The organism is Gordonia sp. IEGM753, from assembly GCF_050321825.1.
GTDB lineage: Bacteria > Pseudomonadota > Gammaproteobacteria > Pseudomonadales > Pseudomonadaceae > Aquipseudomonas.
Genome location: NZ_JBNQGB010000002.1, coordinates 691,625 through 749,295, shown reverse-complemented (window position 1 = coordinate 749,295; position 57,671 = coordinate 691,625). Strand labels below are relative to the sequence as shown.

The following is a 57,671-nucleotide window of genomic DNA, read 5'->3' as shown; positions in this document are numbered from 1 at the left end:
TTTTTCCTCGATCAGGCATATCCAGCGTTTGACCTGAAGGCATTGAAAGATAGCCACAACAACTTGCGCGACCACGCGATTGAAGCAGAAACGCTTTTTATCAGGCTGGAATACTTGCCTGATGTATTTGCCAGCTGCAAAACGTTGCTGGGTGATATCGGTGCGTGTGCCCGTGAACTGCGAGATTCAAGTCTGAACAGCAAGATGGATCTGGAATCCAAGGTTCGTCGATTGACTGCACTTGAGCAGGAGCGATCAGGTGCCGTAGAGGGTTCTCAGGACTTAAAGGAGATAGAGGAAGACCTCGCAGCGGCACTTAAGGCACTCCCTGCGATTACTCGTAATGAAGCGAAAAAGCTCAAAAGCCGCTTGGCCAATATTAGTGGTGCCTATGCTAAAAATATCACGCACGGGTATATCTTGGGCCATGAGAGAGATCAGGCTGTCGCGTCTGCGGCAAAAGAAAAGATAAGTGCAGCGTTGGCTAAATGTCAGGAAGAGTTGCGTGTGGTTTCTGCAGCCATCTCGGTGATCGAAAAAGCCGGAATCGAGAAGGTCGGTAAAAATGTCGAATTGACTGTCGATAAAATAAGAGAGTTGGGGATGGCCCCGCCGGAAGCGCAAATTATTGCCTACGCCATTGAACAGTTGAAACAAACGCTGGCGGACATCAATGAAGGTATTTCCTTCATGAGCATGATTAATGAAACTAGAACGTTGCAGAGAAAAATACACAGTCTTGAGCGTAAAGTTTTTCTTGAAGATAAAGCGCTAAGTCAGTCAATGGGTCGTGTTGCGTTCATTCATACGGTTCATGCCATGGACGACCAGCGTAAGATTTTTGCGGGTGAGTACGAGAAAGCAGTCACCGCGTTTACACGGTACCTTGCCATTGCAGACGCTCATCAAAGTGAAGACATTGCCGAGGCCAAGATCCAGGCAAACAAGTTTATTGCCATACTTGCACCTTGCTCAGTTCCCTAGGGCCATATTTCATGTATGAGTTTCTGCTGGCAGAGAAACATTTCAGGTCATTGAAAAAGTATTTTGATTTTCTTCGTGCACTGCCTGCGGTACTGGATAAGCTAAAAATCTATTCGGATGGTTTACAACGTAAAGGACATGTGTTGATTGAACCGCCGGACGCTGAGCGCTTGAAATTCATGGCCTCGATGAGTAGCGGGTATCTGGCTCGACTTGAAGCCGAGATAGCCATGTTGGGACAGGCTTGTCATCTGAATATCAGTTACATTGAAACTTTCTCTGACGAGTGTCGAAAGATCGCTGCAGAGTCCGCTATGCAGGGCAAGAATTTGAGCATTGGCGCTATCGACTTCAAGCTTTTAAGTTTGTCCAGGTCTCCGTGGTGGATATGGTTTCCTCCCCGGGATGTAAAAGGACTGACCCATGAGCTTTATTTTCGGTTGGGCCGAACCACTTCAGCGTTATTGGAATTCAAGGCGATTCCAAAAGAGTTGCATCTCGATATTCATAATGTGTTTGAAGGTTTTCTACGCGCGTTGTCCTTTCCTCCCTGTCAGTGCCACCTGCGCTATTCCAGGATTGAGGGATGGTATGTGGACGCGGGTGGTAACTTGCCGGGTATGAATAACCCCTTGAGCCCGGGAAGTTCGGGGCCAGGGCGTCTGGCTCGGTCAAACGAGCACTTGAGGGAATTGCGCGTGCTAAAAAGAGAAGCCTGTTCGGCCATTATCAACCTGAATGACTTCGTGTTTGTGATGTGTCGTTTTGTGGCAGTTGCTGAAAAAGACCTCTTGGCGGTTAAGCCAACGATGAAGCTGGCGCAGTTAGTGAGCTCATTGGCACATATCGAAAATGTGCTCAAAGAGGTCAAATCAATGGCGGACACAATGCAGCGATGGTCGCTTCCATAAAAAAAGGTCCATGACATGACGTCATGGACCTTTTCTTCAGACTGCGCGATTTACACGTAGAACGATTTCAGCGGCGGAAAGCCATTGAACTCAACGGCGCTGTAGCTGGTGGTGTAAGCACCGGTCGACAGCCAGTACAGCCGATCACCAATCGCCAGGTTCAACGGCAGGCCGTACTTGTAGTTTTCGTACATGATGTCGGCGCTGTCGCAGGTAGGGCCGGCGATAACAACTTCTTCCATTTCGCCTTTCTTCTCGGTCCAGATCGGGAACTTGATGGCTTCGTCCATGGTTTCGATCAGGCCGGAGAACTTGCCCACATCCGTGTACACCCATCGCTCGACAGCGGTGCGGGATTTACGAGCAACCAGCACCACTTCACTGACCAGGATGCCGGCGTTGGCGATCAACGAACGGCCCGGCTCCAGAATGATTTCCGGCAGGTCGTCGCCGAAATCTTCCTTGAGGAAACGGATGATTTCCTCGGCGTAGGTTTCCAGGCTGTTGGTACGAGTGATGTAGTTGGCCGGGAAGCCGCCGCCCATGTTGATCAGCTTCAGGTGAATGCCGTCTTCTTCTTTCAGGCGCTCGAAAATCACTTTGACCTTGGCAATCGCCGCGTCCCACACGCTGATGTCGCGCTGTTGCGAACCCACGTGGAACGAAATGCCGTAAGGCACCAGGCCCAAGTCGCGGGCGAGAATCAGCAGGTCCATGGCCATATCGGTCTGGCAGCCGAACTTGCGCGACAGAGGCCAGTCAGCAGTGGTCGAGCCTTCGGTAAGGATGCGCACGTAGACTTTCGAACCCGGTGCAGCCTTGGCAATGTTACGCAGGTCGGCTTCAGAGTCGGTGGAGAACAGGCGCACGCCCTTCTCGTAGAAGTAGCGGATGTCCTTGGATTTCTTGATGGTGTTGCCGTAGCTGATACGGTCGGCGCTGACGCCACGGTCCATCACTTTGTCCAGCTCATAGATCGACGCGATGTCGAAGCTCGAGCCTTTCTCTTTAAGCAGGTCGATGATTTCGATGGCCGGGTTGGCCTTGACTGCGTAGTAGACCTTGGCGAAATCGAAACCGGCGCGCAGGTCGTCATAGGCCTGGCTGATCATCGCGGTGTCGATCACCACGAACGGGGTTTCTTGCGTGTCGGCGAACGCCTTCAATTTGTTGAAGGTATCGCGCGCGTAATAGTCTTCGACGTTAATCGACATGCTGGGAACTCCTACTGGCAAACTAGATTGATCAATGGGTGCAAATGAACGTCCTCCGTATCCCCACTTTGGTTCGCCTACTTCCCAAGGCATGTCGCCGAAAGCAAAAAGGCCATGGGAAATACCGCTTCCCTTGGCCTTGCTGTCTCGTCGTCAGTACTTGAGCCGGATGGATCGTTTCCAGCATGGACGTTCGGCGCGAACTTTAGGGCGTGAGGGGCTTGAGATCAACAAAAAATGTCGCGTTTTTGCACACATCCGTCGTGCGGTCCCGGACAGTTACTTATGTAACCGACCGGTGTGACGGATTGATGTTCCCCGAATGAGGGGCTTTGAAGGGATTCGTGCTGACTGTGTGGCGAGGGGATTTATCCCCGTTCGGCTGCGAAGCAGTCGTAAAACCTTAGCCTGCGGAATATCAGGTACACCTTGAGCGAAGGTTTTCAGGGCGGCTTCGCCGCCCAACGGGGATAAATCCCCTCGCCACAGTTAGGTCAGGCGACAGCAGTCTCAGCGGGCGACACGATGCTGGTCTTGCCGCCACGGGACTTGCCGGAGCTCAGGTACTCGGCAATCGATTCCTGTGTCACTTCACCGAGGAAGACCCGCTCGGCATCCATCACCGGCAGCCACGAGCGGTTGAACTCGTACATGCGCGACAGCAGGATGCGCAAATGTTCGTCGTACGCCGCAGTGGCGTTGAACTCGCGCAGGTATTGCGCGCAGGTACCGGTCTGACGGTGCAGGTCGCGACGTCGTACATAACCGAGCGCCTTGTTATCAGCGTCCGTAACCACCACATAGCGGCGGTCGAGTTCGTCCATCAATTCGAGCGCTTCGGCCACCGGTGTTTCCGGGCTGACCGATGGCGCGTTGTCCGCAGCGTCTTCGGCTTTCACCAGCAACAGACGCTTGAGCGTGCTGTCCTGGCCTACGAAGTTGCTGACGAAGTCATCCGCCGGGTGCGCAAGCAGCGTGTCCGGGTGATCGATCTGCAACAGCTTGCCGGCGCGGAAAATCGCGATCTTGTCGCCCAATTTGATTGCTTCGTCGATGTCGTGGCTGACCATGATCACGGTCTTGTTCAACGCACGTTGCATCTCGAAGAACTCGTTCTGGATCATCTCGCGGTTGATCGGATCGACGGCGCCGAACGGCTCATCCATCAGCAACAGCGGCGCATCGGCCGCCAGCGCTCGAATCACGCCGATCCGTTGCTGCTGACCACCGGACAATTCACGCGGGTAACGATTCAAATACTGCTTGGGCTCAAGCTTGATCATGCTCATCAACTCGCGTGCGCGGTCGTGGCATTTCTGCTTGTCCCAGCCCAGCAGGCGCGGAACGATGGTGATGTTTTCTTCGATGGTCATGTTCGGGAACAGACCGATCTGCTGGATCACGTAACCGATGTTGCGACGCAGGGTCACTTCGTCGAGGTCGGTGGTGTCTTCACCATTGATCAAAATCTTCCCGGAGGTGGGTTTGATCAAGCGGTTGATCATCTTCAGCGTGGTGCTTTTGCCGCAACCCGATGGCCCGAGGAACACACAGATTTCGCCTTCATTGACGGTCAGGCTTACCGAGTCCACGGCTTTCACATCTTTGCCGTTGCTTTGGAAGGTCTTGCTGAGGTTTTGAAGTTCGATCATTTCAGGAGTCCTTTTGGAGTCAGCGTGCGTTGCAGCCATTGCAGAAGCAGGTCGGCGAAGATGGCCAAGAGACTGACCAGCACGGCGCCGACGATCAGCATCGACATGTCGCTGCGGCTGATTGAAGCGAGAATGAGTACACCAAGGCCACCGGCGCCAATGGTGGCGGCAATGGTCATCACACCGATGTTCATGACCACGGCAGTGCGCACGCCGGCGAGAATCACTGGCACCGCGATGGGCAGTTCAACCATGCGCAAGCGCTGGCCGAAGGTCATGCCGATGCCGCGTGCGGCCTCACGAATGCCCGGTTCGACACCGGTCAGGGCCAGGTAGGTGTTGCGCATGATCGGCAGCAGCGAGTACAGAAACACGGCGGTGATCGCCGGCATCGGGCCCAGGCCCTGACCGAATTTCGAATAGAAAGGCAGCAGCAGGCCGAACAGCGCAATCGATGGCACGGTGAGTAACACGGTGGCGCTGGCTTGAAGTGGACCTGCCAGCGACGGGAAACGCGTCATCAGAATGCCGAGCGGCACGCCGACAAAAATCGCCAGCGTCACGGCGATACCCACCAGCGTGATGTGCTGCCAGGTGAGGTGCAGCACCAGCGGCCAGTCGAGATGGGAAAAGGCGTTCAGAAATTCCATGTCTTTTCCTTTTTTAGTTGAGTGGATGCTGGCGCAAGAAATCTGCGGCAACGGATGAGGGGCTTTCGTGACCGACATCGACCCGCGAATTCAGCTCGCGCATGGTTGCGTCGTCGAACAGCTCCGCCAGCGGCTTCAGCTCTTCAGCAAGTGTCGGGTGAGCGTCGAGGTAGACCTGACGCACCACCGGTGCTGCTGTGTAGTCCGGGAAGTAATGCTTGTCGTCTTCGAGCAATTTGAGTTTAAAAGCGTTCAACCGGCCGTCGGTGGTGTAGACCAGACCGGCAAACACCTGACCGTTGCGTAGCGCGGTATAGACCAGGCCGGCGTCCATCTGGCGGATGTTTTTGCGGGTCAGGTTCATGCCGTAGAGTTTGACCATGCCGTCCAGACCGTCAGAGCGGTTGGCGAACTCGGTGTCCAGCGCTACCAGGTGGTTTTCCTTTTGCTCGGCCTGCAGCACCGTGTTCAGCTCGCTGATGGTGTTGATCTGCGGGTAAGCCTTCGCGGTGGTATCTGGCAACGCCAAGGCGTAGGTGTTGCTGAATTTCGACGGGGTAAGCCAGACCAGACCTTTTTTCGCGTCGAGTTCTTTCACTCGGGCGTAGGACTGTTCGCTGTCGAGTTTCTCGGTGACGTGGTTGTACGCCACCAGCGACACGCCGGTGTATTCCCACATCAAGTCCAACTGGCCACTTTCTTGAGCGCTGCGCGCCAGGTTGCTGCCCAGACCGCCCGTCACTTGGGTCTCGTAACCCTTGGTGCGCAGGTACTGGGAGGTGATTTCGGCCAGCAAGGTTTGTTCGGTGAACACCCGGGCGCCAATGCGAATGACTGGTTTTTCTGCGGCTTGGGCGATTCCTGCGAACAGCAGAATGCAGCCTAGTATCAAGCTAATCTTCTTCATTTTTATTCCTTTGCCGAGGCTTAAGACGGGCGTAGGCCGCGTTCGAGCCAGAGGCGGCTGGCGAGTGTCACCAGACCGTCAAGCAGCAAGGCCAGCAGGGCGGTACACGCCGCGCCGAGCAACAGTTGCGGCTGATTATTCAACGCGATGCCAGGAAAAATCAGGCTGCCCAGGCTGTTGGCGCCAATCAGGAACGCGAGCGGAGCGGTACCGACGTTGATCGCCAGGGCCACACGCACGCCACCGATGATGATCGGTACAGCGTTCGGCAGCTCGACCCGCCACAGCACCTGACTCGGTGTCATGCCGATGCCCACGGCCGCTTCTTTCAGTGAGCCTTGAACGTTTTTCAAGCCTTCGTACGTGTTGCGCACAATCGGCAGCAACGAGGCGAGGAACAGGGCGAAGATGGCGGGACCGCTGCCGATGCCGAGGATGCCCAGGGCGATGGCGAGTACGGCAAGAGGCGGTACAGTGTTGCCGATGTTGAAGATCTGCATGAAGCGTTCAGCGCGGCCAACCATGGTTGGGCGACTGAGGAAGATGCCAGCAGGAATGCCCACTATGAGGGCCGCCAGCATTGACGCGAGGACGAGAATCAAATGAGCTTGCAGGTAAAACAACAAATCGTCGCGGTAATGTTCGATCGTGTTGATGCCAATCCAATGGACCAGCAGGGCCAGAAGGGCGACGACAACCGCACCTCCTATCAGCCCTTTGCCATAGCGAATAGCCACAGGCGGACTCCTTTTTTTAGTCGGCGAACGCAGTCCCGTGTGGCATGCCATTCCTGGCTGCCGGGAAAATCAACGTTCGCGAGAAGCAGCTCTTCATGCTGATAAAGCCGCATGAAATCGAGCCATAAGCGCAGCCTCGTCAGGCTAACTTGCTGATTTTTCAGACCCTGACGATAGTCGTATCAGGGGAGTGGACGCCTCCACGGTTTAAAAGGTTCCCATCTGCAACAGCATTTGGCCACCCCTAATGTGCTCAACGGTTCGGTTCCTGCTTCAAGTTGGGCTATAATCGCGGCCCTTTTTTGAATCACCTGCCAGGCGATTTCCCATGACCAAACAGGCCGCCGAAGTCGCGAAACGCCGCACTTTCGCCATTATTTCCCACCCCGATGCCGGTAAAACCACCATCACCGAGAAGCTGTTGCTGATGGGCAAGGCGATTGCGGTTGCCGGCACGGTGAAATCGCGTAAATCTGACCGCCATGCCACCTCCGACTGGATGGAAATGGAAAAACAGCGTGGTATTTCCATTACCACGTCGGTCATGCAGTTCCCGTATCGCGATCACATGATCAACCTGCTCGACACCCCGGGCCACGAAGACTTCTCGGAAGACACCTACCGCACGTTGACCGCGGTGGACTCGGCATTGATGGTGCTCGATGGCGGTAAAGGTGTTGAGCCTCGCACCATTGCGCTGATGGACGTTTGCCGTCTGCGCGACACGCCGATTGTGAGTTTTATCAACAAACTCGACCGTGACATCCGCGACCCGATCGAATTGCTCGACGAAATCGAAGCCGTCCTGAAGATCAAGGCTGCGCCGATTACCTGGCCGATTGGTTGCTATCGTGACTTCAAAGGCGTTTACCACCTCGCCGATGACTACATCATCGTGTACACCGCTGGTCACGGCCATGAGCGTACCGACGTCAAAATCATCGAGAAGCTTGATTCTGACGAAGCCCGCGCCCACTTGGGCGACGAGTACGATCGCTTCGTCGATCAGTTGGAATTGGTGCAGGGTGCCTGCCACGAATTCAACCAGCAGGAATTCCTCGACGGCCAACTGACCCCGGTGTTCTTCGGTACAGCGTTGGGTAACTTTGGTGTCGACCACGTGCTCGACGCCGTCGTCAATTGGGCTCCGAAGCCGTTGGCCCGCGTTGCCAACGAGCGCACCGTAGAGCCAAACGAAGAAAAATTTGCCGGTTTCGTGTTCAAGATTCAGGCAAACATGGACCCTAAACACCGCGACCGCATCGCCTTCATGCGTATCTGCTCCGGCAAGTACGAAAAAGGCATGAAGATGCGTCACGTGCGCACCGGCAAGGACGTACGAATCGGCGACGCGCTGACGTTCTTCTCCTCCGAGCGTGAGCAACTGGAAGAAGCGTTTGCCGGCGACATCATTGGCCTGCACAACCACGGTACGATCCAGATCGGCGACACCTTCACCGAAGGCGAAGTCCTGGGCTTCACCGGTATCCCGCACTTCGCCCCGGAACTGTTCCGTCGCGTGCGCCTGCGTGATCCGCTGAAATCCAAGCAACTGCGTCAAGGCTTGCAGCAATTGGCGGAAGAGGGCGCGACCCAGGTGTTCTTCCCCGAGCGCAGCAACGACATCATTCTCGGCGCCGTCGGTGTGCTGCAGTTCGACGTGGTCGCCAGTCGCTTGAAAGAGGAATACAAGGTCGAGTGCTCGTACGAACCGATCACCGTGTATTCCGCGCGCTGGATCGATTGCAGCGATAAGAAGAAGCTTGAAGAGTTCAGCGTCAAAGCGGTGGAAAACCTCGCCATCGACGGCGGCGGTCACCTGACCTACCTGGCCCCGACGCGGGTCAACCTGGCACTGATGGAAGAACGCTGGCCGGACGTGAAATTCCGTGCGACCCGCGAACATCACTAAGCGCTGGCTGGCTATACCCAAAACCCTGTTGCGAAAGCAGCGGGGTTTTTTATTGACCCGATTTTCGCCAGTTAACGCCGAACCCTGTGGGAGCGGGCCTATTCCAATAGGCACAACCAATCCTGCAGGAGATCAACGTTTTTATTGAGGTTGGATATAACCTTTATTCCAAACCAATCTCCCGGCAGATGGCATTTCCGGCTATTCCTTAGCGTCCTATCTGGAGAACCGATCCAATCGGAACTAGATTTCACTCAGCGCCAAACTGGCACCTCTTGCACCAACGATAGGATGGAAACCGCTATGAGCATTTTTCAACGCATTGTGCTGTTGCTTAAGGTTTTGGTGATGCTGTCGCTTGGCACATCGGCGGCGTGGGCGAGTACCGCAACGCCTGCGCAAGGTTTTAACAGCGGTAGCGGACACGGCGGCGTCATGATGATCGCCAAGTCGGATTCCGAGGGCGGTGATGAAGGGCAGGGCGGCAGCAAGGGTGATGACGACTCGACGACCGACGAGCCGGACACTGACGACGATGACGACGGCGATAGCCAATCGTAAATCGCAGACAACATAAAACCCCTGCAACCTGATGGCTGTGCAATCGAGTTGAAGGGGTTGTAACAGTTAGCCCTGTAAATGCTGTGGGAGCCTTAGGCTCCCACATTTTTTACGCCGCGCCGTCGAGGAATTGCTCGGCGTAGTGGCACGCTACCTGGCGGCTGTCGAGCAGGCGCAGGGCCGGCTCTTCAGTGCTGCAGCGCTCGGTGGCGTACGGACAGCGCTTGTGGAACGCGCAGCCGGACGGTGGGTTCAACGGGTTGGGCAACTCGCCGACAATCTTGATTTTCGGCTTGTTGGGGTCTGGATGAATCGTCGGTGTCGCCGACAGCAGCGCCTGGGTGTACGGGTGCAATGGGCGCGCATAGATGTCGTTCTTCGGGCCCATTTCTACCGGGCGACCGAGGTACATCACCATCACGTCATCGGCAACGTGTTGCACCACTGCCAGGTTGTGCGAGATGAACACGTAAGCGGTGTTGAACTCTTGCTGCAAGTCCATGAACAGGTTCAGTACCTGCGCCTGGATCGACACGTCGAGCGCCGAGGTCGGCTCGTCCGCCACCAGCACTTTTGGCTGCAACATCATTGCGCGGGCCAAGGCAATGCGCTGGCGTTGACCGCCGGAAAACATGTGCGGATAACGCTGATAATGCTCAGGGCGCAAGCCCACCTGCTTCATCATGGCCTGCACTTTTTCGCGACGTTCGGACGCACTCAGGTTGGTGTTGATCAACAAAGGTTCGCCGAGTTGGTCACCGACTTTCTGCCGTGGGTTCAGCGATGCGTAGGGGCTTTGAAACACCATCTGCACATCTTTGCGCAATTGCTTGCGCTGGGCCTTGTCGGCGCCGGTGACTTCCTGCCCGGCGATTTTCAATGAGCCCGAAGAAGGCTCTTCGATCAGCGTCAGGGCACGGGCGAGGGTCGATTTGCCGCAACCTGATTCGCCAACGACGGCGAGGGTCTTGCCGGCTTCGAGTTCGAACGACACACCGTTGAGCGCGCGCACGGTCGCATGGCCCTTGAACAGGCCGCGCGACACTTCATAGTGACGGGTGAGGTCGCGGGCGGTAAGTACGACGGCCATTACGCCACCTCCTGATTCAGCGGGTAGAAGCAGCGGGCGAGGCTGTTGCTTTTCGGGTCGAGGCCCGGGCGTTGTTCACGGCAGGTCTCTTGCACATACGGGCAACGCGGCGACAGCAGGCAGCCTTGCGGGCGGTCATAACGACCGGGCACGATGCCGGGCAATGTCGACAGGCGCGCGGCGCCCAGGCTGTGTTCCGGAATCGCCTTGAGCAGTGCTTCGCTGTACGGGTGCGCCGGGATGTCGAACAGTTGTGGCACCTGTCCGACTTCTACCGCTTGGCCGGCATACATCACGCACACGCGCTGGGCTGTTTCGGCCACCACGGCGAGGTCGTGAGTAATCAGCACCAGGCCCATGTTCTGCTCTTTCTGCAAGGCCAGCAGCAGGTCCATGATCTGCGCCTGAATCGTTACGTCGAGGGCGGTGGTCGGCTCGTCTGCGATCAGCAGTTTCGGTTCGCCGGCAATCGCCATGGCAATGGCAACGCGTTGGCTCATACCACCGGACAGTTGATGCGGGTAGGCGTCCATACGGCTCGCGGCGCCCGGGATTTCAACTTTTTCCAGCAGTTCGATGGCACGTGCACGCGCCTGTTTGCCGGACATTTTCAAGTGCAGCTTCAGCACTTCTTCAATCTGAAAGCCAACCGTGTAGCTCGGGTTCAGCGCGGTCATCGGGTCCTGGAACACCATGGCCAGGTCTTTGCCGACGATTTGCCGGCGTTGACGATTGCTGAGTTTGAGCATGTCCTTGCCGTCGAAATTCAGGGCATCAGCAGTGACGATCCCCGGATGTTCGATCAGGCCCATCAGCGCCATCATGGTCACGGACTTGCCGGAACCCGATTCGCCAACGATGGCCAGGACTTCGCCCTTGTCCACGGCAATGTCGAGACCGTCGACCACCGGAACTGCGTTTTTATCGCCAAAGCGAACGTTGAGATTCTTGATTTCTAACAATGACATTTGAATCTCCTCAGGCGGCGTTCTTGAGTTTCGGGTCCAGCGCATCGCGCAAACCGTCACCCATCAAGTTGATTGCCAGCACGCTGAGCAAAATGGTCAAACCAGGCAGGCTTACCACCCACCAGGCGCGTTCGATGTAGTCGCGAGCCGAAGCCAGCATGGTGCCCCACTCAGGCGTTGGCGGTTGTACACCAAGGCCAAGGAAGCCCAGTGCCGCCGCATCGAGAATCGCCGATGAGAAGCTCAAGGTGGCTTGCACGATCAGCGGTGCCATGCAGTTGGGCAGCACGGTGACGAACATCAGGCGTGGCAAACCGGCACCGGCAAGGCGAGCGGCAGTCACGTAGTCGCGGTTCAATTCGCCCATCACCGCAGCGCGGGTCAGACGAACATAGGACGGCAACGAAACCACAGCGATGGCAATGATGGTGTTGATCAGGCCAGGGCCGAGGATGGCGACAATCGCCACCGCCAGCAGCAGGGACGGCAGGGCCAGCATGATGTCCATCAGACGCATGATGGTCGGGCCGAGCAAGCGCGGGAAGAACCCGGCGAAAAGGCCCAGGAGGATGCCCGGAATCAGCGACATCACCACCGACGACAAGCCGATCAGCAGTGACAGGCGCGAACCGTGGATCAGCCGCGACAGCAGGTCGCGACCCAGTTCATCGGTGCCGAGCAGGAACTGCAGCTGTCCACCTTCCAGCCAGGACGGCGGGGTCAGCAGGAAATCACGGTATTGCTCGCTCGGGTTATGCGGCGCAACCCACGGTGCGAAGAGTGCGCAGAAGATCACCAGCAGCATGAACAACAAGCCGGCAACAGCGCCTTTGTTCTTGGAGAACGCTTGCCAGAATTCTTTGTACGGGGACGGGTACAGCAGGCTTTGATCGACTGCTACCGCTGGAGTTGGAGTGGTCATGGTCATGATCTCAGCGCTGGTGACGGATGCGTGGGTTGGCAAAGCCGTAGAGGATGTCCACTACGAAGTTGACCAGAATCACCAGGCAGGCGATTAACAGGATGCCGTTCTGCACCACGGGATAGTCCCGTGCGCCGATGGCTTCAATCAGCCACTTGCCGATGCCGGGCCAGGAGAAGATGGTTTCGGTCAAAACCGCACCTGCCAGCAATGTGCCGACTTGCAGGCCGACCACGGTCAACACTGGGATCAGTGCGTTACGCAAACCGTGAACGAACACCACGCGTGCGGGCGACAGGCCTTTGGCGCGAGCGGTGCGAATGTAGTCTTCACGCAGTACTTCGAGCATCGAGGACCGGGTCATCCGCGCGATCACCGCCAGCGGAATAGTGCCGAGCACGATGGCTGGCAGGATCAAGTGATGCAACGCATCGAAGAACGCGCCGACGTCATCGGCCAGCAGCGTATCGATCAACATGAAACCGGTACGTGGCTCGATGTCGTAAAGCAGGTCGATGCGCCCGGAGACGGGCGTCCAGCCCAGCGATACCGAGAAGAACATGATCAGGATCAGGCCCCACCAGAAGATCGGCATCGAGTACCCCGCGAGGGAGATGCCCATCACCCCATGGTCGAACAGGGATCCTCGCTTGAGTGCCGCGATCACGCCGGCCAGAAGGCCCAGAATGCCGGCGAACAACAGGGCGGCCATGGACAGTTCCAGGGTCGCGGGGAAGAGTGCGGTGAATTCGGTCCATACGCTTTCACGGGTACGCAGCGATTCGCCGAGATCGCCGTGGGCCAGTTTGCCGATGTAGTCCAGGTATTGGGCATACAGCGGCTTATTCAGACCTAGGCGTTCCATTGCCTGAGCATGCATTTCGGGGTCGACTCGTCGTTCGCCCATCATTACTTCCACGGGGTCGCCAGGAATCATGCGAATCAACGCGAAAGTCAGCAAGGTGATGCCGAAGAACGTGGGGATCAATAACCCCAATCGGCGGGCAATAAAACTAAACATCGTGTGGTGTACCTCATCAGCCGGTTAGGCGTTCCCGGCATTCCTGGGTCAGAAATGCCGGTCGTTTCTTATCTACTTCACCTGGGTGGTGGCGAAGTTATTAGTGGTGAGGGGGCTAATGTGATAGCCCTCTACATTCTTGCGCATTGCAGTAAACATGCGGGTGTGGGCCAAACTGATCCATGGCTGGTCCTGGTTGAAAATAACCTGGGCCTGTTCATAGAGCGCTGCACGTTCCGCCGGGTTCACTTTAGCCCGAGCTTCATCGAGTAGCGCCTGGAACTTCTCATTGCACCAGCGCGCGTAGTTTTCGCCGTTTTTGGCCGCCTCGCAACTGAGCATAGGCGTCAGAAAATTATCCGGGTCGCCGTTGTCGCCCGCCCATCCGGCCGCCACCATGTCGTGCTCGCCATTTTTGGCGCGCTTGAGCATTTCGCCCCATTCCATGACGCGGATGTCGAGCTTGATGCCAACTTTGGCCAGATCGGCCTGCATCATCTGTGCGGCGAGCATCGGGTTGGGGTTGGTTGCGCCGCCGCCGTTGCGGGTAAACAGGGTCAGCACGGTGCCTTCCGGCATGCCGGCCTCCTTGAGCAGGGCGCGGGCCTTGTCCAGGTCATGCGCCGGGTTTTTCAACGTGTGGTTGTAGCCCAGCAAGGTGTCCGGGTACGGATTGACCGCCACGGTTGCATTGCCTTTGCCAAACAGCGCGTTGACCGCCGCTTCCTTATCGAAGGCGATGTCGATGGCTTTACGTACCCGCACATCACTCATGTACTTGTGAGTGGTGTTCATGGCGATGTACGAAACGGTCATCGCGTTCAGTTCATCGACTTTCAGGTTGGGGTCTTTCTTGATGCTGGGGATGTCGTCCGGTTTCGGGTATAGCGCGACCTGGCATTCGTTGGCCTTGAGTTTTTGCAGGCGCACGTTGTTGTCGGTGGCAATGGCCAGGATCAGTGCGTCAGCCGGTGGCTTGCCACGGAAGTAGTCCGGGTTGGCCTTGAAACGAACCTGTGCGTCCTTGTTGTAGCGCTGGAAAACGAATGGGCCAGTGCCGACCGGTTTGTTGTTCAGGTCGCCGGTCTTGTTTGCCTTGAGCAGTTGATCGGCATACTCGGCGGAATAGATCGAGGCGAACCCCATCGCGATGTCGGCCAGGAACGGCGCTTCGCGGCGGGTCAGCGTGAACTTGACGGTGTTGTCGTCGACTTTTTCAACGCTTTTCAGCAGTTCCTTGAAGCCCATGCTTTCAAAGTATGGGAAACCAACGCTCGACTGTTTGTGCCACGGGTGATTGGGGTCCAGTTGACGCTGGAAGCTCCAGAGCACGTCGTCGGCGTTCATGTCACGAGTCGGCTTGAAATATTCGGTGGTGTGAAACTTGACGCCTTTGCGCAGGTGGAACGTGTACGTCAGGCCGTCGTCACTGATGTCCCAGGACTCGGCCAGTGCCGGAATCACCTCAGTGGTGCCGGGCTTGAAATCCGCCAGACGATTGAAGATGGTTTCGGCGGCAGCGTCACCGGTGACTGCAGTTGTGTAAAGGGCGGTGTCGAACCCTTCCGGACTGTTTTCGGTACAAACCACCAGGGGTTTGGCCGAGACGCCAACAGCGACACTGAGCAAGGCGGCAGCGATGGCCGCACGTAGGGGGAGTATTTTCATAAAAAACCCTCTGCAATCGGTTGTAGAACAAAAGCCGCACGGCTGACTCATCACTGAATCAACCGGTTGGCAGGTGCATTACAGAATGTTGAATGGAACAGTGGTCACGAGACGAAACTCGTTGATGCTGCCATCCAGTTGGTTTTCGCTGGCGCGGTGCGCGGTGTAGGTTGCGCGAACAGAGGTCGCCTTGAGAGGGCCGCTCTGTACGGCGTATGAAGCACCGATACCGTATTCGTAGTGATGTTCACCGTTCATTGCCAGCACGCTGTCGTAAGCGCCGCCCTTGTAGTGCGTACCGTCGATGCCCCAGCCGCGCGCCTGGTAGATGTTGAACTTCAGGCCTGGCACGCCGTATTCCGCCATGTTCAGACCATAGGCGATCTGGAAGGATTTCTCGTTCGGGCCGTTGAAGTCCGACAGCAAGGAGTTGGCCAGGTAGATGCCGTTGGTTTCGTGCAGGTAGTCGAAGTACTCGTTACCGTTCACTTCCTGGTAGGAGAAGGTCAGGCTGTGTGCCAAGTGCGTCAGGCCCAGCGACAGGGAGTAGGTGTCGTTGTCGATCTGGCCAAGCTTGGCTTTGCCTTCGTCGACAGTCTTGTAGTAGTTCAGGCCGGTGGTCAGGCTCAGCACCGAGCTGTCACCCAACACATGGCTGGCGCCGAAGTAGTACTGGTTCCACATGTCTTCGGCCTGAGTGCCCCACAGGCTGGTGGTCAGGCTGGCGAACGGCTGGTAGGTGATGCCAGCCGTGTTCACGCGGTCGATTTCGATGATTTCGTCAGAGTATTCCGAGCGGAATTTACGCTGGCTTTCTTCGGTACGTGGCGAGTTGCGATCGAACGTGGCCAGGTCAAAGGACAGGTTTTCCAGTTCTTCGCTGTGCAGCGCCACACCCTCGAAGCTTGAAGGCAGCGGACGGTTGCCGATCACATCGACCATCGGGCTGCTGAAGTTCATGCGACCGGCAGTCAGGGTGGTATTGGAGAAGCGGGCCTTGAGGTTGGCCAGGCCCAGCTTGCTCCACTGACCTTGCGCGTTTCCGCCTTCTTTGGTCAGGGTCCGGTTGTTGCCAGCCTTTTTACGATCGCCCGGTGCGCCGCCGAAGTTGGAGGCCAGGTCTTTTTTATCTTGATCGAGCGCGATGGCATTGTAGGCCGCGACTTCAGTGCTGAAACCCACAGTGCCCTCGGTGAAGCCCGAGTTGTATTTGACGATGGTGCCTTGAACCCAGTTGATACGACGATCTGTTGGGGTCAACACGCCATTTTTGTTGTAGTTGAATTTTGCGCCACGCTTGAGTTGCTCATTGGCGTACCAGTTGCGCGTGGTGCCTGAAATTGATTGGCCTTCCACGAATCCCGTCGCTTCACTTTGGGCGCTCTTTTCTTTCACGGTAACCGGTGTGAAAGCCTGGCTTTGAGTGTCTGCGTAAGCCTGGGCGGTGATGCTGCTGATGGCCAGGGCCAGTATCGCAGTGGTGCTCAGTTTCATGGGTGAAGCTCCTTTATTTCTTTTTTTTATGCCGGTCTTTTTTTGTGATCCGGCTATTGGTTTTGAACTCATTCAAGCATCGCAAACGTTTGCTATCAGCAAAATTGGCGAATTACGGCAATACGCTTGCGTGAGGGCGGACTCCGCCCCCTGCGTTTTGGCTAATCGGTTATTGGTCGATACTGACGCCCGAGAACACGTTGCGGCCGAATGGACTCACCTTGAATCCTTCGACTTTGGCGCTTAACGGCTGGTTGACCGTCGAGTGGGCAATTGGCGTGATCGGTACCTGCTGTTTGAGGTACTGCTGCGCTTGTTTGTAAAGCACGGTGCGCTGGTCGCGATCGGTGACGATCTTGGCCTGTTTGATCAGCTTGTCGTAAGCCGGATCGCACCACATGGAGTAGTTATTGCCGCCAATGGCATCGCAGCTGTAAAGCGTGCCGAGCCAGTTGTCCGGGTCGCCATTGTCACCGGTCCAGCCAATCAGGCTGATGTCATGCTCGCCGTTCTTGGTGCGTTTGATGTACTCGCCCCATTCGTAGCTGACGATCTTGACCTTGAGGCCGATTTTCGCCCAGTCAGCCTGGAGCATTTCGGCCATCAATTTGGCGTTCGGGTTGTAAGGGCGCTGAACCGGCATCGCCCAGAGGGTGATTTCGGTGCCTTCTTTTACGCCGGCAGCCTTGAGCAATTGCTTGGCTTTTTCCGGGTTGTACTCAGTGTCTTTGATGGTCTCGTCGTAGGACCATTGCGTTGGAGGCATGGCGTTGACCGCCAACTGCCCGGCGCCCTGGTAAACGGCGTTGAGAATGCTGGGCTTGTTCACCGCCATGTCCAGCGCCTGACGTACTTCCAACTGGTCAAAAGGCTTGTGGCGAACGTTGTAGGCGATGTAGCCGAGGTTGAAACCTGGCTTCTCGATGAGCTTCAGTTTCGCGTCGTTCTTCAGGGCCGCCACATCGGCAGGGCGTGGATGCAGGGTTATCTGGCACTCGTTGGCCTTGAGTTTTTGCACGCGTACCGACGCGTCGGTGTTGATTGCAAAAATCAGGTTATCGAGTTTGACCCGGCTTGGGTCCCAGTACTGTTTGTTGCCGGTGTAACGGATGTTGGAATCTTTCTGGTAACTCTTGAACACGAACGGGCCAGTGCCAATCGGCTTCTGGTTGATGTCGCTCGGTTTGCCTGAGGCCATCAACGTGTCGGCATATTCGGCAGACAAAATGGCAGCAAAACTCATGGCGATGTTCTGGATGAACGCGGCGTCCACGCTGTTGAGCGTCATGACCACCGTCAGCGGCCCGGTCTTCTCGACCTTGGCAATGTTCTTGTTCAGGCTCATCCCGTTGAAGTAGGGGAACTCGGTTGGATAAGCCTTGCGGAATGGCTGTTGTGGATCAAGCATGCGATTGAACGTGAACAGCACGTCATCGGCATTGAAATCACGGGTGGGCTTGAAGTAACGGGTGGTGTGAAATTTCACCCCTTCACGCAGGTGAAATGTGTATTTGAGGCCGTCCTCGGAAATATCCCAACTCGTTGCCAGACCTGGTACGACGCTGGTGGCGCCTTTTTCGAATTCCACCAATCGGTTGTACAACGGCTCTGCGGCATCGTTATCGGTCGCGGTCGTGTACTGCGCGGTATCGAAGCCAGCGGGGCTGCCTTCGGAGCAGAACACCAGGCTGTTATTGGCGGCCTGGCTTATGGAAGTGGCGGCCAACAGGCCGGTGCCCAGCAATGTGGATAAAACCAAGGTATTGCGCATGACGCTTCCTTACTCGTTCTCTAAATGTTTTCAATGAGCCGCCCTGCAGCGCATGGCGATACCACTGAATCTCAAACCATCACGTGCTGCAAAACCGAGGCCCACGCATGAACTGGTCAGAACCCGACGGACAACGTCCGTGAGTCTGGCAGTAAATACGAAGAGTCCTAAAAACTCATAGGAAATAGCAACGCGTCCGAGGCTCCTGCTGTACTACGCAGATTCGGAGGCGGGCGTCTTCCTGTTTTCTCGGTAGATAAAGCAACGGCGACGTCAGTAACGTCGCCGTTGCAAAACCTTATTTGCTGACGCTGACACCATAGAAGGAGTTCAAGCCAAACGGGCTGATCTTGAAGTCCTGCACAGTAGTGCGCATGGGTTGAAACACCGTCGAGTGAGCGATAGGTGTCATTGGAACGGCGTCCTTGAGGACGTGTTGCGCTTGTTTGTACAGCTCGATGCGCTTGGACTGATCGGTCGTGCGCTTGGCTTCCTTGACGATGCCGTCGAACTTCTTGTCGCACCACTTGGAGAAGTTGTTGCCCTGCAGCGAATCGCAGCCGAACAGCACGTTCAGCCAGTTATCCGGATCACCATTGTCGCCGCTCCAGCCAATCAGCATGGCCTGGTTCTCGCCGCCCTTGGAGCGTTTGATGTACTCGCCCCACTCGTAGCTGACGATCTTGACCTTAAGGCCGATCTTCGCCCAGTCGGACTGCAGCATTTCGGCCATCAGTTTGGCGTTAGGGTTGTACGGACGCTGAACCGGCATCGCCCACAGAACGATTTCGGTGCCTTCCTTGACGCCTGCTTCCTTGAGCAGCTCTTTGGCTTTCTCAGGGTCGTACTTGGCATCTTTGATGGTGGTGTCGTAGGACCATTGGGTCGGCGGCATGGCGTTAACGGCCAATTGGCCTGCACCTTGGTAAACCGAGTCGATGATTTGCTGTTTATTGACGGCCATGTCCAGCGCTTGACGCACTTTAAGCTGCGACAGCGGGTTTGGTTGGTCGCTGCCCTTGACCTTGTCCATCACGTTGTAGGCGATGTAACCCAGGTTGAAACCAGCCTGGTCAGGCACTTTCAGGGTCTTGTCTTCCTGCAACGCCTTCAGGTCGGCCGGGCGTGGGAACAGAGTGATCTGGCACTCGTTCTTTTTCAGCTTCTGAATACGCACTGACGGGTCAGTGGTGATGGCGAAGATCAGGTTGTCGATCTTGACGTCTTCAGGCTTCCAGTAATCCTTGTTCCCGGTGTAGCGGATGTTGGAATCTTTCTGGTAGCTCTTGAACACAAACGGACCAGTGCCGATCGGCTTCTGGTTGATGTCGGAGGCTTTGCCTTCCTTGAGCAGCTGTGCCGCGTATTCGGCAGATTGCACCGAAGCGAAGCTCATGGCCATGTTCTGGATGAACGCGGCGTCAACTTCCTTGAGGGTGAACTTGACGGTGTGGTCGTCGACTTTATCGATCTTGGTGATGTTGGTGTCCATCCCCATGTCGGTGAAGTACGGGAATTCAGTCGGGTAGGCCTTACGGAACGGGTCATCCTTGTTAATCATGCGATTAAAGGTGAACAGCACGTCGTCAGCGTTGAACTCGCGAGTTGGCTTGAAATACGGGGTGGTATGGAACTTCACGCCTTCACGCAAGTGGAAGGTGTAAGTCAGGCCATCGTCAGAGATGTCCCACTTGGTTGCCAGGCCAGGAACAACAGCGGTGCCGCCGCGCTCGAACTGGGTCAGGCGGTTGAACATGGTTTCTGCAGAGGCGTCGAAGTCGGTTCCGGTGGTGTACTGACCAGGATCAAAACCGGCCGGGCTCCCTTCGGAGCAAAACACCAGGTTAGTCGCCGCTTGGGCGAAAGGAGCGCTAACTAATAAGCCTGCGCTGACTAAAAACGGAATGACCGCGTGTTTAAGCATGGTGGCCTCATGATTTGTTGTCATTTTTGGAATTAGAGGACGACCTCGTGAGTCGTGCCTGCGGATACTTATGCAGGGGTCGTACCCATTGCAAGAACAGTAGCGGCCACAAGCGTTAAACAGTGGTACGAGCGTACCTTAATGTCGCATATGTATAATTTTTGACGCATTTGATCGTTTGCGCGTGATTTTTACAGTGCAATTGACGCACCAAGGCAGTGCGTTTCGGGTGCTTTGCGCACCCGGTTGGCGCTGGGTGTTACTTATTTATACCCACCCCGTAGAACGGTGTGAGGCCAAATGGGCTGATTTTGAAGTCAGTCACTTCCTTGCGCAGAGGCTGAAACACGGTTGAGTTCGCGATGGGCGTAATCGGAACCTGTTGCTTCAGAATTTGCTGAGCCTGTTGATAAAGTTTGATCCGCTGCTGTTTATCAGTCGAAACCTTGGCCTGCTGCACAAGCTTGTCGTAAGCCGGGTCGCACCACTTCGCGTAGTTGCTGCCTTTTACGGCGGCACAGCTGTAAAGCACACCGAGCCAGTTGTCCGGGTCACCGTTATCGCCGGTCCAGCCATAAATCATCGCGTCGTGTTCACCGTTCTTGGCGCGCTTGATGTATTCGCCCCACTCGTAGCTGACGATATTGGCGTTGATCCCGACCTTCGCCCAATCCTGCTGGATCATCTGGGCCGACATTCGCGCATTCGGGTTCGAGGCGCGCTGCACGGTCATGGCCCACAGATTGATAGTGGTACCGGGTGCTACGCCTGCTTCTTTTAGCAGTTCGCGTGCCTTTGTCGGGTCATAAGGTGCGTCTTTGATGTTTGGGTCATATGACCACTGTGCCGGTGGCAAAGCGTTTTGGGCCAGTTGCCCGGCACTCTGGTAGACCGCTTTGATGATTGCCGGTTTGTCGATGGCCATGTCCAGCGCCTGGCGCACCTTGAGTTGATCCAGCGGCGGATGGGTCACGTTGTAGGCCAGGAAGCCAAGGTTGAAGCCTGCTTGCTTGAGCACGCGCAAGTTGGGGTCTTGTTCCATCACTTCAATGTCGGCAGGGCGCGGATAGCCGCTGACCTGGCATTCGCCGGCCTTGAGTTTCTGCAAACGAACGGCGGCATCCGGGGTGATCGAGAACACCAGATTGTCGATTTTTATGTCCTCGGGTTTCCAGTACGCCTTGTTGGCGGTGTAGCGGATCTGCGAGTCCTTTTGATAGCGCTTGAACACAAACGGGCCAGTGCCGATGGGCTTCTGGTTGATGTCCGCGGCTTTGCCTTCTTTTAACAGTTGAGCGCCGTACTCGGCGGATTGCACCGAGGCAAAACTCATTGCCAGGTTCTGAATGAACGCCGCATCGATGTTGTTGAGGCTGAAACGCACGGTGTGCTCGTCGATTTTGTCGACGCTCTTGATCGTTTTGTTCAGGTCCATGTCGGTGAAGTAGGGCGATTCAGCGGGGTAAGCTTTGCGAAAAGCATTGTCCGGATCGAGCAGCCGCTGGAAGGTGAACAACACGTCGTCGGCATTAAAATCGCGAGTCGGGGTGAAATAGTCGGTGGTGTGAAACTTCACACCGTCGCGCAGGTGGAAGGTGTAACTGAGGCCATCGCTGGAAATGTCCCAGCGGGTTGCCAGTCCGGGTTCCACTTCTGTGCCGCCGCGTTTGAATTGTGTGAGGCGGTTGAATACCGTTTCGGCGGAAGCGTCGAAGTCGGTGCCGCTGGTGTATTGGCTGGGATCGAAACCCGCCGGGCTGGCTTCGGAGCAGTAGACCAGGGTTGTGGCGGCCTGAGCCAGTGGCGCGGTGGTTGCGATAGCTAGAGCGAGCAGCAATGGTTTGACGGTGGTTCTTTGCATGGAGTCCCCGAGGATGTGGGCAGCGTCATTTTCCTCAGAGTAGCTGTGTTGGCGCAGAGGGCGGAAATACCGTTTTTTCAGGGTGTCCCTCTATCTGGGCATAGACCGCTAACGCGAGCGGGCTCGCTAACACCTCCCACATTGAAATGCATTCCCCTGTGGGTGCGAGCCTGCTCGCGAAGCGGTGGGTCAATCAATAACGCTGCGACTGACCCACGCGTGCATCAAGGCAGCAACACTTCAATCGAGCCGTCTGCGGTCATGCTGACCTGGCTAGTGCCGGCCTCGACGTCTGGCGTCACTGGCGCGGCGTCCATGCTGGCGGCTTTCATCATCATCGGCCCGCGCATGTACGGTTGTGGATAACCGTTGCTGTTCAGGTTCAGGTTAACGATTTTGTAGCCCTTGCCGCCCAATGCCTCGGTGGCCAGTTGAGCGCGAGCCTTGAACGCGGTGACCGCGTCTTTAAGCAGCGCATCTTCACTGGCCTTGCGGGTTGGCGTGGCGATAGCGAAATCCATGCCGCCCATTTTCAGGTCGGTGAGCAATTCGCCGGTCAGCTTCGACAGCGCGGCAAAGTCCGAGCTTTCCAGGCGAAGTTCGGCGCGTTCACGCCAGCCAGTGATTTTCTGGCCCTTGGTGTCGTAAATCGGGTAGCTGTTGCGGCTGCCCTGACGCAAGGTGATGTCTTTGACTTGCTTGGCCTGGGCCAGTGCCTTGTTCATGGTGGTGCTGACGTCGGCGGCAAGCTTGGCCGGATCGCTGTTCTGATCTTCGGTATAGAGCGTCACGATCATCAGGTCGCGAGCCACTTCCTGGCTGACTTCGGCGCGCAGGGAGATCTGGTTGTAATGCAGTTCGTCGGCGGCGAGGGCCGGGAGGCTGGCGACGGTGCCAGCACTGAGGGCGAGGAGGGCGGCGCTGCGGCGGAAAGTGTGCATGAAAACTCCTTGGACTGTGCGCAGGGGTTAAGGTCCTAGCCTGCGTGAAACCATCAGACTCTAGCTTCAATGATCCAGTTCGCCCAGTTACAACTTCTATACAGATGGTTTGAGGCTGAACCTGTGGTGAGGAAATTTATCCCCGTTGGGTGGCGAAGCCGCGCCAAAATTCACAAGCGATTCTTGCCCGCCAGTTTCAGGACGATGTTTGCGACGGCTTCGCAGCCGAACAGCCATAAACCCCCTCGCCACAAAAACCTCCAAGGCATTCGCCCATGTGGTCGTTTGCCGCACTTTCTCCCCTGAGGCCACGGCTTGGTTATACTCCGTGCGATCCGCCTGGAGCACTCATCAGGAGAGCTCATGCTCGCCCCCGTTCAAATCACTTCCGCTACTCGCCAGAACCTCTGGCGGCTGACGTTCATCCGCACGCTGGTACTCGCCGCTCAGGCCGGTTCCGTGGGCCTGGCCTACTGGCTCGACTTGTTGCCACTGCCCTGGTTTCAATTGGCTGCGACGCTCGGTTGCTCGATGTTGTTGTGTGCGTTCACGGCGATTCGCTTGCGTACCACATGGCCGGTGACCGAACTCGAATACGCCGTGCAACTGGCCTGTGACCTGTTTATCCACAGCGCCCTGTTGTATTTCTCCGGTGGTTCGACCAACCCGTTTGTCTCTTATTACCTGGTGCCGCTGACCATCGCCGCCGTGACGTTGCCATGGCGCTATTCGGTGATTTTGTCCGGCATCGCCTTGACGATGTACACCTTGTTGCTGGCGCGTTTCTATCCGCTGCAAACCTTTCCGATCGCGCGCGAAAGCCTGCAGGTCTACGGAATGTGGTTGAGTTTCGCGCTGGCCGCTGCGGTCATCACCTTCTTCGCCGCGCGCATGGCCGAAGAGCTGCGTCGCCAGGAAGAGTTGCGCGCCATTCGCCGCGAAGAAGGCCTGCGCGACCAGCAATTGCTCGCTGTTGCGACGCAGGCGGCCGGTGCCGCCCATGAACTGGGCACCCCGCTTGCGACCATGAGCGTGCTGCTCAAGGAAATGCAGCAGGACCATCCAGACCCCATGTTGCAGGACGATCTGAAGGTGCTGCAGGATCAAGTCAAACTCTGCAAACAAACCTTGCAGCAATTGGTGCGCGCCGCCGAGGCCAATCGCCGTTTGGCGGTAGAGATGCAGGACGTTACCGATTGGCTCGACGAGGCGTTGAATCGCTGGCACTTGATGCGTCCGGAGGCCAGTTACCGCTTCCAGCGTCTGGGCCAAGGCACTGTGCCGCGCCTGGCGCCGCCGCCGGATTTGACGCAAGCGCTCCTCAATTTGCTGAACAACGCTGCCGACGCATGCCCTGAAGGCTTGCAAGTGACCCTGGATTGGAATGCCGACGATTTGACCATCAGCATTCGCGACCACGGTGCCGGTGTGCCACTGGCCATTGCAGAACAAATCGGCAAACCGTTTTTTACCACCAAGGGCAAAGGTTTCGGCCTGGGCCTGTTTTTGAGCAAGGCAAGCGTGACACGCGCCGGCGGCTCAGTGAAACTCTACAGTCATGAGGAAGGCGGTACGCTCACCGAGCTGCGCCTGCCCCGTGTTGCCCGAGGAGACGAACATGAGTGACGATATTCAAGTCGAAGGCGAAGGCGAAGAACTGCCGCATTTGCTGTTGGTAGACGACGACGCAACCTTTACCCGGGTGATGGCCCGCGCCATGGCTCGCCGTGGTTTTCGCGTGAGCACTGCGGGTTCCGCCGAAGAAGGCCTGACCATCGCTCAAGCCGACTTGCCGGACTACGCCGCACTGGACCTGAAAATGGACGGCGACTCGGGCCTGGTATTGCTGCCCAAGCTGCTTGAGCTGGACCCGGAAATGCGCGTGGTGATCCTCACCGGTTATTCGAGCATTGCCACCGCCGTCGAGGCGATCAAACGCGGTGCCTGCAATTACTTGTGCAAACCGGCGGACGCCGACGATGTGCTGGCCGCGCTGCTCTCCGAACACGCTGACCTCGACACGCTGGTGCCGGAAAACCCGATGTCGGTGGACCGTCTGCAGTGGGAGCACATTCAGCGCGTACTGACCGAACATGAAGGCAACATCTCCGCCACTGCCCGCGCCTTGGGCATGCACCGCCGCACCCTGCAGCGCAAACTGCAGAAACGTCCCGTTCGCCGCTGAACCTGCGCTGAACGAATGCGGGCCGCTTCTCGCGACAAACCGAACCGATCATCTATGATCGGTTCGTGTGTGTTCTTTTCTTTATCGAGCCTTATCCATGAATCAGAACGCTGAATATTCCGCGGTCAACGATGCTGTGCGCGGGCAGTTTTTTCGCAAGGTCTGGGCAATGACCACGCCTTACTGGCGCAGCGAAGAGAAGGGCAAGGCCTGGACGTTGTTGATTGCAGTGATTGCGCTATCGCTCTTCAGCGTGGCGATTTCGGTATGGATCAACAGTTGGTACAAGGATTTTTACAACGCGTTGCAGAAGAAGGATGAGGCGGCTTTCTGGCAACTCATCCTGTATTTCTGCGGCATTGCCGCCGTGGCGATTTTGGGCGCGGTGTACCGGCTCTACCTGACGCAGATGCTGACGATTCGCTGGCGCGCCTGGCTGACCGAGAAACACTTTGCCCGCTGGCTTGGCAACAAGAACTACTACCAGCTGGAGCAGGGCGGTTACACCGATAACCCGGACCAGCGGATTTCCGAAGACCTCAACAGCTTCACCTCCAATACGTTGGGGCTGGGGCTCGGCTTGATCCGTAACGTGGTCAGCCTGGTGTCGTTCTCAATTATTTTGTGGGGCGTTTCGGGCAGTATTGAAGTATTTGGCTTCACTGTTCCCGGCTATATGTTCTGGTGCGCGCTGGTGTACGCGGCCGTCGGTAGCTGGCTGACTCACCTGATTGGTCGTCGTTTGATTGGCCTGAACAACCAACAACAACGCTTCGAAGCCGACTTGCGTTTTTCCATGGTCCGGGTTCGTGAGAACGCTGAAAGTATCGCGCTGTACAACGGCGAACCGAACGAAAACCGTCGTCTGAGCACGCGTTTTGGCCTGGTCTGGCACAACTTCTGGGACATCATGCGCGTGTCCAAGCGCCTGACCTTTTTCACCTCCGGGTATGGCCAGATCGCGATCATCTTCCCCTTCATCGTGGCCGCTCCGCGTTATTTCGCCGGCAAGATCGAACTGGGTGAGCTGATGCAAATCAACTCCGCGTTCGGCAACGTCCAGGAGAATTTCAGCTGGTTTATCAGTGCTTATTCTGACCTGGCTGCATGGCGCGCCACGTGTGATCGTCTGTTGAGTTTCCGTCAGGCGATGAGCGACAACGAAGAACGTGCCCCGGCCATCGACGTACAGAACGTCGGCTCGGCGTTGAAAGTGCACAACCTTGGGCTGGATCTCGCGGATGGTCGTCACTTGTTGACCAGTGGCGATATGACCGTGGAAGAGGGCGAGCGCGTGATGGTCAGTGGTCGCTCCGGCAGTGGTAAATCAACGTTGCTGCGCGCCATGGGGCATTTGTGGCCAGCGGGCCATGGCAGCATTCGTCTGCCGGCAGCACGTTATCTGTTCTTGCCGCAAAAACCGTACTTGCCGATCGGCACGCTGCGTGAGGCGTTGAGTTATCCACAGGCTGGCGACACGTACAGCGAAGACCGCTACGTTCATGTCTTGGAAAAATGCCGGTTGCCGCACCTGGTAGCGCGTCTGGATGAAGCGAACCACTGGCAGCGTTTACTCTCGCCGGGTGAGCAGCAGCGTTTGGCGTTTGCCCGTGCACTGCTCTTCGCACCGCAATGGCTGTACATGGACGAAGCAACGTCGGCAATGGATGAGGAAGACGAGGCCTCGCTGTATCAGGCCTTGATCGATGAAATACCGGGGCTGAGCATTGTCAGCGTCGGACATCGCAGCAGCCTGAAGCGCTTCCATCCACGGCACGTTCGTATCGACAATGGTCATCTGGTGGATCAGGCCGTAACCGCATAAACGCCACCGCCGCGCCTGGCGGCCAGGTGTTCCAGTGAATGGATTTTGCGGTGAGTGGGTTTTGTAGTGATTGGGTTTTGTGGTGAGGTGATTTATCCCCCGTTCGACGGCGCAGCCGTCGTATTGGTTTAGGTAGCTGGGGGATGGCTTTGCCATCCAACGGGGATAAATCCCCTCGCCATGCGGCTCCGCATGGGAGGGAGGTGATCGTACAACCGTGTTGAGCTATCATGCTGTTTCAGCCGAATTTTTGAGACAGATGTTCACCATGGAAAACCCGATCGACGTACCTCGCCTACCTCGCAAGCGCCGCAGCCTCGCTCAGGAATTGGTGACGGTGCTGTCAGAGCAGATCCGCGACGGTCTGCTCAAGCGCGGCGACAAGTTGCCCACCGAATCGGCGATCATGGACGCGCACGGCGTCAGTCGCACTGTGGTGCGCGAAGCGATTTCCCGCTTGCAGGCCGCCGGGCAAGTCGAAACCCGCCATGGTATCGGCACCTTTGTGTTGGACACGCCAAGCCCAAGTGGTTTTCGTATTGACCCGGCCACCGTGGTCACACTGCGTGATGTGCTGGCGATCCTCGAATTACGCATCAGTCTTGAAGTGGAATCTGCCGGTCTCGCGGCGCAACGCCGCAACCCCGAACAGCTTGGGCTGATGAGGGCGGCGCTGGACGCACTCAATGAAAGCGCATCCCACGCCAGCGATGCCGTGGGGTCTGACTTCCAATTCCACCTGCAAATCGCGTTGTCGACCGGCAACCGCTACTTCACCGACATCATGACGCACCTGGGCACCAGCATCATTCCGCGTACCCGGCTCAACTCCGCGCGGCTGGCCCATGACGACCAGCAACACTACATGAGCCGTCTAAGCCGTGAGCACGAAGAGATCTACGACGCCATTGCGCGCCAGGACTCTGATGCCGCGCGCGCGGCGATGCGCTTGCACCTGACCAATAGCCGCGAACGTCTGCGTCACGCGCATGAAGAGGCCGAGGCGCAGCGAGGTTAATCCCCGCTTTGCGAAGTGCAGTGTGAGCTAAGCCGTGATGTGTAATTTCAGTGCATGCGAAGTCGCGGTCATACTGGATTCGCCGCTGGTTTGGTAGCGCAGCACGACGGTATTGTTTTCATAGCGCTCCAGTTCTTTTTTGGAGACATACACTTTCAGGCCCAACGCCCTTTCGGGTTCCTCGGTTGCGTCGTTCCATCGCCCGGCTTGAACCTTTGCGCCTAGCCAGTCCGGATTCTCTTCATCATTTCCGAGAATTGCGTAAACGTCGTTTTCCGCGGGGATGTCGGCCGAGTCTGGAATGATGACTTCCAATGGGGCATTCAGTTTCGACAAAGATATGACGATATCTGCGGAGGAATTTCCGGTTGAGGTTTGTGTGAGGCTGGGGGCTGCAAGTTCCATGATCAATCTCCTTTGATGTCAGGGGCAGCAGCGCCGAGGTTAACCTGTTCGCGCTGACAGCTAGCGTTATCTCCCTCGTTCCCCTTATTTCCTACTGTCAGAAATAACAGTAGCGACCAGTGGTTTGTGCAGTGAACTTCACTTCGTTTGCGCAAAATTCCCCCTTGGCGAAGAAATTCAGTTGACGGTTGTATTTTAAGTTGTACGATGACCTACAACTTAGCCATCGGCTGAATGGTTTTCTCACAACGTGCTACCAGGGTGTTCGAATAATGAATCCACAAGAACTGAAGTCCATCCTCTCTTCCGGTCTGCTGTCTTTCCCGGTAACCGACTTCAATGCTCAGGGCGATTTCCATCGCGCTGGTTACATCAAGCGTCTCGAATGGCTGGCCCCATACGGCGCCTCGGCTTTGTTTGCTGCGGGCGGCACCGGTGAGTTCTTCTCTCTGGCGGCCAGCGAATATTCGGAAATCATCAAGACTGCCGTCGACACCTGTGAAACCAGCGTGCCGATTCTGGCCGGTGTGGGTGGCTCGACCCGTCAAGCCATCGAATACGCTCAAGAAGCCGAACGCCTGGGCGCCAAAGGTCTGTTGTTGCTGCCGCACTATCTGACCGAAGCTAGCCAGGACGGCGTTGCCGCTCACGTTGAGGCCGTGTGCAAATCGGTCAAGATCGGCGTGGTGGTCTACAACCGTAACGTCTGCCGCCTGACGGCTCCGTTGCTGGAACGCCTGGCTGAGCGCTGCCCGAACTTGATCGGCTATAAGGATGGCCTGGGCGATATCGAGTTGATGGTGTCGATTCGTCGCCGCCTCGGTGACCGCTTCAGCTACCTGGGTGGTTTGCCGACCGCAGAAGTCTACGCTGCCGCCTACAAGGCATTGGGCGTACCGGTTTACTCCTCCGCAGTGTTCAACTTCATCCCGAAAACCGCGATGGATTTCTACCACGCCATTGCTCGCGAAGATCACGCCACCGTGGGCAAGATCATTGACGATTTCTTCCTGCCATACCTGGACATTCGTAACCGCAAAGCGGGTTATGCGGTCAGCATCGTCAAGGCAGGGGCAAAAATTTCGGGCTTCGACGCAGGTCCTGTGCGTGCGCCACTGACCGATCTGACCGGCGAAGAGTACGAAATGCTCGCCGCGCTGATCGACAAGCAAGGTGCTCAATAACACAACCGATTAAACAAGGCCGCTGAGTGATCAGCGGCCTTTTGCGTGAGGAGAATGCCTGTGTCAGATGCAAAGCGTTTCGATAACTACATCGGCGGCCAATGGGTCGCCGGCACCGACTACTGCAGTAACATCAACCCGTCCGAGTTGACCGACACCATCGGTGAATACGCCAAGGCTGATCTGGCTCAGGTTCATGCCGCCATCGATGCCGCTCGCGCCGCGTTCCCGGCCTGGTCCACTTCGGGCATTCAGGCGCGTCACGATTCGCTGGATAAAGTGGGTACTGAAATCCTCGCTCGCCGCGAAGAACTCGGTACCTTGCTCGCCCGTGAAGAAGGCAAGACCTTGCCCGAGGCAATTGGCGAAGTGACTCGCGCCGGCAACATTTTCAAATTCTTCGCCGGTGAGTGCCTGCGCCTCTCCGGCGATTACCTGCCTTCAGTGCGTCCGGGTGTGAACGTTGAAGTCACTCGCGAAGCGCTGGGCGTGGTCGGGTTGATCACACCGTGGAACTTCCCGATTGCGATCCCTGCCTGGAAAATCGCCCCGGCCCTGGCCTATGGCAATTGTGTGGTATTGAAGCCCGCGGATCTGGTACCAGGCTGCGCTTGGGCGCTGGCAGAAATCATTTCTCGCGCAGGTTTCCCGGCCGGTGTGTTCAACCTGGTGATGGGCAGCGGTCGCGTAGTAGGCGATGCACTGGTGCAGAGCCCGAAAGTCGATGGCATCAGCTTCACCGGTTCGGTGGGTGTGGGTCGTCAGATCGCCGTCAGCTGTGTGTCACGCCAGGCCAAGGTTCAGCTGGAAATGGGCGGCAAGAACCCGCAGATCATTCTCGACGATGCCGACCTCAAGCAAGCGGTCGAGTTGTCGGTACAGAGCGCGTTCTACTCCACCGGCCAGCGCTGCACTGCCTCCAGTCGCTTCATCGTGACGGCCGGTATTCACGACAAGTTCGTTGAAGCGATGGCCGAGCGCATGAAGTCGATCAAGGTTGGCCACGCGCTGAAAACCGGCACCGACATCGGTCCGGTGGTTTCCCAGGCTCAGCTTGACCAAGACCTGAAGTACATCGACATCGGCCAGAGCGAAGGTGCGCGTCTGGTCAGTGGCGGCGGTCTGGTGACCTGCGATACCGAGGGTTACTACCTGGCGCCAACTCTGTTTGCCGACAGTGAAGCGGCGATGCGTATCAGCCGCGAAGAGATCTTCGGCCCAGTGGCCAATATCGTCCGCGTTGCCGATTACGACGCAGCGCTGGCCATGGCCAACGACACCGAGTTTGGTCTGTCGGCAGGCATTGCCACTACGTCGCTGAAGTACGCCAACCACTTCAAACGCCATTCCCAGGCCGGGATGGTGATGGTCAACCTGCCGACTGCTGGTGTGGATTACCACGTTCCGTTTGGCGGGCGTAAAGGCTCTTCATATGGATCTCGCGAGCAAGGTCGCTACGCGCAAGAGTTCTACACAGTCGTAAAAACTGCCTACGTCGGTTCCTGATACACGCAATACCTGTGGGAGCTGGCCTGCCAACGATGGCATCACGCGGTGTGACTGACATACCGATGTGCCCGCATCGCTGGCAGGCCAGCCCCACACAAAAAGACCGTAATTACCCGCATAAAAATAATCAGTGGGAGTACATCTACATGCAAGCGACCAAGCCGACCCACGTCCGTTATTTGATTCTGCTCATGCTTTTTCTGGTGACCACCATCAACTACGCTGACCGTGCCACCATCGCCATCGCAGGTTCCAGCCTGCAAAAAGACCTCGGTATCGACGCGGTCACCCTCGGTTACATTTTCTCTGCATTCGGTTGGGCTTACGTCGCCGGGCAAATTCCCGGTGGCTGGCTGCTCGACCGTTTTGGCTCGAAAAAGGTTTACGCGTTAAGCATCTTCACCTGGTCGCTGTTCACCGTTCTGCAGGGCTATGTCGGCGAGTTCGGCATGTCCACGGCCATCGTTGCGCTGTTCATGCTGCGTTTTCTGGTGGGCCTGGCAGAAGCGCCATCCTTCCCGGGCAACGCACGCATTGTTGCAGCCTGGTTCCCGACGGCTGAACGCGGCACCGCGTCGGCGATCTTCAACTCGGCGCAATACTTTGCCACGGTGTTGTTTGCACCGCTGATGGGCTGGATTGTTTACACCTTCGGCTGGCAGCACGTGTTTGTAGTCATGGGGGGCATCGGCATGGTGTTCTCGCTGATCTGGCTAAAGGTTATCCACAGCCCACGCCAGCACCCGATGATCAATGAAGCCGAGTTCCAGCACATCGCCGACAACGGCGGCATGGTCGACATGGACCAGGACAAAGGCAAAGGTAAAAAAGTCGACGGTCCGAAGTGGGACTACATCCGCCAGTTGCTGACCAACCGCATGATGCTCGGCGTCTACCTTGGCCAATACTGCATCAACGGCATCACGTATTTCTTCCTGACCTGGTTTCCGGTGTATTTGGTGCAGGAGCGTGGGATGACTATCCTCAAGGCGGGTTTCATCGCTTCGCTGCCGGCGATCTGCGGCTTCATTGGTGGTGTGCTGGGTGGCGTGATTTCTGATTATTTGCTGCGCAAGGGCCATTCCCTGACCTTCGCCCGCAAGGCGCCGATCATTGCCGGCCTGCTGGTTTCCAGCAGCATCGTGGCGTGCAACTACGTCGACATCGAATGGATGGTGGTGGGTTTCATGGCCCTCGCATTCTTTGGCAAAGGCGTGGGTGCGTTGGGCTGGGCGGTGGTTTCTGACACCTCGCCAAAACAGATCGCCGGTTTGAGCGGTGGCCTGTTCAACATGTTCGGCAACATCGCCTCGATCACTACCCCGATTGTCATCGGCTACATCATCAGCGCTACCGGTTCGTTCAAATGGGCGCTGGTGTTTGTGGGGTGCAACGCGTTGGTTGCAGTGTTCAGTTACCTGGTCATCGTGGGGCCAATCAAACGTGTGGTACTGAAAGAGCCACCCGTCAGCGGTCCGCAAACCCATAATAAATTGTCACAAGCGCATTCCTGAGGAGCGATGTCATGCAGTTGATTGAACATTCCGACTCGCCGCGCTACATCCGCCTGCACGAGCGGGACAACGTAGTGGTCGTGGTTAACGATCAAGGTGTGCCTGCCGGTACGGAGTTCGCGGATGGCCTGGTGACTGTGGATTTCGTGCCACAGAGCCACAAAGTCACCCTGGAAGATATTCCCGAGGGCGGGCAGGTGATTCGTTACGGCCAGACGATTGGCTATGCATTGCAGCCGATTGCGCGTGGTAGCTGGGTCAAGGAAGATCAATTGCGAATGCCCACCGCACCGCCACTGGACAGCTTGCCGCTGTCCACCGAAGTGCCGGCGGCGCAGGCACCGCTGGAAGGTTTCACGTTCGAGGGCTACCGCAATGCCGACGGCACTGTCGGTACCCGCAATATTTTGGGTATCACCACCACCGTGCAGTGCGTGACCGGCGTGCTGGACCACGCGGTTAAACGTATCAAGGACGAGTTGTTGCCCAAGTACCCGAATGTCGATGACGTGGTGGCACTGACGCACAGCTACGGTTGTGGCGTGGCGATTACCGCCACCGATGCCTACATCCCGATCCGTACCGTGCGCAATCTGGCGCGCAATCCGAACCTGGGCGGTGAAGCACTGGTAATCAGCCTGGGCTGCGAAAAACTGCAGGCCGGGCAAGTGATGCACGACAACGACAGTTCGGTGGATTTGAGCGAGCCGTGGCTGTACCGGTTGCAGGACTCCAGTCACGGCTTCACCGAGATGATTGAGCAGATCATGGCGTTGGCGGAAGTCCGTTTGAAGAAGCTTGATCAGCGCCGGCGTGAAACCGTACCGGCATCCGAACTGATCCTTGGCATGCAGTGCGGTGGCAGCGATGCGTTCTCGGGGATCACCGCGAACCCGGCGTTGGGCTTCGCTTCAGACTTGTTGCTGCGTGCTGGCGCGACGGTGATGTTTTCCGAAGTCACGGAGGTTCGCGATGCTATTTACTTGCTGACCTCCCGTGCAGAAACCAAGGAAGTTGCCGAGCAATTGGTGCGGGAAATGGACTGGTATGACCGTTACCTGGCCAAAGGTGAAGCGGACCGCAGCGCCAATACCACGCCGGGTAACAAGAAGGGCGGGCTGTCGAACATTGTCGAGAAGTCCTTGGGCTCTATCGTGAAATCCGGCAGCAGCGCAATCAACGGGGTGCTTGGCCCTGGCGAACGGGTCAAGCGCAAAGGCTTGATCTTTTGCGCGACACCGGCCAGTGATTTTGTCTGCGGCACGTTGCAGTTGGCGGCGGGAATGAACCTGCATGTGTTCACCACCGGTCGCGGCACGCCCTACGGTTTGGCAATGGCGCCGGTGGTAAAGGTCTCGACCCGCACGGAGCTGGCACAACGCTGGCCGGATCTGATCGACATCGATGCCGGGCGAATAGCAACCGGTCGGGCCTCGATAGAAGAGCTTGGCTGGGAGTTGTTTCACTACTACCTGGACGTGGCCAGCGGCAAAAAACAAACGTGGGCCGAGCAGCACAAACTGCATAACGACATCACCTTGTTCAACCCTGCGCCGATCACGTAACACCGCGTTATCGTTCATCGCGAGCAGGCTCGCTCCCACAGGGATCTTCAGTGTTCACACAATGTGTGCAGCAAAGTAGATCTCCTGCGGAGTGAGCCTGCTCGCGATAACGGTTCACCAGACGCCGAAGTCCTCGGTGGCTTATCATTAGCTTACTAACGACGGTCACCCAAGGTTACTCCCGGCATGCTGGCAATTTTCCTCGAGACACTGAACATCACCGCGCCGGTGTTCGCCATGCTGTTTCTGGGTGTGTTGCTTAAGCGCATCGACTGGATCAACGACAATTTCATCCACACGGCGTCGGCACTGGTCTTCAACGTGACCATGCCGGCGTTGCTGTTTCTGGGCATTCTGCACGCCGACCTGCATGCCGCTTTGCAGCCAGCGCTGCTGATCTACTTCTCGATAGCAACGCTTGTGTGTTTTGCCATCGCCTGGGGCTGGGCGATCTGGAAGTGCCCGCTTGAAGATCGGGGGATCTACACCCAAGGCGCTTTTCGCGGCAACAACGGGGTGATTGGCCTGGCGCTTGCGGCGAGCATGTATGGCGATTACGGGATTTCCCTCGGGGCAATTCTCGCGGCACTGGTGATCCTGTTTTACAACACGCTGTCGACCATTGTGTTGGCGGTTTACAGCCCGGTTATAAAGTCTGATCCATGGAGCATCTTCAAGAGTGTAATGGCGAACCCGCTGATCATCAGTGTGCTGGCTGCGGCACCGTTTGCTTACTTCAAAATCAGTCTGCCGGGCTGGCTGGAAACGTCTGGCCAATACCTGGCGCAAACCACGTTGCCGCTGGCCTTGATCTGCATTGGCGGTACATTGTCGCTGGCGGCATTGCGCAAGAGTGGCAGCATGGCGCTCAGCTCCAGCCTGGTGAAGATGATCGGCCTGCCAGTGCTGGCGACGTTGGGAGCGTGGTTGTGGGGTTTTCGTGGGGCGGAGTTGGGGATTCTGTTTTTGTACTTCGGCAGCCCGACAGCTGCCGCCAGTTTCGTCATGGCCCGGCAAGCCAATGGCAATCATGAGCTGGCGGCGGCGATCATCGTGATCACCACATTGATGGCGGCGGTGACCACCAACATCGGGATCTTTTTGTTGCAGTGGGGCGGCTGGATTTAGCCCCGGGATCTGTGGTGTCGTTCAGGGCCTCATCGCGAGCAGGCTCGCTCCCACAGGGAATGCATTTCAACTGTGGGAGCGAGCCTGCTCGCGAAAGCAATCTGCCTAACAACGAAGGTGCCGGGCTATTACTCAGGCTTCTGGTACGTGTCGATCACTTCCTGCGCCGCGCGAAACGCATCGATCGCTGCCGGTACGCCGGCGTACACCGCGCAGTGCAGCAGCGCCTCGCGAATCTCTTCTACGGTGCAACCGTTGTTCAACGCGCCGCGTACGTGGCCTTTCAATTCTTGCGGACACTTGAGCGCAGTCAACGCAGCCAGCGTAATAAGGCTGCGGGTTTTCAGCGGCAAGCCTTCACGATTCCACACACCGCCCCAAGCGTGTTCATTCACAAAATCCTGCAGTGGCTGGGTGAACTCGGTGGCGTTGCCCAGCGCACGGTCGACGAAAGCGTCGCCCATCACTTGACGGCGCACTTCAACGCCAGGTTTTTTAGGGTCGGTCATGGCACTTCCTTCTTGTGGTGTTGGCGACGCCAGGCGCGCAGCGACGAGAACAGCAAAAACGCCCCCAGCGCCGGCAGGACGAAAAACAGCATCAGGTGTTCGAGCTTGCCAGCCAAAGGCATGCCGGTGGTGAATGACACCACGTGCAGGCCGTACGCCAGGTACAAACTCAGGCACAAAAGGCCTTCGGCGCGCGTCACCCGGTAGCCGGTATAAAACAGCGGCAGGCACAGGACGGCGACACCAAGCATCACCGGCAGGTCGAAATCCAGGGCGTTGGGTGATACCGATAGCGGCGTTGGCGCCACCAGTGCGGTGAAGCCCAACACACCCAACAGATTGAACAGGTTGCTGCCGATCACGTTGCCCACGGCGATATCCCGTTGACCGCGCAGTGCGGCGATCAGCGACGTGGCCAACTCTGGTAGCGAGGTGCAGATGGCAACGATGGTCAGGCCGATGATTCGCTCCGACAAGCCGAGGTCGGTTGCAACCGACACCGCCGCGCCCAGCAGCAAATGGCCGGCGTATATGAGCATCGCGAGGCCTGCGGCAATCATCAGCAAACTGCTGAACCACGGTGCGTCATGGTGTTGTGGGTCAGTCGATGGCGGGCGAGCCGAGTGCCGCGACTGGCGCAGCAGCAAGCCCAGATACAGTGCCAGCGCAGCCAGCAGAATCACCCCATCCAGGCGCGTCAGTTGTTCATTCCACGCCAGCACAAACACCAGCAGGCTGGCACCGATCATCAACGGAATATCAAGCCGCACCAATTGCCGTGAAACCCGTAGCGGCATGATCAGGGCCGAGAGCCCCAAGGTCACAAGGATGTTGAAAATACTGCTGCCGATGACGCTGCCAACGGCGATGTCGGCGTTGGCAGCCAGTGTGGCTTGCAGGCTGACCGCCATTTGTGGCGCGCTGCTGCCGAGCGCGACGATGGTCAGCCCGATGATCAGCGGCCGAACGTGCAACCGCGCAGCGAGACGTACGGCGGCACGCACCATCAATTCGGCACCAGCGATCAGTAAAACCAGACCGCTGAGCAGCTCAATGACGATGATCAGGGGTAAATCGGCAAGTCCGAAAATAGTCGGGGCTCCGTCTGTCAGTCGTCGAGGGCTTGCACGCGAACTCGCGCGGTGCCACTGCCGATCATACCCAATTGCTCGGCGGCTTCGCGTGAAACGTCGATCAGGCGGCCCCGAGTATGCGGCCCACGATCGTTGATGCGAACGACACAGGATTTATCGTTGTTGAGATTGGTGACCTTCACTCGCGTGCCGAAAGGTAACTGGCGATGGGCGGCGGTCAGGGAATTCTGGTTGAACGGCTCACCGCTGGCGGTGCGTTTGCCATGGTGTTTGGCGCCGTAATAGGAAGCTACACCGGTTTTGTCGTAGCCATGTGGATCGATAGTATCGGTACTGGCACAACCGGCCAGCAGAGAAAGCAGGGCGCAGGCGCCGAGGAGACGCTTCATTGGGGGTGTTTCCAAAACAAATGTGGGAGCGAGCCTGCTCGCGAGGGTGTATCAGCCGGCATCAATGCTGCTGACACATCATCGTGAGCAGGCTCACTCCCACAGGGGTTTGAGCCAGGCATTAAAACTGGCTCTTTATTCATCAGCCTTCGAGCTTGCTTTTCAGCAGTTCGTTGACTTGTTGCGGGTTGGCCTTGCCCTTGGAGGCTTTCATGGCCTGGCCGACGAAGAAGCCGAACATCTTGCCGCGTTTGGCTTCATCGGCTGCACGGTACTGCTCAACCTGCTCGGCATTGGCCGCCAGCATTTCGTCGAGCACCGCAGAAATCGCGCCGCTGTCGGTCACCTGCTTCAAACCGCGCTTGTCGATGATCTCGTCCGCGCTGCCTTCGCCGTTGGCCATCGCCTCGAACACCACTTTGGCGATTTTGCCGGAGATGGTGTTGTCGGTAATGCGCAGCAGCATGCCGCCCAGTTGCTCAGCCGAGACTGGCGACTGATCGATATCCAGCCCCTGTTTGTTCAACAGACTGCCCAGCTCGACCATCACCCAGTTCGCCGCCAGTTTGGCGTCGCCGCCAATGCCTGCAACTTTCTCGAAGTAATCGGCTTGTTCGCGGCTGGTGGCCAAAACGCTGGCGTCATAGACCGACAACCCGAATTGCTCCTGGAAGCGCTCGCGTTTTTGCGGCGGCAATTCCGGCAGGGTGGCGCGCACCTCATTCAGGAACGAGTCTTCGATCACCACGGGCAGCAAGTCCGGGTCCGGGAAGTAACGGTAGTCGTTGGCTTCCTCTTTGCTGCGCATCGGACGGGTTTCGTCCTTGTTCGGATCGTACAGGCGAGTCTGCTGGATCACCTTGCCGCCGTCTTCGATCAGTTCGATCTGACGGCGCACTTCACTGTTGATCGCCTTCTCGATAAAGCGGAACGAGTTGACGTTCTTGATCTCGCAGCGTGTACCGAATTCGACCTGGCCTTTGGGGCGGATCGACACGTTGCAGTCGCAACGCAACGAGCCTTCGGCCATGTTGCCGTCGCAAATGCCCAGGTAACGCACCAGCGCATGCACAGTCTTGACGTAGGCTACGGCTTCCTTCGCGCTGCGCATGTCTGGCTCGGAAACGATTTCGAGCAGCGGCGTGCCGGCACGGTTCAGGTCGATGCCGGTGGCGCCGTTGAACTCTTCGTGCAGGCTTTTGCCGGCGTCTTCTTCCAGGTGCGCACGGGTTACGCCGACACGTTTGATCGTGCCGTCTTCCATGGCGATGTCCAGGTGACCCTTGCCGACAATCGGCAATTCCATCTGGCTGATCTGGTAGCCCTTCGGCAGGTCCGGGTAAAAATAGTTTTTACGCGCGAACACGTTGTGCTGGCCGATCTCGGCATCAATTGCCAAGCCGAACATCACCGCCATGCGCACTGCTTCCTGGTTCAGCACCGGCAGCACGCCGGGCATGCCCAGGTCTACCAGGCTGGCCTGAGTATTGGGCTCGGAGCCGAATGTGGTGGAACTACCGGAAAAGATTTTCGACCGGGTGGTGAGCTGGGTATGTATCTCCAGCCCGATCACGACTTCCCATTGCATGTGTGTCTCCTCAGAAGCCTTAACAGGGAATTTTGAAACGTTGCGAGCGAAGGTCAGGCAAGGCGAAAACGGGTGAGTAAGCGCAGTTGACGTCAGTCAATGAGCATTACGAGCCAGTTTTCAACGCCGCCTTGGCGAGCGCAGCAGTTTCAAAACCCCTGTGGGGTGCGGGTGTGCCAGTCAGTGTTCAACTGATACTGGTGCGCAACGTTGAGCAAGCGGCCTTCCTGGAAATACGGCGCGAGCAACTGCACGCCAACCGGCAAACCGTCGACGAAACCTGCGGGCATGGACAAGCCCGGCAGACCGGCGAGGTTGGCGGTGATGGTGTAGACGTCTTCCAGATAAGCAGCAACCGGGTCGCTGTTCTTGGCGCCAAGCTTCCAGGCCGGGTTTGGCGTGGTTGGGCCGAGGATGATGTCGACCTCATTAAAGGCTGCCATGAAATCGTTTTTCACCAGGCGGCGAATTTTTTGCGCTTTCAGGTAGTAGGCGTCGTAATAACCGGCGGACAGGGCGTAGGCACCGACCATGATCCGGCGTTGTACTTCTGCGCCGAAACCTTCGCCACGAGAGCGTTTGTACAGGTCTTCCAGGTTCTTGGGGTCTTCGCAGCGATAACCAAAACGCACACCGTCAAAACGCGACAGGTTGGACGAGGCCTCTGCTGGTGCGATCACGTAATACGCAGGAATGGCGTGCTGCATGTTTGGCAGGCTGATTTCCTTGATCACGGCGCCGAGCTTTTCCAGCTCTTTAATACTGCTGTGGATCAGATCGGCGATACGCGGATCGAGACCTGCGCTGAAATACTCTTTAGGCACGCCAATGCGCAGGCCCTTCAGCGAATCGTTGAGGCTGGCGCTGTAATCAGGCACGGGCTCATCGATGCTGGTGGAATCATTGGTGTCGAAGCCGGCCATGCCTTGCAGCAGAATCGCGCAGTCTTCGGCAGTGCGTGCCAACGGGCCGCCCTGATCAAGGCTGGACGCATAAGCAATCATGCCCCAGCGCGAAACGCGACCGTACGTCGGTTTAAGGCCTGTCAGGTTAGTGAATGCTGCTGGCTGACGAATGGAACCGCCGGTGTCTGTGGCGGTTGCCGCCGGAAGCAGACGAGCCGCAACAGCGGCGGCCGAACCACCGGACGAACCACCCGGTACGTGTTCAAGGTTCCACGGGTTTTTCACCGCGCCGTAGTAGCTCGACTCGTTGGCCGACCCCATGGCGAATTCGTCCATGTTGGTCTTGCCCAGCGTTACCGCGCCGGCGGCGGCCAGTTTGGCAACGACGGTGGCGTCATACGGTGCTTTGAAGTTGTCGAGCATCTTCGAGCCGCAGCTGGTACGGATGCCTTGGGTGCAGAACAGGTCTTTGTGAGCAATCGGCGCGCCAAGCAGGGCGCCGCTCTCACCATTGGCCCGGCGTGCGTCAGCGGCTTTCGCCTGCTGGAGCGCCAGGTCTTCGGTGAGGCTGATGAAGCTGTTGAGCTGAGGGTCGAGCTGGGCGATACGCGCCAGAAGGACCTTGGTCAGCTCTTCGGAAGAAAACTTTTTATCGGCGAGGCCACGGGCGATCTCGGCCAGAGTCAATTGATGCATTGCAGGCTCTTTCCCTTTAGTCGATGACTTTCGGAACCAGGTACAGGCCGTTTTCGACCGCTGGTGCGATGGACTGATAGGCCTCGCGATGATTAGTCTCGGTCACGACGTCTGCACGCAGGCGCTGGCTGGCTTCCAGTGGGTGCGCGAGCGGTTCGATACCGTCGGTATTGACCGCCTGCATTTCGTCGACCAGGCCGAGAATGCTGTTCAGGGCCGAGGTAATGTGTGGAAGATCGGCATCATTGAGGCCAAGACAGGCCAGATGAGCGATTTTTTCCACGTCGGAGCGTTCAAGCGCCATGGGAATCTCCAGTGGAAAACAGAACGGACGGCGTCCGTGTGTTAGATTGTCGGAACACTACCGCATTTCTACGGTCATATGGCCGCGATTGTGGGGGTTGGTGCACAGAAAAGCGGCCAATTTAACATATTGGCGCCTTGCCCAAAATCCCTGTCGTTGTTAGAGTTTGCCGCACTTTTTTACCCACGCGTTGCCTAGGGTCCCTTTCCCATGTTCAAGAAACTGCGTGGCATGTTTTCCAGCGATCTTTCCATTGACCTGGGCACTGCCAACACCCTTATTTACGTGCGCGAGCGCGGTATCGTCCTGAATGAGCCCTCTGTTGTGGCTATTCGGACACACGGTAACCAGAAAAGTGTCGTTGCTGTCGGCACCGAGGCGAAGCGCATGCTTGGCCGTACGCCGGGCAACATTGCTGCCATTCGTCCGATGAAAGACGGCGTGATCGCCGACTTCAGCGTTTGCGAAAAAATGCTGCAGTATTTTATCAACAAGGTTCACGAAAACAGCTTTTTGCAGCCCAGCCCTCGCGTGCTGATCTGCGTTCCGTGCAAATCCACCCAGGTTGAGCGTCGTGCCATCCGTGAATCGGCCCTTGGTGCCGGTGCCCGTGAAGTGTTCCTGATCGAGGAGCCAATGGCTGCCGCGATCGGTGCCGGTCTGCCAGTAGAAGAAGCACGCGGTTCGATGGTCGTCGATATCGGTGGCGGTACCACTGAAATCGCGCTGATCTCCCTGAACGGTGTGGTGTATGCCGAATCCGTGCGGGTTGGCGGCGACCGCTTCGACGAAGCGATCATCACTTACGTACGTCGCAACTACGGCAGCCTGATCGGCGAATCCACCGCCGAGCGCATCAAGCAGGAAATCGGTACTGCCTACCCGGGCGGCGAAGTTCGCGAAGTTGACGTTCGTGGCCGCAACCTGGCTGAAGGCGTTCCACGCGCATTTACCCTGAACTCCAATGAAGTGCTGGAAGCTCTGCAAGAGTCTCTGGCAACCATCGTTCAGGCTGTAAAAAGCGCACTGGAGCAGTCGCCGCCGGAGCTGGCTTCCGATATTGCCGAGCGTGGCCTGGTCTTGACCGGTGGTGGCGCCTTGCTGCGTGACCTCGACAAGCTGCTGGCCCAGGAAACCGGCTTGCCGGTGATCGTTGCCGAAGATCCCCTGACTTGCGTTGCTCGCGGTGGTGGCCGTGCATTGGAAATGATGGATAAACACACCATGGACCTGCTTTCCAGCGAATAAGTCGTTGGGTTGCATCTATGCTGTTGAGCGCGCAGGCAGCACTTTGCAGTGCTGCCTGTTGGCGTTTATCTTCTGTCAGTCTGCATCCAGCCGGTTTGATGCCGTATGAATAAAGCAAACATTTGCCTGGGAGGAGCGGCTTATTAAACCGCTTTTCACCAAAGGGCCTTCATTGGGCGTGCGCTTATTGGTGCTGGTCGTGCTATCGGTCGCGCTGATGGTGGTCGATGCCCGGTTCACACTGCTCAAGCCAGTGCGTAGCCAAATGTCGCTGGTATTGATGCAGTCCTACTGGATCACCGACCTGCCGCAGCGGCTATTTCAGGGTGTGGCCAGCCAATTTGGCAGCCGTACCGAACTTGTCGCCGAAAACGAAAAACTCAAAACCGAAAACCTTCTGTTGCAAGGCCGCATGCAAAAGCTTGCCGCCCTGACCGAGCAGAACGTTCGCCTGCGCGAGTTGCTGAACTCATCCGCGCTGGTCAACGAGAAGGTTGAAGTGGCCGAGCTGATCGGCATGGACCCCAATCCCTTCACTCATCGCATCATCATCAACAAAGGTGAGCGCGACGGTGTGGTCCTCGGTCAGCCGGTGCTCGACGCCCGTGGCCTGATGGGGCAGGTGGTCGAGTTGATGCCTTATACCTCTCGCGTGCTACTGCTGACCGACACGACACACAGCATTCCGGTGCAAGTGAACCGTAATGGCTTGCGGGCGATTGCCAGCGGCACCGGTAATCCGGAACGCCTTGAATTGCGCCACGTCGCCGATACCGCCGACATCAAGGAAGGTGATCTGCTGGTCAGTTCCGGATTGGGGCAGCGCTTCCCGGCAGGCTACCCAGTGGCCACGGTCAAGGAAGTGATTCACGATTCCGGCCAGCCGTTTGCCATCGTTCGTGCCGTGCCGACCGCCGCCCTGAACCGCAGCCGTTACCTGCTGCTGGTGTTCAGTGATAACCGCACCGCGGAAGAGCGCGCCAACGACGCCGCTCAAGCGCAAGAAAACCTGGATGCACAAGGCGGCGGACCGGTTATCCCGGCCACTGTGCCGAAACCTGTCGTGGCCCCGGTCGCACCAGTAGTACCGGCTACCCCTGCGGCACCTGCTGCAGCAACGCCCGCCAAACCCACTCATCCTGCTGCCGCTAAACCTGCCGCTGCCAAGCCGCCGGCGTCTCAACCGGCCAAACCGCCTGCAAAACCGCCAGTCTCTGCGCCGGCCACTACTGGAGGACGAGAATAATGGTCGGTGCAACTGCATCCCGAAATGGCTGGATCGTCTGGCTGACATTCGCCATCGGTCTGTTGCTTAGCGTTTCGCCGCTGCCGCAGTTCATGGAAATCCTGCGCCCGCTGTGGCTGGCCTTGCTGCTGGCGTTCTGGGCGTTGGCGATGCCGCAAAAAGTCGGCATGGTCACCGCGTGGTGCCTGGGGCTGGCGGAAGATGTGCTTTACGGGACGTTGCTGGGCCAGAACGCATTGATCCTGACGCTCATCACGTTCCTGGTGCTGTCGCTGCAACAGCGGCTGCGCATGTTTCCGATGTGGCAACAAAGCCTGGTGATCCTCGTCATTTTCGGCCTCGCACAGCTTGTGCAATTGTGGCTCAGTGCCCTGACCGGCAATCGTCAGCCGACACTGGCACTGGTGTTGCCGGCACTGGTCAGTGCCTTGCTTTGGCCTTGGGTCAGTTACGGTTTGCGTGGTCTGCGTCGACGTTACAAAATCAATTAAAACAGTCGGGCATTGGCCCTGGACAGGGAGATGTCTTGTGAAAAAGCTGTACCTCGCCTCAGGTTCGCCACGTCGGCGTGAACTGCTTACGCAGGTCGGCGTGCCGTTCTGCGCCATCAGCGCGGACATCGATGAAACCCCACTAGCAGAAGAATCCCCGTCGGCTTACGTCGAGCGCCTGGCGCGTGGCAAGGCTGCGGCCGGTCGCAAGACCATTGTGTGCGACACGGATTTTTGCGTGCTGGGCGCGGATACCGCCGTGGTACTCGATGGCAAAATTCTGGGCAAACCGCTGGATGAAGCCGACGCGCTCGCGATGCTGATGATGTTGTCAGGCAAGGAACATGAAGTGCTGACCGCCATCGCGCTGATTGATGGCGAGCGTTGTGAGTCGTTGGTGGTGCGCAGTCTGGTGCGTTTTCGCCGCATTGATCGCGACGAAGCGGCAGCCTATTGGGCCAGCGGCGAACCTTTGGACAAGGCGGGCGGTTACGGCATTCAAGGTTTGGGCGCGGTGTTTGTCGCAGGCCTAAATGGCAGTTACTCGGCGGTGGTTGGATTGCCACTGTGCGAAACCTGCGATCTGCTTAGCCATTTCGGCATACCCTGTTGGCAAAACCTTGATGCGCACCCAGCGTCGTACTGACAAGATGCGGCCATAATCGTGAACATGCCTGAACGAGACCCTGCCATGAGTGAAGAGATTCTGATCAACATCACGCCGATGGAGTCGCGCGTGGCGGTGGTCGAAAACGGTGTTCTGCAAGAGGTCCATGTCGAGCGCACGCAAAAGCGCGGGATCGTCGGCAACATCTATAAAGGCAAGGTTGTGCGCGTCTTACCGGGCATGCAGGCCGCTTTCGTCGACATCGGTCTGGACCGCGCCGCGTTTATCCACGCATCCGAAATTTCCCTGCGCGAAGGTCCAGCAGTCGAGAGCATCAGCTCGTTGGTTCACGAAGGTCAAAGCCTGGTGGTGCAAGTCACCAAAGACCCTATCGGCTCCAAAGGCGCGCGCCTCACGACCCAACTGTCTATCCCGTCGCGTTATCTGGTTTACATGCCGCGCACTGCCCATGTCGGCATCTCGCTGAAAATCGAGGACGAGGCAGAGCGCGAACGCCTCAAGCAAGTGGTCACCGATTGTGTGGCCAAGGAAGGCATCAAGGAGGCCGGTGGTTTCATTCTGCGAACCGCCGCCGAAGGTGCTGGCGCTGATGAAATCCTGATGGATATCCGCTACCTGCGCAGGCTGTGGGATCAGATCAACGATCAGATCAAAACCATCAGCGCGCCGAGTGTGATCTACGAAGACCTCGGCCTGGCGCTACGCACCTTGCGCGATCTGGTGAGCCCGAAAATCGAGAAAATCCGGATCGACTCCCGGGAAACATTCCAGAAGACCACACAATTTGTCGCCGAACTAATGCCTGAAATCGCCGATCGACTGGAACATTATCCGGGTGAACGGCCGATTTTCGACCTGTACGGGGTTGAGGACGAAATTCAAAAAGCGCTGGAGCGCAAAGTCCCGTTGAAGTCTGGCGGTTATCTGGTGGTCGATCCGGCGGAAGCCATGAGCACCATCGACGTCAACACCGGGGCGTTTGTCGGGCATCGCAACCTCGAAGAAACCATTTTCAAGACCAACCTCGAAGCAGCGACCGCTATCGCCCGCCAGCTGCGCCTGCGCAATCTTGGCGGAATCATCATCATCGACTTCATTGACATGGAAGACGAAGAGCACCAGCGCCAGGTTTTGCGCACGCTCGAAAAACAACTGGAGCGCGATCACGCCAAGACCAACATCATCGGTATCACCGAGTTGGGCCTGGTGCAGATGACTCGCAAACGCACCCGGGAAAGCCTCGAGCAAGTCCTGTGTGAGCCGTGCAGCAGTTGCCAGGGCCGGGGCAAACTCAAAACCCCGGAAACCGTTTGCTATGAAATATTCCGCGAAATCCTCCGCGAGGCGCGTGCCTATCAAGCGGAAGGCTATCGTGTATTGGCTAACCAGAAAGTTGTCGACCGTTTGCTGGATGAGGAATCGGGAAACGTCGCCGAACTGGAAGGTTTTATCGGGCGCACCATTCGGTTCCAGGTAGAAACCATGTATTCGCAGGAACAATACGACGTGGTGCTGCTCTGATCCGCTGTGCTTCAACCCTGTTAAATCGGCTGGCCTCAGCTTTTTGCAACACTTTTTCCACGGGAGCCATCTGACATGGACCGTCTGACACGCATTTTGGCTGCACTGACCCGCTGGGGTCTAAGCCTGTGCGCGTTGGTTTTGGTGTTGATGGCGCTCTATGTCAGCCTCGGTCGGGAACTCGCTCCACTGGTGGCCGAGTACCGTGCTGAAGTTGAAACCAAGGCCAGTGCTGCCTTGGGAATGCCGTTGCACATTGGTGAACTCGAAGGTAAATGGAGTGGCTTCGCGCCGATCGTGCTGGCGCATGATGTGATGGTTGGCGACGGCGCCAATGCCCTGCGCCTCGATCAAGTGCGTGCGGTGCCGGATCTGTGGGCCAGTTTGCTGGCTCGCGAAGTGCGCATCGCACACCTGGAACTCAACGGCCTGAAAATCAGCTTCAAGGAAGGCATCGACGGGCAGTGGACGCTGGAAGGCTTGCCTGTCCAGCAGGATCAACCGCTGGACCCGGAGCAACTGCTCAATCGGATGCAAATGGTTCAGCAGCTCTCGGTGCTCGACAGCCAGGTGACATTGCAGCCGCAGGGGCAGCAACCGATGACCCTGACGTACGTCGGCCTGAATCTGAAAACCGGTGCTTATCGCCAGCGCCTCGACGCCAGAATGACGTTGCCTGACGGTCAGCCGGTGGCCATGAGTTTGCGCACCCGCATTCGTGCCAGCGAGTGGAAGGACGGTCAGGCGGATGCCTACCTGAGCTTGCCGCAAAGCGACTGGTCGAAATGGCTGCCCGAGCGCCTGACCCGACAATGGAACTTCTCCGAGATTAAAGCAGGGGGCGAGCTTTGGCTGACATGGAACAAGCGCGCCCTGCAGAGCGCTGCTATTCGTCTGAACGCTCCGCAACTCAAAGGCGCTTATGCCGAGCGCAAACCAGTACAGATCAGCAATCTGGCGTTGAACGGTTATTTCCAGCGCAGCTCCGACGGGATGCTGGTAACGCTGGATTCTCTTGCCATGAACGTCGGCGAAACCCGCTGGGAGTCTCATGTGCAACTCAAACAAACGGCCGCGACCGACAAGGCTGAAGAGCTTTGGCACCTGCAAGCCGATCGCCTGGACCTGACGCCGATCACGCCGCTACTCAATGCCCTGGGCCCATTGCCTGAGGGCGTTGCGACGTCGGTCGAGCGGCTCAAGGTCACCGGCGTCTTGCACAACGTGCTGATCGATTTGCGCCCGAACGCTACGGATGACAGCAAGTTCGGTTTTGCTGCGAACCTGGAACGCATCGGTTTCAATGCATACCACGGCGCACCGGCGGCGCGAAATGTCAGCGGTAGCATCAGCGGTGATCTTGGCCATGGCGAATTGCGCATGGACAGCAAGGACTTTTCCCTGCACCTGGACCCGATTTTCGCCAAGCCATGGCAGTACATTCAGGCCAATGCCCGCCTGACCTGGAAGCTCGATAAAGAGGGTTTTACGCTGATCGCGCCGTACCTGAAGGTGCTGGGCGAAGAGGGCAAGATTGCCGGCGACTTCCTGATCCGCCTGCACTTCGATCACACCCAGGAAGACTACATGGACCTGCGGGTCGGCCTGGTTGACGGTGATGGCAAATACACCGCCAAGTACCTGCCTGAAGTGTTGAGCCCGGCGCTTGACGAATGGTTGCGCACGGCCATCCTGAAGGGCGCCGTAGACCAGGGTTTCTTCCAGTATCAAGGTTCGCTGAATCATGGTGCTACCGATACCGCCCGCAGCATCAGCCTGTTCTTCAAGGTTCATGATGCCGAGTTGGCGTTTCAGCCGGGTTGGCCGCATGTCAGCAAGGTCAGCGGCGATGTGTTCATTGAAAACAGTGGGGTACGCATCCTCGCGAGTAAAGGCCAATTGCTCGACACCCAGGTGCGTGACGTCTACGTCAACATTCCGCATGTGCCGGCAGGGCAGAAGGTCCACCTTTTTCTCGACGGTGCGTTCGCCGGTGGTTTGGGCGACGGGCTGAAAATACTTCAGCAAGCGCCGATTGGTACCGCCGAGACTTTTGCCGGTTGGGAAGGCGAGGGTGACCTTCAAGGTAAATTGAAGCTCGACATCCCGTTGGATAAAGGCGAAGAGCCCAAGATCCTGGTTGACTTCAAAACCGCCAAGGCGCGTTTGAAACTGGCCGAGCCCGCGCTGGAACTGACTCAGCTGAAAGGCGACTTCCGCTTCGACAGCGCCAAAGGCTTGAGCGGTCAAGACATCAGCGCGCGTGCTTTTGATAAGCCGGTGACTGCACAGATTTTTGCCGACGGCAGCCCGGGCAAGCTCAAGACTCGTGTCAGTGCCTCCGGTCAGGTCGAGGTCAAGAAGCTCACTGACTGGTTGAGCGTCACTCAGCCGCTGCCGGTGTCCGGGGTGATCCCGTATCAACTGCAATTGAACCTGGATGGCGGTAACAGTCTGTTGCTGGTCAGCTCAAACCTCAAAGGTGTAGCGGTTGATTTGCCGGCGCCTTTCGGCATGGCTTCCAGCGTGGGGCGCGACACGACGTTTCGCATGACCTTGCAAGGGCCCGAGCGACGCTACTGGGTCAACTACGGTCAATTGGCGAATTTCACCTTTGCGGCGCCGCCCGGTAATTTCGGCGACGGTCGCGGAGACCTTCTACTCGGTGGTGGCGAAGCAGTGTTACCGACCGGCAAGGGTTTGCAGGTGCGTGGTGCATTGTCTGAGCTGGACGTAGGGCCGTGGAAAGACCTGGTAGACAAATATGCAGGTCAGGACCCGGGCGGTAGCGCCAAGCAATTGCTCAGCGGCGCTGATTTGCAAATCGGCAAGCTCAGCGCTTTCGGTACCACGCTTGATAAGGCGTCGGTGCAGCTCACACGCAAGCCGTCAGCGTGGGCGTTGCAGCTCGACAGCCAGCAGGTCAAAGGCTCTGTCGCAATTGCCGATGCCAAGACAGCACCTATCGCGATCAATCTGCAGTATGTGCGTTTGCCGGCGCCAGACCCCAAGGAGCTGGCGGATGAAAATTCACCAGACCCTTTGGTCTCGGTAGATCCGACAAAAATTCCGGCGCTGGATATCACCATCAATCAGTTGTTCCAGGGGCAAGACCTGGTCGGTGCGTGGTCGCTCAAGGTTCGTCCCACCGCCAGAGGCATCGCGCTTAACTCGGTTGATATGGGCCTGAAGGGCATTTTGTTGCAAGGCAACGGTGGCTGGGAAGGTGTGCCGGGCGCGACAAACAGTTGGTACAAAGGGCGAATCAGCGGCAAAAACCTGGCCGATGTGTTGAAAGGTTGGGGGTTTGCCCCGAGTGTCACCAGCCAGGATTTTCATATGGATGTCGATGGTCGCTGGCCAGGTTCGCCAGCGTGGCTGGCCACCAAACGTTTTTCCGGGACACTTGATGCGTCGCTGAACAAAGGTCAGTTTGTTGAAGTTGAGGGCAGCGCCCAGGCGTTGCGCGTGTTTGGCCTGCTGAACTTCAACTCCATCGGCCGACGCCTGCGCCTGGACTTCTCCGACCTGTTCGGCAAAGGCTTGAGCTATGACCGGGTCAAAGGACTACTGGTGGCGACCAACGGTGTTTACGTCACCCGTGAGCCGATTCTGATGACCGGCCCTTCGAGCAATATCGAACTCAACGGCACGTTGGACCTGGTGGGCGATAAGGTCGATGCCAAATTGTTGGTCACCCTGCCGGTTACCAATAACCTGCCGATCGCCGCACTGATCGTGGGAGCCCCGGCCATCGGCGGTGCGCTGTTCCTGATCGATAAACTGATCGGTGACCGCGTGGCGCGATTTGCCAGCGTGAAATACACCGTCAAAGGTCCATGGAAAGAACCGAAAATCACCTTCGACAAGCCTTTTTGATCGTCTTTTTACGAAGCCACCCAACTCGCCTATGGAGTAGCATGGTCGCCTACCCACCAAGGAGCGCGCCATGTCTGTAGCGGTGATTCAAATGGTCAGCCAGAGCGATGTGCTGGCCAACCTGGCACAGGCCCGCCGCCTGCTTGAGCGGGCGGCTGCGGATGGCGCCAAACTGGCAGTACTCCCGGAAAATTTCGCCGCCATGGGCCGTCGCGACATCGCCGACATTGGTCGCGCCGAGGCATTGGGCGACGGCCCGATCCTGCCGTGGTTGAAACAGGCCGCCCTCGACCTCAAGTTATGGGTAGTGGCAGGTACATTGCCCTTGCCGCCCATGGATCAACCGAACGCGAAGGTGAATGCCTGCTCGCTGCTGGTGGACGATCAAGGCGAGACCGTGGCGCGCTATGACAAGCTGCACCTGTTCGACGTGGATGTTGCGGACACTCGCGGGCGCTACCGCGAATCCGATGACTATGCTTATGGCAGTAACGTGGTAGTAGCCGACACGCCCGTCGGTCGAGTCGGCCTTACGGTGTGTTACGACTTGCGCTTCCCGGAGCTGTACAGCGAATTGCGTGCTGGCGGTGCGGAGCTGATAACCGCGCCGTCAGCCTTTACCGCGGTGACCGGCGCAGCGCATTGGGATGTGCTGATTCGTGCGCGGGCCATCGAGACTCAATGTTACATACTCGCCGCTGCTCAGGGTGGTACGCATCCTGGACCGCGAGAAACCTTTGGCCACGCGGCGATTATCGACCCATGGGGTCGCGTGCTGGCACAACAGGATCAAGGCGAGGCCGTGCTGCTGGCCGAACGCGATAGCAGCGAACAAGCGTCCATCAGGGCGCGGATGCCGGTGTCCAGTCATCGGCGCTTTTTCTCGCAGGGCGCTCAGCGACCTGCCTCTGAACGACGAATTTAAGGCGTAAACATATGAGCGAGTTGTTGTCCTCAGTCAGTGAGCACCTCCTGGCACCTGGTGGCGTAACGATCGAAAGCTTGCAAGGCGTGCTCGGCGATCTCGCCGGTCCGGGGATCGATGCTGCCGACCTGTATTTCCAGGGGCAGATTTCCGAGTCCTGGGCGCTGGAAGACGGGATCGTCAAGGAAGGCAGCTTCAACCTCGACCAAGGTGTCGGCGTGCGTGCGCAGTCGGGTGAAAAAACCGGTTTTGCCTACAGCAACGCAATCACTCTCGAAGCACTTGGCGCTGCTGCACGTGCTGCGCGTTCGATCTCGCGGGCCGGGCAGAACGGCACTGTTCAGGCCTTTACCACGCAGGATATCGCCCAGTTGTATGGGCCGGATAATCCGCTTGAAGTGATGACCCGCGCCGAAAAAGTCGATTTGCTCAAACGTATCGACGTCGCGACGCGCGCGCTCGATCCTCGTATTCAGCAGGTTACCGTCAGCATGGCGGGTGTCTGGGAGCGCATTCTTGTGGCTTCCACCGACGGCAGCCTGGCCGCTGACGTACGGCCGCTGGTGCGCTTCAATGTCAGCGTTATTGTCGAGCAAAACGGTCGTCGTGAACGCGGTGGGCATGGTGGCGGCGGTCGTACCGATTACCGTTATTTCCTCAGCGATGACCGCGCCATGGGTTATGCCCGTGAAGCGCTGCGTCAGGCGTTGGTCAATCTGGAAGCCATTCCGGCACCGGCCGGTACCTTGCCAGTGGTATTGGGTTCCGGCTGGTCGGGTGTGCTGTTGCACGAAGCCGTAGGTCATGGCTTGGAAGGTGACTTCAACCGCAAGGGCAGTTCGGCTTACAGCGGACGCATGGGCGAGATGGTCGCGTCCAAACTCTGCACAATCGTCGATGACGGCACACTGGCTGGTCGCCGTGGTTCGCTCAGCGTCGACGACGAAGGCACGCCGACCGAGTGCACCACGCTGATCGAAAACGGCGTACTCAAAGGTTACATGCAGGACAAGCTGAACGCGCGCCTGATGGGTGTGGCGCGCACAGGTAACGGTCGGCGTGAGTCTTACGCGCACCTGCCGATGCCGCGCATGACCAACACCTACATGCTGGCCGGCGAAAGCGATCCGGCAGAGATTATCGCGTCGGTGAAGCGCGGCATCTACTGTGCCAACCTTGGCGGCGGACAAGTGGACATCACCAGCGGCAAATTCGTGTTCTCCACCAGTGAGGCCTACCTCATTGAGGACGGCAAAATCACTGCGCCGGTCAAAGGCGCGACATTGATCGGCAACGGGCCGGAAGCCATGAGCAAAGTGTCAATGGTTGGCAACGATCTGTCGCTGGACAGTGGCGTGGGGACTTGCGGGAAGGATGGGCAGTCGGTGCCGGTGGGTGTCGGCCAGCCAACGCTGAAAATTGATGCGATCACTGTGGGTGGCACAGGGTCGTAAAGAGGATGGAGCTTCGGGTGAGTCGCGTGGCGACTCACCCGATTCGAAATTTAACGCAAACCGCGTTGAGTTTCGTCCAGCTCACGGATGTACTTGAAGATTTTACGGCTCGATGCCGGTGGCTTGTTGGTCGCCAATTCGTGCTGGGCCTGACGAATCAGGGAGCGCAATTGCTGACGATCAGCCTCCGGGTAGTCGAGCACGAACTTCTCCAGGACCGCATCGTCGCCGGCGATCAAGCGATCACGCCAGCGTTCCAGGCCATGGAAACGTTCGTTGTACTGCCGGGTGGAGGCATCGAGTTGATCGAGCAACATGAGAATGGCGTCAGTGTCCTGATCGCGCATCAGTTTGCCGATGAACATAAGGTGCCGTTTACGCGCGATATTCGCGGTGTGCTTGGGCGCATCGGCCAATGCCCGGCGCATAGCGTCGGTCAATGGCAGTTTTGCCAGCAAGTCAGGCTTGAGTGTTGTAAGGCGCTCGCCAAGGTCAACCAGAGCATGCAGCTCGCGTTTAACCTGAGATTTGCTTTTTTCTCCCGTATCGAGGGAGTCGTCGTAAGAATCAACCATGGTGGCCGTCCGCAAAGAAACGCCGCCATGATAACCAGTCGGGGGCCGCTTGTCCGGCCCGGTCGCTCGAAGGCCCTAGCCGAAAGCAGAATTTGAGTGGAGAACAGCATGAGTGCAGTTGAAAGCGTCGGCCCACAAGCGTTGCCGGCACTGCAGGAACAAGTCGAGCAGATCATCGCTGAAGCCAAGCGTCAGGGCGCCAGCGCCTGTGAAGTGGCGGTGTCTCTGGAGCAGGGCTTATCGACTTCAGTGCGTCAGCGCGAAGTTGAAACCGTCGAATTCAATCGTGACCAAGGCTTCGGCATCACCTTGTATGTTGGCCAGCGCAAGGGCTCGGCCAGCACGTCTGCCAGCGGCCCGGAAGCTATTCGCGAAACCGTTGCTGCCGCGTTGGCAATCGCCAAGCACACCTCCGAAGACGAAGCGTCAGGCTTGGCGGATGCCGCGCTGATGGCCAAGGACCTCAAGGATTTCGACCTCTTTCACCAGTGGGATATCACCCCGGAACAAGCCATTGAGCAGGCGTTGGCCTGTGAGGCGGCGGCATTTGCTGCCGACAGCCGGATCAAGAATGCCGACGGTACTACCCTGAGCACCCATCAGGGCTGTCGCGTGTACGGCAACAGTCACGGATTTATCGGCGGTTACGCGTCGACCCGGCACAGCTTGAGTTGCGTGATGATCGCCGAAGCCGACGGTCAGATGCAGCGCGATTACTGGTATGACGTCAGCCGCCAAGGCGAGTTGCTGGCCGACCCGGTCAGCATTGGCCAGCGTGCCGCGCAACGTGCAGCCAGCCGTTTGGGCGCGCGCCCGGTACCAACCTGCGAGGTGCCCGTATTATTTTCCGCAGAGCTGGCGGGTGGCTTGTTCGGCAGTTTTCTCTCGGCGGTGTCCGGTGGCAGTCTGTACCGCAAATCGTCGTTCCTCGAGGGAACGTTGGGCCAGAAGCTGTTCCCCGAATGGCTGACTATCGATGAGCGTCCGCACTTGATGCGTGCTATGGGCAGTTCTGCGTTCGACGGTGATGGCCTGGCGACATACGCCAAACCATTCGTCGAAAAAGGCGAGTTGGTGTCCTACATTCTCGGAACGTATTCCGGCCGCAAACTCGGCATGCCAAGCACCGCTAACGCTGGCGGCGTGCACAACCTGTTCGTTACCCATGGTGATGATGATCAGGCAGCCTTGCTGCGCAAGATGGGCCGTGGCCTGCTGGTAACCGAATTGATGGGCCATGGCCTGAACATGGTGACGGGTGATTACTCGCGTGGTGCGGCAGGTTTTTGGGTCGAGAATGGCGAAATTCAGTTCGCGGTCCAGGAAGTCACCATTGCCGGCAACATGCGTGACATGTTCAAGCAGATTGTCGCGGTAGGGAATGATTTAGAGCTGCGCAGCAACATCCGCACAGGCTCGGTGCTAATCGAGCGGATGACCGTGGCGGGTAGCTAAACTCGGCGGTTTCAAAAAGGCGCGACACCCTACAGGGTGGCGCGCCTTTTTTTTGGGCTTGCGCTGCACCCTTACAATAGGGTTGTTTTGGTTCTCATTATCATCTAATAATAAATCTCATTACCGAATGAGCCCGGATCATGAGTTCTGCCTTGCACGAGCAGCCTTACCTCGACAGCTGGCGCTGGATGAGTCGCCAGATCCGTTGCGCGATGGACCCCGACGAGCCGCGACTGATCGAACATTACCTTGCTGAAGGCCGATACCTGGCGTGTTGTACCGCGACTTCTCACTGGACCATCGCCGAAACGTCTTTTCGTTTGCTGCTCGACACCGCCGCCGACGTCGCGCTGCCATGGCACTGGCGAACCTTTTGCCTGGATCAGGCCTGGCGCCCATTGCGCGACCTTGAACGTCTCTCTCTTTGCAAATGCCGCCTCAAGCGCTGGCAAATCTACACCTGGCAACTGGCGACCTGCGAGTTGCAGCCCTCGATTCCCCTCATAGAACTGGTGCAAGGATTTTCTGATGAACAAGACTCGTATTGAGCGCGACAGCATGGGCGAGCTTCAAGTCCCGGTAGACGCCCTCTACGGCGCACAAACCCAGCGTGCGGTGGATAACTTCCCGATCAGCGGCAAGCCAATGCCGGTGCAGTTCATTCGTGCTCTGATTCTGGCCAAGGCCGCTGCTGCTCGAGCCAACGTGGAACTCAAGCAAATCAGCGAGGCACAAGGCAGCGCCATCGTCGACGCGGCGCAAGGCCTGTTGGAGGGTGATTTCATGCAGCACTTTCCGGTGGACATTTTCCAGACCGGTTCCGGCACCAGTTCCAATATGAATGCCAACGAAGTAATCGCTACGCTCGCCAGCCGTCTGCTCGGTGAGCCGGTTAACCCCAATGATCACGTCAATTGTGGGCAGAGCAGCAACGACATCATTCCCACCACGATTCATGTCAGCGCAGCGCTGGCGCTGCACGAACAACTGCTGCCCGCGTTGGTGGGACTGGTGCTGGTCATCGAGCGCAAAGCCCTGGACGTTCACCACCACGTCAAGACCGGGCGCACTCACCTGATGGACGCGATGCCAGTGCGTATGAGCCAGGTGCTCAATGGCTGGGCAGAGCAGCTCAAGGCCAACATCGGTCATTTACAGGACTTGCTTCCCAGCCTGCAGTCGCTGGCGCAGGGCGGTACAGCGGTGGGCACGGGGATCAATGCGCACCCTGAGTTCGCGGCGCGATTCAGCAAGCAACTCAGCAAGCTGACGCAGGTGCAATTCACCCCGGGCAAGGACCTGTTTGCGCTGATTGGTTCGCAAGACACCGCCGTCAGCGTGTCCGGCCAGTTGAAAGCCACGGCTGTGTCGCTGATGAAAATCGCCAACGACTTGCGCTGGATGAACTCCGGGCCGCTTGCCGGTCTCGGTGAAATCGAACTGGAAGCCCTGCAGCCGGGGTCTTCGATCATGCCCGGCAAGGTCAACCCGGTTATCCCGGAAGCCACCGCGATGGTCGCCGCCCAAGTGATTGGCAATGACACGGTGATCACTATTGCTGGTCAGTCGGGCAATTTCGAGCTCAACGTCATGTTGCCGATCATCGCCCAGAACCTGCTGAGCAGTATCGAGTTGCTGGCCAACTCCAGCCGCTTGCTGGGTGAAAAGGCAATCGGCAGCTTCAAGGTCAACGAAGCAAGATTGAAAGAAGCGCTGTCGCGCAATCCGATCCTGGTTACTGCACTCAACCCGATCATTGGTTACCAAAAAGCCGCCGAGATTGCCAAGAAGGCCTATCAGCAAGGGCTTCCGGTAATCGATGTGGCGCTGGAGCACACTGATCTGTCACGCAGCCAACTGGAAGAGTTACTCAACCCTGAGAAGCTCACGGCAGGCGGCGTGTAATTACCACTACCGCTTTGGAGGCTCACCATGGAGCACTGGAAACGCACGATCGAAAGAGCAAATCGCTGTTTCATGCTGGGCGAACTGGTCGATGCCCGCGAGGCTTACTTGCAGGCATTGGCCTTGGCCCAAGTGTTGTTCGAGCGCTGGGCGGACGCCGACGAAGCGGTGGCGGCCTGTGTGATTTCTCATCACAACCTCGCAGACCTTCATCTTCGCCTGAACCAGCCGGAGGAGAGCGCCGAGTACTTGTGCGCAATCCACCAACGGCTGTTGCAAACCATGCAGGACCAGCGACTTGCCCCGGCGCTCCGTGAAGCGGCGCTGCGCCAGAGCAGCAAAACCTACGTCGAATTACTTAATTTCATCAGCGAACACGGTGAATATCCGCGTACGCATCGTTTGTTGCACATCGATGCCGCGGCACCTGCGCACCTACATCATGGAGTCCATTGAAATGGCTTTTACCCTTCCAGCCTTGCCTTACGCCTACGATGCTCTGGAGCCGCACATTGATGCGCAGACCATGGAAATCCACTACACCAAGCATCATCAGACCTACATCAACAACCTGAATGCTGCGGTTGAAGGCACCGAGTTTGCCGACTGGCCAGTAGAAAAACTGGTGGCTGCGGTGCAGCAATTGCCGGAGAAACTACGCGCCGCGGTAATCAATCAGGGAGGCGGTCACGCTAACCATTCCTTGTTTTGGGACGTGATGACACCGCAGGGTGGAGGCGAACCCGAGGGCGCGCTGGCCAAGGCTATCGATGAGCAATTAGGCGGGATGGCCAGTTTCAAGGATGCGTTCACCAAAGCGGCGCTCACCCGCTTCGGCAGCGGTTGGGCCTGGTTGAGCGTTACCCCGCAAAAGACCCTGGTCGTGGAAAGCAGTGGCAATCAGGACAGTCCATTGATGAGCGGTAACACGCCAATACTTGGTCTTGATGTGTGGGAGCACGCTTATTACTTGCAATACCAGAACCGCCGGCCCGAATACATCAACGCTTTTTACAACGTGATCAATTGGCCCCAAGTTGCTGCGCGTTATCAGGCTGCACAGGCTTAAGTCCTCTTTTGAAAAAACAGGGCTGACTATGGGCGCTGAAACATTGGCGATCGGAGGCGGGCGGATGTTTCGTTACGCCTTGGGATCGCTGTTATTGCTTGCGGGTATGACCTTGCTGGTTGCCCAAGGGTTGGCTTGGCTCGACCTTGATCCAAAACTGCTGCGTGCGCTTCAAGGCGGATCTATCTGCGCGTTGGGCACTGCCTTGGGCGCGGTGCCGGTGTTGGTGATTCGACGCATGCCGCAGGCCGTCAGCGATACGCTGCTCG

Annotated in this window: 50 protein-coding genes (2 of these 50 running past the window's edge); 27 read left to right on the top strand and 23 right to left on the bottom strand. The window is 57.6% G+C overall.

Features of this window, described 5'->3' with window-relative positions; all coding sequences use genetic code 11:
- Together ACQR3R_RS16410 and ACQR3R_RS16405 are read left to right on the top strand one after the other, a co-directional pair.
- On the top strand, positions 1-984 hold the end of the coding sequence (locus ACQR3R_RS16410) for an alpha-xenorhabdolysin family binary toxin subunit A (RefSeq protein ID WP_428273323.1). Its footprint begins 1,281 nt before the window's first position; only the last 984 of its 2,265 coding nucleotides appear in the window; its start codon lies beyond the left edge, outside the window; it ends in the stop codon at positions 982-984.
- 11 nt (positions 985-995) lie between these two features.
- Positions 996-1,895 carry a hypothetical protein gene (locus ACQR3R_RS16405; protein ID WP_428273322.1) on the top strand — a complete coding sequence of 300 codons (900 nt, stop codon included), beginning with the start codon at positions 996-998 and terminating at the stop codon, positions 1,893-1,895.
- A 50-nt stretch (positions 1,896-1,945) separates the two neighbouring features.
- Here ACQR3R_RS16405 and ACQR3R_RS16400 read toward each other — a convergent pair whose 3' ends face one another.
- From ACQR3R_RS16400 to ACQR3R_RS16380, 5 genes are all read right to left on the bottom strand, one after another.
- On the bottom strand, positions 1,946-3,109 hold the full coding sequence (locus ACQR3R_RS16400) for a type III PLP-dependent enzyme (protein WP_428273321.1): 1,164 nt from the start codon (positions 3,107-3,109) through the stop codon (positions 1,946-1,948).
- A 494-nt stretch (positions 3,110-3,603) separates the two neighbouring features.
- Entirely contained in the window at positions 3,604-4,761 is a 1,158-nt protein-coding gene (locus tag ACQR3R_RS16395; RefSeq protein WP_428273320.1) for a betaine/proline/choline family ABC transporter ATP-binding protein, read from the bottom strand.
- Complete coding sequence (locus ACQR3R_RS16390; protein ID WP_428273319.1) at positions 4,758-5,411, bottom strand: ABC transporter permease subunit; 654 nt, start codon at positions 5,409-5,411, stop codon at positions 4,758-4,760. The genes ACQR3R_RS16395 and ACQR3R_RS16390 overlap by 4 nt, the downstream gene beginning before the upstream one ends.
- A gap of 13 nt (positions 5,412-5,424) precedes the next feature.
- Positions 5,425-6,318 carry a glycine betaine ABC transporter substrate-binding protein gene (locus ACQR3R_RS16385; protein ID WP_428273318.1) on the bottom strand — a complete coding sequence of 298 codons (894 nt, stop codon included), beginning with the start codon at positions 6,316-6,318 and terminating at the stop codon, positions 5,425-5,427.
- A 20-nt stretch (positions 6,319-6,338) separates the two neighbouring features.
- Entirely contained in the window at positions 6,339-7,055 is a 717-nt protein-coding gene (locus ACQR3R_RS16380) for an ABC transporter permease subunit (RefSeq protein WP_428273317.1), read from the bottom strand.
- A 328-nt stretch (positions 7,056-7,383) separates the two neighbouring features.
- Between ACQR3R_RS16380 and ACQR3R_RS16375 the strand changes: the two genes are divergently transcribed.
- A complete protein-coding gene (locus ACQR3R_RS16375; protein ID WP_428273316.1) occupies positions 7,384-8,967 on the top strand; it encodes a peptide chain release factor 3 in 1,584 nt (527 codons plus the stop codon).
- Between the two features lie 303 nt (positions 8,968-9,270).
- A complete protein-coding gene (locus tag ACQR3R_RS16370; RefSeq protein ID WP_428273315.1) occupies positions 9,271-9,528 on the top strand; it encodes a hypothetical protein in 258 nt (85 codons plus the stop codon).
- A gap of 109 nt (positions 9,529-9,637) precedes the next feature.
- Here ACQR3R_RS16370 and ACQR3R_RS16365 read toward each other — a convergent pair whose 3' ends face one another.
- The 10 genes from ACQR3R_RS16365 to ACQR3R_RS16320 form a co-directional block, all read right to left on the bottom strand.
- Positions 9,638-10,618 (bottom strand): dipeptide ABC transporter ATP-binding protein, encoded by a 981-nt coding sequence (locus tag ACQR3R_RS16365; RefSeq protein ID WP_428273314.1) that lies wholly within the window; start codon positions 10,616-10,618, stop codon positions 9,638-9,640.
- Positions 10,618-11,586: an oligopeptide/dipeptide ABC transporter ATP-binding protein gene (locus tag ACQR3R_RS16360; RefSeq protein WP_428273313.1), complete on the bottom strand. Its 969-nt coding sequence runs from the start codon at positions 11,584-11,586 to the stop codon at positions 10,618-10,620. The genes ACQR3R_RS16365 and ACQR3R_RS16360 overlap by 1 nt, the downstream gene beginning before the upstream one ends.
- A gap of 10 nt (positions 11,587-11,596) precedes the next feature.
- On the bottom strand, positions 11,597-12,508 hold the full coding sequence (locus tag ACQR3R_RS16355; RefSeq protein ID WP_428273312.1) for an ABC transporter permease subunit: 912 nt from the start codon (positions 12,506-12,508) through the stop codon (positions 11,597-11,599).
- A gap of 10 nt (positions 12,509-12,518) precedes the next feature.
- Positions 12,519-13,529: an ABC transporter permease subunit gene (locus tag ACQR3R_RS16350; protein ID WP_428273311.1), complete on the bottom strand. Its 1,011-nt coding sequence runs from the start codon at positions 13,527-13,529 to the stop codon at positions 12,519-12,521.
- A gap of 72 nt (positions 13,530-13,601) precedes the next feature.
- The gene (locus tag ACQR3R_RS16345; protein ID WP_428273310.1) at positions 13,602-15,197 is read right to left on the bottom strand and encodes an ABC transporter substrate-binding protein; all 1,596 of its coding nucleotides are present in this window, start codon (positions 15,195-15,197) and stop codon (positions 13,602-13,604) included.
- A 78-nt stretch (positions 15,198-15,275) separates the two neighbouring features.
- Positions 15,276-16,691 carry an OprD family outer membrane porin gene (locus ACQR3R_RS16340; protein WP_428273309.1) on the bottom strand — a complete coding sequence of 472 codons (1,416 nt, stop codon included), beginning with the start codon at positions 16,689-16,691 and terminating at the stop codon, positions 15,276-15,278.
- Positions 16,692-16,860: 169 nt separating this feature from the next.
- Positions 16,861-18,462, bottom strand: coding sequence for an ABC transporter substrate-binding protein (locus tag ACQR3R_RS16335; protein WP_428273308.1), 1,602 nt, complete (start codon positions 18,460-18,462; stop codon positions 16,861-16,863).
- A 298-nt stretch (positions 18,463-18,760) separates the two neighbouring features.
- Complete coding sequence (locus tag ACQR3R_RS16330; protein ID WP_428273307.1) at positions 18,761-20,386, bottom strand: ABC transporter substrate-binding protein; 1,626 nt, start codon at positions 20,384-20,386, stop codon at positions 18,761-18,763.
- Positions 20,387-20,645: 259 nt separating this feature from the next.
- Positions 20,646-22,247: an ABC transporter substrate-binding protein gene (locus ACQR3R_RS16325; RefSeq protein WP_428273306.1), complete on the bottom strand. Its 1,602-nt coding sequence runs from the start codon at positions 22,245-22,247 to the stop codon at positions 20,646-20,648.
- Between the two features lie 224 nt (positions 22,248-22,471).
- Positions 22,472-23,188, bottom strand: a complete 717-nt coding sequence (locus ACQR3R_RS16320; RefSeq protein ID WP_428273305.1) for an SIMPL domain-containing protein — start codon at positions 23,186-23,188, stop codon at positions 22,472-22,474.
- A gap of 363 nt (positions 23,189-23,551) precedes the next feature.
- Between ACQR3R_RS16320 and ACQR3R_RS16315 the strand changes: the two genes are divergently transcribed.
- From ACQR3R_RS16315 to ACQR3R_RS16300, 4 genes are all read left to right on the top strand, one after another.
- On the top strand, positions 23,552-24,814 hold the full coding sequence (locus ACQR3R_RS16315; protein ID WP_428273304.1) for an ATP-binding protein: 1,263 nt from the start codon (positions 23,552-23,554) through the stop codon (positions 24,812-24,814).
- On the top strand, positions 24,807-25,373 hold the full coding sequence (locus ACQR3R_RS16310; RefSeq protein WP_045061485.1) for a response regulator transcription factor: 567 nt from the start codon (positions 24,807-24,809) through the stop codon (positions 25,371-25,373). The genes ACQR3R_RS16315 and ACQR3R_RS16310 overlap by 8 nt, the downstream gene beginning before the upstream one ends.
- A 97-nt stretch (positions 25,374-25,470) precedes the next feature.
- Entirely contained in the window at positions 25,471-27,198 is a 1,728-nt protein-coding gene (locus ACQR3R_RS16305) for an SbmA/BacA-like family transporter (RefSeq protein WP_428273303.1), read from the top strand.
- Positions 27,199-27,466: 268 nt separating this feature from the next.
- On the top strand, positions 27,467-28,216 hold the full coding sequence (locus tag ACQR3R_RS16300; protein WP_428273302.1) for an FCD domain-containing protein: 750 nt from the start codon (positions 27,467-27,469) through the stop codon (positions 28,214-28,216).
- A 27-nt stretch (positions 28,217-28,243) separates the two neighbouring features.
- Here ACQR3R_RS16300 and ACQR3R_RS16295 read toward each other — a convergent pair whose 3' ends face one another.
- A complete protein-coding gene (locus ACQR3R_RS16295; RefSeq protein ID WP_428273301.1) occupies positions 28,244-28,621 on the bottom strand; it encodes a hypothetical protein in 378 nt (125 codons plus the stop codon).
- 272 nt (positions 28,622-28,893) lie between these two features.
- Between ACQR3R_RS16295 and kdgD the strand changes: the two genes are divergently transcribed.
- The 5 genes from kdgD (at position 28,894) to ACQR3R_RS16270 (ending at position 35,521) form a co-directional block, all read left to right on the top strand.
- A complete protein-coding gene (gene kdgD / locus ACQR3R_RS16290) occupies positions 28,894-29,805 on the top strand; it encodes a 5-dehydro-4-deoxyglucarate dehydratase (RefSeq protein WP_428273300.1) in 912 nt (303 codons plus the stop codon).
- A 60-nt stretch (positions 29,806-29,865) separates the two neighbouring features.
- Entirely contained in the window at positions 29,866-31,311 is a 1,446-nt protein-coding gene (locus ACQR3R_RS16285) for an aldehyde dehydrogenase family protein (RefSeq protein WP_428273299.1), read from the top strand.
- Between the two features lie 50 nt (positions 31,312-31,361).
- On the top strand, positions 31,362-32,828 hold the full coding sequence (locus ACQR3R_RS16280) for a D-galactonate transporter (RefSeq protein ID WP_428273298.1): 1,467 nt from the start codon (positions 31,362-31,364) through the stop codon (positions 32,826-32,828).
- Positions 32,829-32,839: 11 nt separating this feature from the next.
- Positions 32,840-34,393, top strand: coding sequence for a galactarate dehydratase (gene garD, locus ACQR3R_RS16275; protein ID WP_428273297.1), 1,554 nt, complete (start codon positions 32,840-32,842; stop codon positions 34,391-34,393).
- Positions 34,394-34,579: 186 nt separating this feature from the next.
- Positions 34,580-35,521 (top strand): AEC family transporter, encoded by a 942-nt coding sequence (locus ACQR3R_RS16270; RefSeq protein WP_428273296.1) that lies wholly within the window; start codon positions 34,580-34,582, stop codon positions 35,519-35,521.
- A 128-nt stretch (positions 35,522-35,649) separates the two neighbouring features.
- Here ACQR3R_RS16270 and ACQR3R_RS16265 read toward each other — a convergent pair whose 3' ends face one another.
- The 6 genes from ACQR3R_RS16265 to gatC all read right to left on the bottom strand — a co-directional run bounded on the left by ACQR3R_RS16265 (position 35,650) and on the right by gatC (position 41,006).
- Positions 35,650-36,030, bottom strand: coding sequence for a carboxymuconolactone decarboxylase family protein (locus ACQR3R_RS16265; RefSeq protein WP_428273295.1), 381 nt, complete (start codon positions 36,028-36,030; stop codon positions 35,650-35,652).
- Positions 36,027-37,085: a calcium/sodium antiporter gene (locus tag ACQR3R_RS16260; RefSeq protein WP_428273437.1), complete on the bottom strand. Its 1,059-nt coding sequence runs from the start codon at positions 37,083-37,085 to the stop codon at positions 36,027-36,029. The genes ACQR3R_RS16265 and ACQR3R_RS16260 overlap by 4 nt, the downstream gene beginning before the upstream one ends.
- A 53-nt stretch (positions 37,086-37,138) precedes the next feature.
- Positions 37,139-37,513, bottom strand: coding sequence for a septal ring lytic transglycosylase RlpA family protein (locus ACQR3R_RS16255; RefSeq protein WP_428273294.1), 375 nt, complete (start codon positions 37,511-37,513; stop codon positions 37,139-37,141).
- Between the two features lie 142 nt (positions 37,514-37,655).
- Positions 37,656-39,101, bottom strand: a complete 1,446-nt coding sequence (gatB, locus tag ACQR3R_RS16250) for an Asp-tRNA(Asn)/Glu-tRNA(Gln) amidotransferase subunit GatB (protein ID WP_428273293.1) — start codon at positions 39,099-39,101, stop codon at positions 37,656-37,658.
- 149 nt (positions 39,102-39,250) lie between these two features.
- Positions 39,251-40,702: an Asp-tRNA(Asn)/Glu-tRNA(Gln) amidotransferase subunit GatA gene (gatA, locus tag ACQR3R_RS16245; protein ID WP_428273292.1), complete on the bottom strand. Its 1,452-nt coding sequence runs from the start codon at positions 40,700-40,702 to the stop codon at positions 39,251-39,253.
- Positions 40,703-40,718: 16 nt separating this feature from the next.
- Positions 40,719-41,006 carry an Asp-tRNA(Asn)/Glu-tRNA(Gln) amidotransferase subunit GatC gene (gene gatC, locus ACQR3R_RS16240; protein ID WP_007901429.1) on the bottom strand — a complete coding sequence of 96 codons (288 nt, stop codon included), beginning with the start codon at positions 41,004-41,006 and terminating at the stop codon, positions 40,719-40,721.
- A gap of 210 nt (positions 41,007-41,216) precedes the next feature.
- Here gatC and mreB point away from each other — a divergent pair, with 210 nt between their 5' ends.
- The 8 genes from mreB to tldD all read left to right on the top strand — a co-directional run bounded on the left by mreB (position 41,217) and on the right by tldD (position 52,398).
- Positions 41,217-42,254 carry a rod shape-determining protein MreB gene (gene mreB, locus ACQR3R_RS16235; RefSeq protein ID WP_002555108.1) on the top strand — a complete coding sequence of 346 codons (1,038 nt, stop codon included), beginning with the start codon at positions 41,217-41,219 and terminating at the stop codon, positions 42,252-42,254.
- Positions 42,255-42,363: 109 nt separating this feature from the next.
- Complete coding sequence (gene mreC, locus ACQR3R_RS16230; RefSeq protein ID WP_428273435.1) at positions 42,364-43,500, top strand: rod shape-determining protein MreC; 1,137 nt, start codon at positions 42,364-42,366, stop codon at positions 43,498-43,500.
- Positions 43,500-43,991 carry a rod shape-determining protein MreD gene (gene mreD, locus ACQR3R_RS16225; RefSeq protein ID WP_428273291.1) on the top strand — a complete coding sequence of 164 codons (492 nt, stop codon included), beginning with the start codon at positions 43,500-43,502 and terminating at the stop codon, positions 43,989-43,991. Before mreC ends, mreD begins: the two co-directional genes overlap by 1 nt.
- A 37-nt stretch (positions 43,992-44,028) precedes the next feature.
- Positions 44,029-44,637, top strand: coding sequence for a Maf family nucleotide pyrophosphatase (locus ACQR3R_RS16220; protein WP_428273290.1), 609 nt, complete (start codon positions 44,029-44,031; stop codon positions 44,635-44,637).
- Positions 44,638-44,682: 45 nt separating this feature from the next.
- The gene (gene rng / locus ACQR3R_RS16215) at positions 44,683-46,140 is read left to right on the top strand and encodes a ribonuclease G (protein WP_428273289.1); all 1,458 of its coding nucleotides are present in this window, start codon (positions 44,683-44,685) and stop codon (positions 46,138-46,140) included.
- Between the two features lie 75 nt (positions 46,141-46,215).
- Positions 46,216-50,019 (top strand): YhdP family protein, encoded by a 3,804-nt coding sequence (locus ACQR3R_RS16210; RefSeq protein ID WP_428273288.1) that lies wholly within the window; start codon positions 46,216-46,218, stop codon positions 50,017-50,019.
- 70 nt (positions 50,020-50,089) lie between these two features.
- Positions 50,090-50,944 carry a nitrilase-related carbon-nitrogen hydrolase gene (locus tag ACQR3R_RS16205; RefSeq protein WP_428273287.1) on the top strand — a complete coding sequence of 285 codons (855 nt, stop codon included), beginning with the start codon at positions 50,090-50,092 and terminating at the stop codon, positions 50,942-50,944.
- 11 nt (positions 50,945-50,955) lie between these two features.
- Positions 50,956-52,398, top strand: coding sequence for a metalloprotease TldD (gene tldD / locus ACQR3R_RS16200; protein ID WP_428273286.1), 1,443 nt, complete (start codon positions 50,956-50,958; stop codon positions 52,396-52,398).
- 50 nt (positions 52,399-52,448) lie between these two features.
- On the opposite strand, the gene yjgA is transcribed toward tldD, so the two are convergent.
- Positions 52,449-52,973 (bottom strand): ribosome biogenesis factor YjgA, encoded by a 525-nt coding sequence (gene yjgA, locus ACQR3R_RS16195; RefSeq protein WP_054049927.1) that lies wholly within the window; start codon positions 52,971-52,973, stop codon positions 52,449-52,451.
- 108 nt (positions 52,974-53,081) lie between these two features.
- On the opposite strand from yjgA, the gene pmbA reads away from it, so the two are divergent.
- The 6 genes from pmbA to ACQR3R_RS16165 all read left to right on the top strand — a co-directional run.
- Complete coding sequence (gene pmbA / locus ACQR3R_RS16190) at positions 53,082-54,428, top strand: metalloprotease PmbA (RefSeq protein ID WP_428273285.1); 1,347 nt, start codon at positions 53,082-53,084, stop codon at positions 54,426-54,428.
- Positions 54,429-54,568: 140 nt separating this feature from the next.
- Positions 54,569-54,976: a hypothetical protein gene (locus ACQR3R_RS16185; RefSeq protein WP_428273284.1), complete on the top strand. Its 408-nt coding sequence runs from the start codon at positions 54,569-54,571 to the stop codon at positions 54,974-54,976.
- On the top strand, positions 54,957-56,333 hold the full coding sequence (locus ACQR3R_RS16180; RefSeq protein WP_428273283.1) for an aspartate ammonia-lyase: 1,377 nt from the start codon (positions 54,957-54,959) through the stop codon (positions 56,331-56,333). The genes ACQR3R_RS16185 and ACQR3R_RS16180 overlap by 20 nt, the downstream gene beginning before the upstream one ends.
- A gap of 27 nt (positions 56,334-56,360) precedes the next feature.
- The gene (locus ACQR3R_RS16175) at positions 56,361-56,789 is read left to right on the top strand and encodes a hypothetical protein (RefSeq protein WP_428273282.1); all 429 of its coding nucleotides are present in this window, start codon (positions 56,361-56,363) and stop codon (positions 56,787-56,789) included.
- A 1-nt stretch (position 56,790) separates the two neighbouring features.
- A complete protein-coding gene (locus ACQR3R_RS16170; RefSeq protein ID WP_428273281.1) occupies positions 56,791-57,402 on the top strand; it encodes a Fe-Mn family superoxide dismutase in 612 nt (203 codons plus the stop codon).
- 64 nt (positions 57,403-57,466) lie between these two features.
- Positions 57,467-57,671 carry the 5' end (the start) of a ZIP family metal transporter gene (locus ACQR3R_RS16165; protein ID WP_428273280.1) on the top strand. 653 nt of this gene lie beyond the right edge of the window, so only the first 205 of its 858 coding nucleotides appear in the window; it begins with the start codon at positions 57,467-57,469; its stop codon lies off the right edge, out of view.

What these genes read in the sequence shown, in the direction of transcription:
- ACQR3R_RS16270 (WP_428273296.1), top strand. Translation starts at nt 34,580, where the DNA reads ATGCTGGCAATTTTCCTCGAGACACTGAACATCACCGCGCCGGTGTTC.
- kdgD (WP_428273300.1), top strand. Translation starts at nt 28,894, where the DNA reads ATGAATCCACAAGAACTGAAGTCCATCCTCTCTTCCGGTCTGCTGTCT.
- ACQR3R_RS16180 (WP_428273283.1), top strand. Translation starts at nt 54,957, where the DNA reads ATGAACAAGACTCGTATTGAGCGCGACAGCATGGGCGAGCTTCAAGTC.
- ACQR3R_RS16365 (WP_428273314.1), bottom strand. Translation starts at nt 10,618, where the DNA reads ATGGCCGTCGTACTTACCGCCCGCGACCTCACCCGTCACTATGAAGTG.
- ACQR3R_RS16390 (WP_428273319.1), bottom strand. Translation starts at nt 5,411, where the DNA reads ATGGAATTTCTGAACGCCTTTTCCCATCTCGACTGGCCGCTGGTGCTG.
- ACQR3R_RS16210 (WP_428273288.1), top strand. Translation starts at nt 46,216, where the DNA reads ATGGACCGTCTGACACGCATTTTGGCTGCACTGACCCGCTGGGGTCTA.
- ACQR3R_RS16345 (WP_428273310.1), bottom strand. Translation starts at nt 15,197, where the DNA reads ATGAAAATACTCCCCCTACGTGCGGCCATCGCTGCCGCCTTGCTCAGT.
- ACQR3R_RS16355 (WP_428273312.1), bottom strand. Translation starts at nt 12,508, where the DNA reads ATGACCACTCCAACTCCAGCGGTAGCAGTCGATCAAAGCCTGCTGTAC.
- ACQR3R_RS16300 (WP_428273302.1), top strand. Translation starts at nt 27,467, where the DNA reads ATGGAAAACCCGATCGACGTACCTCGCCTACCTCGCAAGCGCCGCAGC.
- ACQR3R_RS16350 (WP_428273311.1), bottom strand. Translation starts at nt 13,529, where the DNA reads ATGTTTAGTTTTATTGCCCGCCGATTGGGGTTATTGATCCCCACGTTC.
- gatC (WP_007901429.1), bottom strand. Translation starts at nt 41,006, where the DNA reads ATGGCGCTTGAACGCTCCGACGTGGAAAAAATCGCTCATCTGGCCTGT.
- ACQR3R_RS16405 (WP_428273322.1), top strand. Translation starts at nt 996, where the DNA reads ATGTATGAGTTTCTGCTGGCAGAGAAACATTTCAGGTCATTGAAAAAG.
- yjgA (WP_054049927.1), bottom strand. Translation starts at nt 52,973, where the DNA reads ATGGTTGATTCTTACGACGACTCCCTCGATACGGGAGAAAAAAGCAAA.
- ACQR3R_RS16370 (WP_428273315.1), top strand. Translation starts at nt 9,271, where the DNA reads ATGAGCATTTTTCAACGCATTGTGCTGTTGCTTAAGGTTTTGGTGATG.
- ACQR3R_RS16310 (WP_045061485.1), top strand. Translation starts at nt 24,807, where the DNA reads ATGAGTGACGATATTCAAGTCGAAGGCGAAGGCGAAGAACTGCCGCAT.
- gatA (WP_428273292.1), bottom strand. Translation starts at nt 40,702, where the DNA reads ATGCATCAATTGACTCTGGCCGAGATCGCCCGTGGCCTCGCCGATAAA.
- rng (WP_428273289.1), top strand. Translation starts at nt 44,683, where the DNA reads ATGAGTGAAGAGATTCTGATCAACATCACGCCGATGGAGTCGCGCGTG.
- ACQR3R_RS16295 (WP_428273301.1), bottom strand. Translation starts at nt 28,621, where the DNA reads ATGGAACTTGCAGCCCCCAGCCTCACACAAACCTCAACCGGAAATTCC.
- ACQR3R_RS16325 (WP_428273306.1), bottom strand. Translation starts at nt 22,247, where the DNA reads ATGCAAAGAACCACCGTCAAACCATTGCTGCTCGCTCTAGCTATCGCA.
- ACQR3R_RS16400 (WP_428273321.1), bottom strand. Translation starts at nt 3,109, where the DNA reads ATGTCGATTAACGTCGAAGACTATTACGCGCGCGATACCTTCAACAAA.
- ACQR3R_RS16205 (WP_428273287.1), top strand. Translation starts at nt 50,090, where the DNA reads ATGTCTGTAGCGGTGATTCAAATGGTCAGCCAGAGCGATGTGCTGGCC.
- pmbA (WP_428273285.1), top strand. Translation starts at nt 53,082, where the DNA reads ATGAGTGCAGTTGAAAGCGTCGGCCCACAAGCGTTGCCGGCACTGCAG.
- tldD (WP_428273286.1), top strand. Translation starts at nt 50,956, where the DNA reads ATGAGCGAGTTGTTGTCCTCAGTCAGTGAGCACCTCCTGGCACCTGGT.
- mreD (WP_428273291.1), top strand. Translation starts at nt 43,500, where the DNA reads ATGGTCGGTGCAACTGCATCCCGAAATGGCTGGATCGTCTGGCTGACA.
- ACQR3R_RS16170 (WP_428273281.1), top strand. Translation starts at nt 56,791, where the DNA reads ATGGCTTTTACCCTTCCAGCCTTGCCTTACGCCTACGATGCTCTGGAG.
- ACQR3R_RS16305 (WP_428273303.1), top strand. Translation starts at nt 25,471, where the DNA reads ATGAATCAGAACGCTGAATATTCCGCGGTCAACGATGCTGTGCGCGGG.
- ACQR3R_RS16185 (WP_428273284.1), top strand. Translation starts at nt 54,569, where the DNA reads ATGAGTTCTGCCTTGCACGAGCAGCCTTACCTCGACAGCTGGCGCTGG.
- ACQR3R_RS16335 (WP_428273308.1), bottom strand. Translation starts at nt 18,462, where the DNA reads ATGCGCAATACCTTGGTTTTATCCACATTGCTGGGCACCGGCCTGTTG.
- ACQR3R_RS16375 (WP_428273316.1), top strand. Translation starts at nt 7,384, where the DNA reads ATGACCAAACAGGCCGCCGAAGTCGCGAAACGCCGCACTTTCGCCATT.
- gatB (WP_428273293.1), bottom strand. Translation starts at nt 39,101, where the DNA reads ATGCAATGGGAAGTCGTGATCGGGCTGGAGATACATACCCAGCTCACC.
- ACQR3R_RS16340 (WP_428273309.1), bottom strand. Translation starts at nt 16,691, where the DNA reads ATGAAACTGAGCACCACTGCGATACTGGCCCTGGCCATCAGCAGCATC.
- mreB (WP_002555108.1), top strand. Translation starts at nt 41,217, where the DNA reads ATGTTCAAGAAACTGCGTGGCATGTTTTCCAGCGATCTTTCCATTGAC.
- ACQR3R_RS16330 (WP_428273307.1), bottom strand. Translation starts at nt 20,386, where the DNA reads ATGCTTAAACACGCGGTCATTCCGTTTTTAGTCAGCGCAGGCTTATTA.
- ACQR3R_RS16395 (WP_428273320.1), bottom strand. Translation starts at nt 4,761, where the DNA reads ATGATCGAACTTCAAAACCTCAGCAAGACCTTCCAAAGCAACGGCAAA.
- ACQR3R_RS16175 (WP_428273282.1), top strand. Translation starts at nt 56,361, where the DNA reads ATGGAGCACTGGAAACGCACGATCGAAAGAGCAAATCGCTGTTTCATG.
- ACQR3R_RS16320 (WP_428273305.1), bottom strand. Translation starts at nt 23,188, where the DNA reads ATGCACACTTTCCGCCGCAGCGCCGCCCTCCTCGCCCTCAGTGCTGGC.
- ACQR3R_RS16315 (WP_428273304.1), top strand. Translation starts at nt 23,552, where the DNA reads ATGCTCGCCCCCGTTCAAATCACTTCCGCTACTCGCCAGAACCTCTGG.
- ACQR3R_RS16265 (WP_428273295.1), bottom strand. Translation starts at nt 36,030, where the DNA reads ATGACCGACCCTAAAAAACCTGGCGTTGAAGTGCGCCGTCAAGTGATG.
- ACQR3R_RS16385 (WP_428273318.1), bottom strand. Translation starts at nt 6,318, where the DNA reads ATGAAGAAGATTAGCTTGATACTAGGCTGCATTCTGCTGTTCGCAGGA.
- garD (WP_428273297.1), top strand. Translation starts at nt 32,840, where the DNA reads ATGCAGTTGATTGAACATTCCGACTCGCCGCGCTACATCCGCCTGCAC.
- ACQR3R_RS16360 (WP_428273313.1), bottom strand. Translation starts at nt 11,586, where the DNA reads ATGTCATTGTTAGAAATCAAGAATCTCAACGTTCGCTTTGGCGATAAA.
- ACQR3R_RS16255 (WP_428273294.1), bottom strand. Translation starts at nt 37,513, where the DNA reads ATGAAGCGTCTCCTCGGCGCCTGCGCCCTGCTTTCTCTGCTGGCCGGT.